Source organism: Mesorhizobium sp. WSM3626 (genome assembly GCF_000513935.1).
GTDB classification, from domain to species: Bacteria; Pseudomonadota; Alphaproteobacteria; order Rhizobiales; family Rhizobiaceae; genus Mesorhizobium; species Mesorhizobium salmacidum.
Window position 1 is genome coordinate 55,798 of record NZ_AZUY01000010.1, and the last position, 56,061, is coordinate 111,858.

Consider the following 56,061-nt stretch of genomic DNA (forward strand, 5'->3'; position numbering starts at 1 on the left):
GGGTCAGCTTCAAGGGCGGCAAGCCTGTGGTCGTCGACGGCCCCTTCGCCGAGGTCAAGGAAGTTCTGGGCGGCTATTGGGTGATCGATGTACGCTCGCGCGACGAGGCCATTGAATGGGCCCGCCGCTGCCCCGCCGGGGAGAGTGACGTGATCGAAATCCGCCAGGTCTTTGAAATGAGCGAATTTCCCGAGGACGTCCAGAAGGTGGCCGACCGCCTCGGCAGGCTGAAGGATTGACCCCCAACGCAACCATCGAAGCCGTCTGGCGGATCGAGCAGCCGAAGCTCACCGCCAGATTGGCACGCACTCTCAGGGATGTCGGGCTGGCCGAGGAAATCGCGCAGGACGCTTTCCTGCTGGCGCTGGAGCGCTGGCCTCGCGACGGCATTCCGCGCAATCCGGCCGCCTGGTTGACGCAGGTCGCCAGGAACCGCGCGCTCGACCGGCTGCGCCGCACCACCATGATCGACGGCAAGCATCGCGAACTCGCCATCGATCTCACCGAGCTGGAGCGCGAGATGCCCGACATCGAGGCGGCGCTCGACGAGGATATCGACGACGACCTTTTGCGGTTGATCTTCACCGCCTGTCATCCCGTCTTGCCCACCGAGCAGCGCGCCGCATTGGCCTTGCGGCTGCTGGGCGGACTGTCGACGCCGGAGATCGCCCGCGCCTTCCTGGTGCCCGAAGCCACCGCCGCCCAGCGCATCGTGCGCGCCAAGCGAACCCTTCGCGATGCCGCCATCCCGTTCGAGACGCCGCGTGCGCAAGAGCGCCGCGAACGCCTCAGTGCTGTGCTGGAGGTGGTCTATCTCATCTTCAATGAGGGCTATGTGGCCACCGCCGGACCGGACTGGCTGCGGGCCGACCTGTGCGCCGAAGCGCTGCGCCTCGGCCGCTCGCTGGCGGCGCTGATGCCGGATGAACCCCAGGTGCAGGGGCTGGTATCGCTGATGGAATTCAACGCCTCCCGCTTCGCGGCCCGCACCGGCAAAGCGGGCGACCCGATCCTGCTGCTCGACCAGGATCGCGGCCGATGGGATTGGTCGCTCATCCGGAGCGGCCTCGACGGCCTGAACCGCGCCATGGCCCTGACATCAGCGCCGGGACCCTATCTGCTTCAGGCGATGATCGCGGCCTGCCACGCCCGCGCGGTGACTGCCGCCGACACCGATTGGATCGCCATATCGGCCTACTATCAGGCGCTTGCGCTCACGGCCCCCTCGCCCATCGTCGAAATCAATCGCGCCGTGGCGGTCGGCATGGCGTTCGGCCCGGCGCAAGGCCTTGCCATCATCGAGGCGCTGAAGGACGAGCCGCGCCTGAAAGACTCGCATCTCCTGCCCACGGTGCGCGGCGATCTCCTGCAGAAGCTCGGCCATCAGGCGGAAGCCAGCGCCGCGTTCCGCCACGCCGCCAAATTGACCGGCAACGACAGGGAACGCGCCCTGCTGCTCGCCCGCGCCACGGGGGCAGCCGATCGCGACCTTTAGCTGTCCGTTCGCCGCCAGTTGGAACCGCACGGGCAGGCTGGCCCCTCAGCACGTCCGGTGACAGTTCACCTCCTATGCATCCGCCGCAACGCCAAGCGGTTTGGTTGGTGCGGCGCGGCGTTTCAAGCTAACTTTTAGGCGCGCCGCAACCTTGCAAGAACTCCAACGAAAAGGGCGGCGCAAGCACCGCCCCGTAACCTTGGGAGGACAATCCGATCCGGCGGATCAGGCCGCCTGGGCTTCCCCGGCGATAGCATCGGCGGCACGGGCGGCCTTCAGCACCTTGGCCCACCAGGCGACGTCGTTGACCAGCGCGGCGGCGGCCTGGTTCAGGTGCTCGAGATCTTCGAGCTTCTTCTCGCCCTGGCGGACGGCAAGGAAATCGCCCCAGGCGATATGGACGGCGGACTTGACCGGCGCCATCTGCAATTCGACGGCGTGGAGACGAAGCTGTTCGACGGCGCGCGAGCCACCGACACTGCCATAGCCGACAAAACCGGCCGGCTTCTTGTTCCACTCGTTGGCGGCGTAGTCGATGGCGTTCTTCAGCACGGCAGTCGGGCCGTGATTGTATTCGGCGGCGGTGAAGATGAAGCCGTCGAAACCGGCGACCTTCTTCTGCCAGCGCTGTGCGACTTCGCTCTGCGACGGCGCCCAGGCGGAAGACGCGACCTCATCGAAGAAGGGCAGCGGAAAGTCGCGCAGGTCGACAATTTCGACATCGATATCGGCATGTGCCTTGGCGATCTTGGCGATCCACTGCGTCGGCACGTCGGCGAAGCGGGCGGCGCGCGTCGAACCGATGACAATGGCGATTTTGGGCTTGGACATAAGGGGCTCTCCTTGCGGGAATTTTTGGTATCGTTTGGATACCGGCGCTATATGTGATACTGACAAATCGGCGCGCAAGGAGGCACGTTTTTGTTACTGAGGCACCCGCATAACACCGAGGACTGCCGGGCCGTGTCGGAGATCCTGCAGCGCGTCGGCGACAAATGGACCGTGCTCGTGGTCGGCAAGCTTGGCCGCGGACCGCTGCGTTTCAACGAGTTGCGCGCGGCCGTTGGCGGCATCTCGCAGAAGATGCTGACCACCACCTTGCGCGGCCTGGAGCGCGACGGCTTCGTCACCCGCAAGGTGTTTCCGACCATCCCGCCACGCGTCGATTACGAGCTGACCGAGCTTGGCCACGAGCTGCTGGTCCCGGTCGGCGCGCTTGGGGATTGGGCACGCAAGAACACCCAGCGCGTTCAGTCGGCGCGCGCCAGATTCGATGAGATGCAAGCCTGAAACCCTTGCGCGGCAAGGAGTCCGGAGTTTCGCACTGAGCGGCGCTTCGCGTTTTAAGGCGAAGTCATGGTTTCCTGAACGAGAAGTCCTGGTTCGCCGAAGATCCGGATATTTTGTCCATGGCGCTCGAGGTGTGCTCACGCGCGTGGCGGTGACCACATTCCAAAGGCAGCCGGTCAGGCTCTTCGCGCCATGGCCCCGCAAGGCGCCGGGCTGCAGATCGTGCACGTCGCTGTCCGCTCCTTCACACCAGCCGTGTCACGCAGACAGGCGGTGCGCCCAAGGTCCTGTTTGACTTCGGCATAAGCAGTTATGGCGAGCAGGCAGGCGAGCGCGGCGAGAGCCGCCGCAAGCCAGCCGTTCAATAGGTGTTGACGCATTGTCTTCCTCCGACGCCCGCAGAATTGGCCGTGGAGGCAACGGCAGGATGTCGCTGACCGCATCGCTTTGCACGGGCGATGTTACAAATGTCCGGATTGGCGGTATCGAATCAGCTTTCGGCTGGAACGGCCTTCGGCTTGCCCTCGCCGTCCAGCGCCACCATGATGAAATCGGCGTGGGTGACCTTTTCCATCAAGTCGGAGAGATAGCGCTGCGCCCAGGCCTCGACCTTGAGCGTCATCGAGGTGCGGCCGACGCGTTCGACATGGGTGTAGATGCACAGCGTGTCGCCGATCTTCATCGGCTTGGCGAAGGACATCTCCTTGACCGCCGCCGTCACCACGCGACCCCTGGCGCGCTCGGCGGCGCGGATGCCGCAGGCAAGGTCCATCTGCGCCATCACCCAGCCGCCGAAAATGTCGCCGGCGGCATTAGCGTCCGAAGGCATGGCCAGCGTGCGCAGCGTCAGGTCTCCGATCGGCCGTCCGTCCGCGTACTGCACCATGCGAGAAATTCCTCGAGATCGATTGCCTGCGATCCCGTAGCGTCACGGCGCGGACGCGTCAACGCGCCACTGGATCGTCGACGCGCACCGGGCATCGGGGCAAAGCCTGCTTGGCGGCTAGAAGAAGCGCGCGAGATTCGAGCGGATGCGGGCGAGAACGGTCTCGCCGGAAAGGTCTGGCACGAATGCCTTGCCGGTGATCGCCTCGTAGGCCCGGGCGTAGACACTGGAGGCCTGTCCGACGATCTCGTCCGGAATCCTCGGGATCGGGTCCTTGTAGGGATCGCAGCGCGCCGTCACCCACGAGCGGATGAAATCCTTGTCGAAGCTCTCCGGCCGCGTACCATCAGCCAGCGCCTGTTCGTAGCTCGCCGCGATCCAGTAGCGACTGCTGTCGGGCGTATGGATTTCGTCGGCGAGAATGATCGTCCCGTCCTTGTCGGTACCGAATTCGTATTTTGTGTCGGCAAGGATCAGGCCGCGCTCGGCGGCGCGCGCCTGGCCGCGAGCGAACAGCTTCAGGGCGTAGCTCGAAACGGTATCCCACTGCTCCTGCGTAAGAAGACCCTGCTCGATGATCTCGGCCCTGGACAGCGGCTCGTCATGGCCGCCATCGGCGGCCTTGCTGGTCGGCGTGATGACCGGTTCGGCCAGCTTCTCATTGTCGCGCAGGCCCTCCGGCAGGCGCATCCCGTACATCTCCCGTTCGCCGCGCCGGTAGCGGGTCAGGATCGAGGTGCTGGTGGTCCCGGCCAGATAGCCGCGCACGACGATCTCCACCGGCAGGATGTCGAGCCTCGTGCCGACCACGACGTTCGGGTCGGGATATTCCAGCACATGGTTCGGACAGATATCGGCCGTTTCCTCGAACCAGTACCGCGCCGTCTGCGTCAGTATCTCTCCCTTGAACGGGATCGAGGTCAGGATGATGTCGAAGGCGCTGAGACGGTCGGTGGCGATGATGATGCGCCTGCCGTCGGCAAGGTCGTAATTCTCGCGGACCTTGCCTTTGTAATAGCCCGGCAGTTCGGGAATGAAAGCATCCGACAGGACACGCATGGGTTCTCCTGCCTTGCGCAGAGTGGCCGATGCCCTCGCATAGTCCGTCGACCCCATGCATATCAAGCGTGATGTCGGTATTCCCGGCGACCCGGCCGGATATACCAGTCGCTTTTTTCACAACCGATGCCGGAAGGCCCGGCGACTTGGCGGACCCGCCGCGCCTAGGCTGGTGCCACATTCAGGAGCCACCGACGTCCACCATGCAGACCTACGATTTCATCATTGTCGGCTCCGGCTCGGCTGGCTCGGTGCTGGCGGACAAACTGTCGGCCTCGGGCCGCTTCTCGGTCCTGGTGCTGGAAGCCGGCGGCAGCGACCGCCGCTTTTACGTGCAGATGCCGCTCGGCTACGGCAAGACCTTCTTCGATCCCACCGTCAATTGGAACTACAAGACCGAGCCTGATCCCGGCCTCGGCGGCAATGTCGACCACTGGCCGCGCGGCAAGCTGCTTGGCGGCTCGAGTTCGATCAACGCCATGGTCTGGATCCGCGGCGCGCGCGAGGATTTCGACGACTGGCGCTCCCTCGGCAATCCCGGCTGGGGCTATGACGATCTGTTGCCGGCCTTCAAGGCGCTCGAGGACAACGAGGCCGGCGCCGACCGATGGCGCGGCACCGGCGGCCCGCTGCACATCAGCGATACAGCCAGCGCCGTCCACCCGTTGACCAAGCGCTATCTCGCCGCCGGCCAGCAGGCCGGACTGCCGCTCAATCCCGACTTCAACGGCGCCGCCCAGGAAGGCGTCGGCATCTACCAGATCTCGACCAAAAACGGCCGCCGCATGTCGGCCGCCCGCGCCTTCCTGCGCCCGGCGATGAAGCGCGGCAATGTCCGCGTTGAGACCAATGCGCTGGCAAGCCGCATCCTGTTCGAAGGCAAGCGCGCCGTCGGCGTCGAATATCTGCGGAACGGCGAGACCAAGACGGCCCGCGCGGGCCGTGAAATCATCCTGTCCGCAGGCTCGATCAACTCGCCACAACTCATGCAGCTCTCAGGCGTCGGCCCCGCGGCATTGCTCAGGGATTTGGGCATCCCGGTGGTGCATGCCAACGAGAATGTCGGCGCCAATCTGCAGGATCATGTCGGCATCAACTACACCTTCAAGGGCAGGCTGCCGACGCTGAACCAGATCCTGCGCCCCTGGTGGGGCAAGCTTCTGGTCGGCATGCAGTACATCTTGACCCGCTCCGGCCCGCTGTCGCTGTCAATGAACCATGGCGGCGGTTTCTTCCGCACCGACCCGGCGTTTTCCCGACCCAACATGCAGCTCTATTTCCAGGCCTTCTCGACGCTCATCCCGAAGAACGGCGAGCGGCCGATCCTGACGCCGGATCCGTGGCCGGGCTTCTCCATCGGCCTGTCCAACTGCCGTCCGTCGAGCCGCGGCGAGATCATGATCCGATCCAGCAATCCGCTGGATTATCCCAAGATCGTCGCCAACGCCTATTCGACCAATGCCGATGTCGACGAGATGCTGGCGGCGGTGAAGTTCGTGCGCAAGATCGCCTCGATGCCCGCCATGGCCGAGATCATCGCCGAAGAGGTGCTGCCCGGCCCGTCGATCCAATCCGACGCCGACCTGATCACCGATTTCAGGAAGCGCTCCGGCACCGTCTATCATCCGGTTTCGACCTGCCGCATGGGACTCGACCCCTCGCGTTCCGTCGTCGATCCGCGCCTCAAGGTGCACGGGCTCGAAGGCTTGCGCGTCATCGACGCCTCGATCTTCCCCGACAACATCACGGGCAACACCAACGCCGCTTCGGTCATGACCGGGTGGAAGGGCGCCGAACTGGTTCTGGAGGACCACACATGAAGATCACCGATGCCAAGACATGGGTTGTCGGCAACCCGCCGCCCGGCATCGGCGGCAAGTATTTCATCTTCGTCAAGCTGACCACCGATGGCGGCGTGGTCGGCTATGGCGAAGCCTACAACGCCACCTTCTCCGCCCACATCACGGCGAAGATGATCGAGGACATGGCCGAGCGCTATCTCGTCGGCCGCGATCCGCACGACATCGAGAATTTCTTCCGCCGCGCCTATTCCTCCGGCTTCACCCAGCGCCCCGACGTTTCCGGCATGGGCTGTTTTTCCGCACTCGAAATGGCCTGCTGGGACATTGTCGGCAAGGAGGCCAACAAGCCGGTCTATAAGCTGCTCGGCGGCCAGGTGCACGAGACGCTGCGCTCCTACACCTACCTCTACCCGCACACCGGCAGCGTGCATTCCGAGGACGCGCCGGACGGCAGGAACGTCTACAACGATCCGGAGATGGCCGCGGCCTGCGCGCTCGAATATGTCGAGCAGGGTTTCAACGCCGTCAAGCTCGACCCGGCCGGCCCCTACACCGCCTTCGACGGCCACCAGCCGCGCCTCATCGACATCGATGTCTCGACCCGCATGATCAAGGCGATCCGCGAGGCGGTTGGCACCCGCGCCGACATCCTCTTCGGCACGCACGGCCAGTTCACCGCATCGGGCGCGCTGCGCATGGCGCGCGCCATCGAACCCTATGATCCCCTGTGGTTCGAGGAGCCGGTGCCGCCGGACATGCCCGAAGTGATGGCGCAGGTGGCACGTGCGACTTCGATCCCGATCGCCACCGGTGAGCGGCTGACGACGAAATCCGAATTCGCCCGAGTCATCGAGAACCGCGCCGCCACCATCCTGCAGCCGGACCTCGGCCGCTCCGGCGGCATTCTGGAGACCAAGAAGATCGCCGCCATGGCCGAGGCCTACCACATCCAGGTCGCGCCGCATTGCTATTGCGGGCCGATCGTCGGTGCCGCCAACATCCAGCTCGCGGTGACGCTGCCCAACTTCCTCATCCTGGAATCACTGAAACAGTGGGACGGTTTCCACGCCACGCTCTTGAAGAAGAAGATCGAATGGCAGGACGGCAATGTCATCCCATCGAAGGAGCCGGGGCTCGGCGTTGAGCTCAACGAGGCGGTCTGCGATGCCCATCCCTATACCGGCAAGGACCTGCATCTGCAGATGATGCAGACGCCGTTGATGCCGTGAGCGAAAGCTACGCCTTCATCGGCCTTGGCCATCTCGGCGGCAACCTTGCCGCCAGCCTGATCCGCAACGGCTTTGCCGTCACCGTTGTCGACCGCGATCCCGCCGCCGTCGAGCGCCTCGTCGCGCTTGGCGCCACGGCCGCCAACAGCCCGGCCGAAGGCGCCGCCCGCGCCGGCAATGCCATCACGTGCCTGCCCTCGCCGAAAGTCAGCGAGGCGGTGCTGGCCGGCCCAGGCGGGTTGCTGGAAGGTCTGCCCAAGGGCGGCACCTGGATCGAAATGTCGACCAACGGTCGTGACGAGATTTTGCGGCTTGCCGCCCTCGCCTCGGCCAAGGGGATCGAGACGCTGGAATGCCCGGTCACCGGCGGCGTGCATCTGGCGGCGGTCGGCAAAATCACCGCGCTGGTCGGCGGCGATGCGGCCCTCTACAAGCGCCACCGCCCGACGATCGAAGCGATGTGCGCGAAGTCGTTCCTGATGGGCCCGATCGGCTCGGCGGCGGTGATCAAGGTGATCACCAACATGCTGGCCTTCATCCATCTCGTCGCCGCCGGCGAGGCGCTGATGCTGGCCAAGCAGGGTGGCCTCGATCTCGCGCAGAGCTACCACGCCATCGTGGCCTCCTCCGGCAACAGCTTCGTCCACGAAACCGAAAGCCAGTTGGTGCTGAACGGCTCCTACGACATCGGCTTCACCATGGACCTGGCATTGAAGGACCTTGGCTTCGCGCTCGCCATGGCCGAACAATCCGGCGTGCCGCTCGATCTGGCATCGCGCGTCAACGCGATTTTTCAGCAAGGCAAGGCGGCCTATGGCGGCGACGCCTGGTCGACCCAGATCGTCAAGCTGCTGGAAGATGCTGTCGGCACCGACCTTCGTGCGCCCGGTTTTCCGGCCAAGCTGGAGGTTTGAGCAACATGAGCCAGCAAATGAAATCAATGCGTTGGACAAGAATCTAGCATCATAGCCGCAACAACTTGAATCAGAGGTGCAACATCTTGACTGGTTTCCCGAGCGAGAGTTTCGATCGGATTGCATACCACGGCGATTGGCGGAAACACCCTCCCCTTCGTCATCCTCGGGCTTGACCATGCCGTAACATCAAGGCGTTGCAACGGGGCTGTTCCGCCGCGGGCGCTCTCGGCAACGCCTCGCTTCAATATCTCAGCATCAACGCGCCAGGCAGGATCTCGAAGGTCGCCGGTATGCGCCCCGGCGACTCGCCGTCGATATCGACCAGCGCGCCATTCTTTTCCACATCGCCGAGCGGTTCTACCACCACTTTCCTGCCGCGCAGGATGGTGATGGCGGGATGGTTCCGGTGCCTGCCGCCATAGAGCAGCCTGATATCCCAGATCAGCTTCAGCTTGCCGGCCGCGCGCAGGATGACGATGTCGAACTGTCCGTCGGTCAGTTCCGCATCGGGCGCGATCATCATGCCGCCGCCGAAGAATTTGCCGTTGGCCACCGCCACCAGCGCCATGCGCGCCTCGACCGGATCGCCGTCATCGACGGTGATCCGCACGTCCTGGAAGCGGTATCGGATGAACTCGACCACGGTGCGCCACAGGAACAGCGCCTTGGCCGACATCCTGCCCTTGCGTTTGTCGGCATTGACGGCGCGGTCGGTGGCGCCCGACAGGCCGAGGCTGGCGATGTTGATGAAGTGCCGGCTGGCCAGCGCGCCATGATCGTCGACATAGCAGATGCGGCCGGCATCGACCGCCCTTGCCTTGGCGTCGGCGATCCGTTTTAGCGTTGCGTCGATCTCCTTCGGCAGGCCGAGGCCGCGCGCGAAATCGATGCCGGCGCCGCAAGGCAGCAGGCCGAGTTCGGTTGTCCTGCCGCCCTCCTCGCGGGCCTGCAGCAGGCCGTCGGCCACTTCGCTGGCAGTTCCGTCGCCGCCGGCCGCGATCACCAGGTCGAAGCCGTTTGCCGCGAGATCGAGCGCCAGCCGTTCGGCGTCGCCCTCGGCCTGTGTCTCGCGCAGTTCGAAATCGCCGAAGTGCTTTTTCAGCGCGGCGGCGACATTGGGCCAATGCCGTTTCAGCCGGCCGCCACCGGCAATCGGATTGAGCACCACCCCGACCTTCACTACGCATCCTCCCCGGGAAGGCGCCGGACATGCCGCGCCCGATCCTTTGCCGGCCCCGATCCTTTGCCGGCCCCGATCCTTTGCGGCATTGAACCCCGCGCCTGTCGGCAGAGCAAGAGGCACCGTCGCTTCGTTCGCCGAAAAGCGGGGCAGGCTGTCTAAGGCGTTCGCGCCTGAATTTCCTTGGCTTCTGGCATCGGTCCCCGATAATCCCGCTATCCACAGGGGCGCGGCCATTCCCCAAACCCCTTACCCCGCGTAAGTTCAACCCATCTCAGGCGGCTACCGATCATCAAGCCGAAAGGCGAAGTGAAAGGCGGATTTCCTGAGGCCCGTACGGCCCGAAGCGAGAGCAGGCTTGCCTGTTCGAGGGACGGAAGCCGAGACCTACGGGGCCGCGGAGAGCGTGCCAACGCCGACGGCGGACCGATGCTGCCATGAAGGACGGCAAAACCTTCGATGGCACGCAGGGCAAAGCCCGCAAGGGCCAAGACCGGCGTGGTCTGGAACGGACGTCGCCCTCGGGCGGCTTCTGGCAGGACCGTCAAAATCAAGGCCGGCATGGCGCGACGACTTTACGGAAGTTGCTGCCGCGACCGTGTCCTGATCTGACAGGGAGGCGCTGGGAGAAATCCCGGCGCCGACTGTCTTTTGGCTCTCCCACACAATTGTTGCGGTGTTTCCGGTTGGGGCTGCAACCGGAAACAAAATCAGCTAACGTTCGACGTCAATTGAAGGGGGATACTTCATGACATTGATCCAGAAGCTTGCCGTCGCCTATGCATTCCTGTTCTTCGCGGTCGTGGCCATCGGCTACATTCCAGCCTTCAACGATGCCGACGGCAACCTGTTCGGCCTGTTCTCGCTGCAATGGTACGACGACCTGCTGCATGCCTTTTCCGGCGTCTGGGCGCTGGCCGCCGCCTTCATCTCGCATCGCCAGGCGGTGTTCTATTTCAAGCTGTTCGGCTCGGTCTATCTGTTCGACGGCGTGCTCGGGCTGATCACCGGCTCCGGCTGCCTCGATGCCGGCATCTTCATCAACGGCTTCCGCTCCCTCAACGACATTGAATTCCCCACCCGCTTCTTCGCCAATCTGCCGCATATCGTCATCGGCGGCATCGCCGTCTATATCGGCTTCTGGCTGTCGAAGCGCATATACGACCACTTCGCCACGGCCTGACCGGCCATGGTCCGCTTGATAAAGCGCATCATCAAGGCGATCGTCTGGCTGATCGTCATCGTTGTCCTGATCCCGATCGCTGGGCTCGCCTATGGCTTCCTGATGACGCCGTCGCTCGACAGGACGCCGCTGCCCGGCATTGCCGACGGCGCGCCACCCAAGGCGCTGGCCGACAAGGTGCGCGCCGAGATCCCGGGCTACCAGCGGCCGGAGGAATCGACCTTCCTCACCTATCCGGAATGGGCGATCGTCTACGCCGCGCGCGAATACGCCGGGTTCGTCGCCAAGGACCAGCCGAGCGGCTTTCCCTATTGGTCCTATGTCGGCCGCTTCTGGCAGGATTACGCGACGGTGATGCGCGCCAGTTCCCCCTACAAGTTCAACTATGCCAACCACCAGATGCTGGTCATCATCGGCACCAGCCACTCGATCGAGCATATCCTGCAATGGGCCTACGAAAACACGGTCGGCCGCATCACCGAGGCGGCCTCGGCCAAGCGCACCGCCGCCGACATCTACCAGGCCAAGGTGGCGGCGGATTATGCAGGCTTTCTCGACCAGGTGCCGTGGTACCAGTTTCCTTATGCGCAAAAGCGCGCCGGGCTGTTCGCCGTGCAGCCGGCGCCTGGTGACAGTTCCATTCGCACCAGCGAACGCAAGCTCGCCTTCGGCCTCGCCGACACCATCAAGCAAGGCTATGCCGACCTCATCAAGAAGGCGCTTGCCGCGACTTCCGACCCGGCCTTCCTCGATGTCCATGTCTGGGCAAAGGGACCGGTCGGCGAGGCCACCCGCGACGAGCCCGACACCTTGCTGGAAAGGGACCTGGGCCCGGACGGCACCATCTTCGTCACCAAGCGCTATCAGGTCTTCACCGACATGATCCCGCGGCTGATCGACAAGGGTGTCTCCTTTGTCGAGATCGGTGGCAATGACGAGATCATGGTCACGGTGCTGTCAACCGATTCGATCGCCGTCCCCGAAGGTATGCGCATCCTGTTCAGCTATCCGCTCCCGGCGGATCCCTCGACGCGCCGCACCGGCATGGTCGTGGCCGTGCGCAAGCTGCACCTGGTACTGCCGTCGCTGATGAAGGCCGGCGCCAGGCTCGAACACGTCTACGACTATTGAAGCGACAGTCCTGCCATGCGTCGACTGATCCGGATTGTCGGCTGGCTCGCGCTCACGCTGGTGGTGTTGGTCATTGTTGCGCTCGTCGGCTTTCGCGGCGCGGCGGCTTTTCGCGAGACCCTGTCGCCGCGGGAAGCGGCTCCGGCGGGAGCATTGTTCGCGACGGTCGACGGGCTGAAGATGCACTACCAGGTCTGGGGACCACCGGACGGGCTGCCGCTGCTTCTGTTCCACGGCACGGCGTCGTGGGCCGGGACCTACCGCGATATCGCGGCGCCCCTGGGTGAACAGGGCTTCCGCGTGATCGCCGTCGACATGCCGCCCTTCGGTTATTCGGAAAGACCGGCCGACCAGGACTATTCGCGCGCCGCTCACGCCAGGCGTGTCCTTGGCTTTGCCGACGCGCTCGGCCTTCGGCATTTCAGCGTCGCCGTCCACTCTTATGGTGGTGGCGGCGTGATCGAAGCCGCCTTCTCGGCCCCGGATCGCATCGATGCGCTGATCCTGCTCGACGTGGCGATTGGCCTCGGCCAGACCGAGGCTTCAGCCCCGCCGTTCGCATCCCTCCTGAAAAGGGACTGGCCACGCCAGCTCCTGACTGCCTCGACCTTCACCAATCCGCTCATGACCGAGTTCGGCTTGCGCCGCTTCATCGAGAACGACGATCTCGTCACGGCAGAGCGCATCGCCATCTACACGCGCCCGCTGAACGTCAGGGGCACCACCAATGCCGTTGGTCATTGGCTGTTCAGCGGCCTCGACAATGACGAGCGGAAATCGCTTGCCGCCAACAAGGCGAATTATCGCGCCTTCACGCCGCCGGTTCTCGTCATCTGGGGGCGAGAGGATTCGACCACGCCGCTGGCCCAGGGCGAAGAGATCGCCTCGCTGTTTCCACACGCCGAACTGACCGTCCTCGACGGCGTCAATCACATCCCGCAGGTCGAGCGCCCGCACGACGTGGTGCGGCTGATCGCCAATTTCCTCAAACGGACCTTGCCGGGCACCGGGTAGGCACGCGCCGCCACGCACATTCCACGGTCGAAGCCAAAATCCCGCCTTGTTCGCGCGCAATGGAGAATGCATGTCGCCTGGAACGCGACATGCGCCTGACTGGGCTGCCGGGGGGCATCTCGAAGGGACGAGACCGTGATCAAGACCGCCCTTGTCGCCATGACCATCGTCGGCTGCGACTGCGACGCCAAGCTGTGCGAATATATCGGCGAGACGCCGGCCAAGTGGTCGACCATCGCCGATTGCGAAGCCGCGATGAAAAGCCAGATCCTGCACGAGCGCAATTTCAACTATCCGCTGGTGTCCGGCATCTGCCGCCCGAAAGGTTCGGCGTCCTCATCGCACCTGGCCGCGATCGCGTCGGGCCCGGAACTGAAGCCCGCCAGCCGGATCGTCAGAACGGAAAGCCCGCTGCCGCCGGAGCTCAGCCATCGGCCGAGCGTCCCGGTCGGATCGCCCACGACGGCCCTGGACGCGGCCGCTGCCCGGCCCGTCGCCTATGAACAGGTGGTCGATGGCGGCACCGGCGTGCTCTATCGCACGAAGAATGGCTACGCCGTGGTCAAGACCGATCTCGGCCGCGCCGTCTCGGCAACCGCCGACGCGGCAAAGCGCTCCGTGAACTGGCTGGCCGGCCTGGTGCCGGGCAAGCTGTAGGCCTCGCCTACATCTTCAGCTTCAGGCTCTGCCAGAACTTGTCGATCAGCGGCTTCTCGGTCGCCGCGTCCTCGCCCGCGACGCGCGTGATGAACAGCAGTCCCTGGTCGGCTAGACCGTAGCCGACGATCTCGAAATAAGCGGTGTCGGTGCGGGTCTTCACCTCGGCGGTGATGCCGGTCAATTCCTTGCCGTCCGCGAGCTTGCGCGTCGTCGGCTGCTGCGTCAGCCTGGCACCCGCCTTGACCGATTCCTTCGTCATCTCCTGCAGCATCAGCTGGTTCAGCGACACCGGGTTCATCTTGCCGTATTCCTGCACCACGACGATCGTGCCCAGCGCCGAGGCCATCAGATATTGCGTGATGTTCTCGCCGAGATCGGTCTTGGTCACCGAAATGCCGCTCGGATGGTTGAAGGAAAAACTGTCGCCGGAAAAGGTCGCGAAATCGTTCTTGTCGAGCTTCACTTCGACCTGCTTGCCGTCCGGCAACGTCACATGGGCGCTCTCGCCGGCATCGATATCAACCGCCTTGCCGTCGATCGTCAGCCTGAAGGCTTTCAGGTCTTCAGCGCTGGCCGGTCCGGGGCAAAGTGCGACGAAGGCGAGCACCGCCGCCGCTGATCCCATCTGCATGGAATTCTCCTCTGACTGCTAAGCCGTCCCGCTCAGCGCCTTGATGGCACGGTAGAAGGTCGAGGAAAACAGTTCCGTCGGGTCATAGTGGCGCTTTGCCGCCAGGAAAGCCGGCAGCTCGGGATAGGACGCCAGCAGCTCCTTGGCCGTATAGTGCAGCTGGTAGGGCAGGAAGAATCGCCCGCCATGCTTGATCGTTACGTCGATAAGGGCCCGCGTCAGCGCGCGCATCCTGGTATTGCCATCGGCATCGGCGGGCTGGTTGATATAGAGCACCAGCGAATAGGCCGGCTCCGGCGCATAGGTCAGCGCCACGTTCTCCTTGTGGACGATGCGCACCGAGGCGTTGAGCACCGGCAGATCCTGGTTGCGCAGGATCTCGCGCGCTTCCGCGATGAATTCGACATAGGCGGCGCGAGGAATAAAATATTCGTGCAGTATGTCGGTCTCGCTCATGAGGTCGTTGAACAGATACGGGACCGAATCGTGCATCGGGTTGTTGCGGGTGACGAGACAGGCCTCGCCCTCGGCAAGCGCGGAGGTACGCGGCACCGTGCAGCTCTCGAATTTCGGCTCCAGCGTCTTTTCGGTGAACCATTTCAGTTCCTGGAACGCACTGCCCCATTTGGCCATGTTCATGATCACCCGCTTCAGGCCGACGCCATCGGGTTCGCCGAGCGCCGGCTGGTCGGCGGGCGGCTGCTCCGCCACCTTATCGTAGCGGTAGACGATCATATCCTCGAGGAAATTGCCCGGCGCCGTCGACAGATGGCCGTAGAACAGGCCGATATCCTTGTTCGGCTCCAGCACCTCGGCAAAGAATTTCGGGAATTCGTCGGATTTGATGATCTCGCGCGAGGTGCGGTAGACGGCATTGTCGACGATATCGAGCGTTGCCTCCAGCACCACGCCGAACAGGCCGTAGCCGCCGACGACATGGCGGAACAGCTCGCTGTTGTCGGCTGGCGAGCAGGTGGTCACCGCACCGTCGGCCAGCATCACCTGCATCGAGCGGATCGAGCCGGCCACAGAGCCCGCCTGGTGGTCCATGCCATGCGCGTTCACCGACAGCGAGCCGCCGACCGAAAAGATGTCGGTCGACTGCATCGCCTTCACGGCAAAGCGCGGATGCAGCATGTTCTGGATGTCGTGCCAGCACGCGCCCGGCTGCAAGGTCATTGTCTTGGCCGCGGCGTCCACCGTGACCTTGTTGAACTTTCTGAGGTCGAGAACCAGCGCATTGTCGTCGAAGGCATGCCCGCCCATCGAATGGCGGATCGCCGCCAGCGACACTTTCAGCCCGGAGGCGCGCGCGAAGGCCAGCGCCCTGGAGATGTGCTCTTCCTCGCTGACCTCGACCACGCCGTAGACAGGCGTCCTCGACAGGCCGCTGGCATCGTTGATGTCGCCGCCTTTTGCCAGCCAGGGCAGCGACGGTTCGAAGGCCGGCGGGCTGGCGATCGGCTTCAGCGGCAGCGCGATGCCGTCGATATCGGCGATGCGTCCGGTGTTCTTCGGCCCTGACGGGCCTCGCGCCAGCCGCGCCACGGTGGTACCACCCCACAGCACCGCGCCGCCGAAAACAGCCGCCCCCAGCAGCAGCCGCCGCGACAGGCGAAATCCCTTTTGTTCCTCGGCCATGCAGATCCCCCGTCAGCCAAGGAATAGCGCGGCCTTTTGGCAAAAACCATAGCGGCGCTGCCGGAACGGCGTTTCACCACGGTCGTCGCCTGGCGGTGAGTGCCCAAGGTAACGAAAATGGCCGGTCCCCGAAGGAACCGGCCAGATTGGAGCAGGGTCTCAAAAGTCCGGTCAGGAGTCGCTATGAAGCCTTCTTGATCGACGTCACCATGCCGGTCTTGTCGTCGACGGTCACCGCCACCTTGGCGCCAACCTTCAGTTTCCCGACCGACGCATCGGGCGACAGCTGGTAGATCTTGCCGTCGTCGAGGGTGACCGATTTGGTTGTCGGATCGACCGCCTGGATGGTGCCCTGAACGGTCGCGGCATAGGCCGAGCCGAGGAAGGCGAGCAGAGCGGCGGTGGTTGCTAGGGTCTTCTTCATGGATAGCACTCCGTGCTGTTTCGGTTTTCCGGCACCGCTTGGGAGAGAGCAGCACCGAACGGCCCGAGACTGGGGCGGAAACGCACTGTCCGCAAATCACGTTGGGTGTATTTTCGCAAAGGAATCATCGGCTTAATTCCGACACAATAGCGTCCACGCCCTCCGGCGCCGATAGCTTTCCCGCCCTGATGGAAGGCTCTTCTCCGCACGAAAAGAGTCGTTTGACGGATTGTGGCTGGCGTCGTCGGCGATCACGCCGCCGCCGCAATCCCTGCCCGGCGCATCACGAAACAGGACTTCGATTTTTCGTCGGTACACATTTTTTATATCGTGCGCCCGGCTCGAGCTTCCATTCGGCAGAGACGCATTTCGCGCTCAGGTTGCAAACTCGAAGCGAATGCGGGATGGTGTCGCGTTGTCGTAGAGGGGGACTTCCATGAGATTCGCCGTCCGGACCACCCTATCCCTGATGCTGGCGATCTTGCCGGGCCTGGCTGGCGCGCAAAGCGCCGATCCTGGTGACGACAGCACGATCATGTTTGCTCTTGATGATCCCGACATGGCGGCGGCGACCGCGCGGGCGCTCGCCGGCCTGGATGAATTCCTGGCCTTGTCCGAAACCCCTCCGTCCGGCACGGACAGGTTCAAGCTGAAGGTCAAGGTGCGGGACGGCGACGTCTCCGAGCATTTCTGGGTCATTCCCTTCCGTCGCACGGAAACAGGATTCGTCGGCATATTGGCGAACGAACCGGAGCAAGTGCGCAACGTCGTGCTCGGCCAGAATATCGAATTCACGCGCGACGACATTTCCGACTGGGGATACACCAGGGACGGCCATCAGGTCGGCAGCTTCACCGTCTGTGTGATGTTCAAGAAAATGTCCAAGGAAGAGGCGGACTATATGCGCGGCAAATACGGCTTCGACTGCTGAGCCTGCTTCGGCCCGTCAAATCGCACCGTCCCTCACGCCGATCTTCCTCACCAAGGCCGCCGTCGCCAGCATGGCGCCCATATCCGAAATCATCGGCGCGACATGGGTCTGGTAGTCCAGCGGCACCGAAATATCAGGCAGTTCGAAGAAGTTCTTCGTTTGCGGTAACAGCAGGAAACCGTCTGCGCCGTTCAGCGCAACGCGGGCCGGATCGTCCGGCCAGGTTTCGCCCAGCCATTTCAGTGCCTGCGCCAGGCGACCAGTCACCAGTGGCCGCGCCGCTTCGATGTTGTCGGTGCGGAATTCATAGGCGGCGTCGAGTTCGGGCACACCGGACGACAAGTCCTGCATCTTGCTGGCGAACATGCCGCGGAAGAAGCCAACGACCGCATTGGTCCGGCGCGTCGCCACCAATACCCCCGGGAACGGCTCGATCGCTTCGAAAGCGACAATGACACCCTTGAAGACTGTCGATGAATCCTTGCCCGACCCTACTCGCAGTTCTGCTTCGTAAAGCTCGAACGGAAACTCTTCGTAGCGGCCCGAAATGACATCGTCGAACGACTGCTTGTTGAAGGCGCCGACCGCCTCGCGTGGCAGCCGGTCGAAAGAGTTCGGCCTCCCTCCATGCTGATAACGCATATCCGCAATGGAGCCGAAGATGATTGGCAGCAGCGTCTCGCGGAACGATTGCTGCAGGCGCTTCGCCGGTTTCATGGCCTGGAAGTAGAGCACGCTCGAAGCCACCAAGCCGATGCCATAGAGAAACACATGCGGCGTCGAGAACCATTGCTCGTGGGGATCGGCGACCTTGTTGAACAGCCAGGCAATGAGCGCGACGAAGACGACCACCAGGCCAACGAACAACGGCACGCGCCACCTGACTCCGCGCGCCACCGAGGCCCTTTTCGTTTCGTAGGTCTCGATGTCCTTCCTGATGGCCGCGATGTCGGCCGCGCCCGGCATGAAATTTTCCATCGCCATCCCCCGCTGCCGAAGCCCGCTTTGCGCCATTATGATAGCTGCTTTTGCAGGAATGACGCCAGCCAGATAGAGCGGTGATCCCTTATCCCCTTGTGTGAGAAGGGAAGATTGCGCCCAGCCGCCCTTCGACCTTTCGCCTTATCGAACTCTCCAATTCCTCCACCGACACCAGCCGCTCATGGTCGCCCACGCGTCGCCGCATGAATGGATGCAGCCGGTAGGCCGCGATCCTGCCGCGCGTATCGGCATCAGCACTCACATCGACGACGAAAATCCCGCCGATCCGCCCCGGCCATGGCTGGCGGGCAAAAGCGGTGCCGAGGAAATCGCCGAGCCCATAGGCGATGATCGCGTCGCCGATCCGCTGCACCGGCTGCACGACATGCGCGTGATGGCCGGCGATCAGCCCTGCGCCCTGCCCGGCCAGCCGCCGCGCCAGCGCCCGTGTTCCGGCGCGCGGAAAATGGCGGAATTCCCAATCCCAATGCGGCACGGCACAAAGCAGATCGATCCCTGCGCTCGCTTCACCAGGCCAGCGCGCCGGATCGCCTTCCATCAAGACGCGGCCGGCAAACAAGCTCTCATCGGCGTTGCGCCAGAGCGTGAAAGCGGCGAAGCCGAGAGCGAGCGGCCCGACTTTGATCGACCGAACCGGACCATTGGCGGCCAGACCGATGGTGCGGATATCGAGCCGCTTCAGCGCCGCCACCGTCGCGTCGAAACCGGCGACGCCCTGGTCGAACACATGATTGTTGGCCAGCGACAGCACCAGTTTTTCGCGCTCGATCCCGACCGCCGCCAGCGCCTCGGCCAGAAAGCGTTCGCTCATCGCATGATGCGTACCGAGCTTGGTTCCCAGGACCGCGCTCGGGCTGTCGACAACAGGACTTTCACAATTGCCGATGATCAGGTCGGCCGTGCCCAGCAGGGCCTTGATCGCCGGATCGCAGTCGGGCGCGCTCCGGTTGGCGACCGCCGAGATGTCGCCGATGAAGGCCAGCCGCACCGTCTGTCTCGGTGGCCGGTCCATCAGCGTCCCCGTTGCCGGCGCAAACCCGGTGGCGTCACCGGCGAGCGACGGTTTCAGGAAATGCGGCAGCCAGGACAGTTTATAGGAGAGCGGATAGTTCGACACGCAATGCCCAATCGTTTGCCTTGTTTAGACTGTCCAGCGGGCTGGTTGAAGCCGTCGGCAATCAACGATGTGGACAGCGCATCGGCACCGACAGGCGCGACATCGTAAATCTGTGTATGGTCGCCGGCGACAAATGGGAGGGAAAGATGACACGAATAGCAAGCCTAGTGGCATCGGCTTTCATTCTGCTCGTGCCACTGTCGTCCGCATCGGCCGCCATGCCGGAAGCGGCAACCGCTTTGTTCGAGGCAAAAACCGTAGCCGCGCGCGACGCCGTGCTGTCTACCCTGGAAGCGGCTGCACCGAAAGATCCGGCGTCCGCCTATGCCGCCGGCGCCGGCGAGTTCTTCACGGCGCTGGAATTGCTGGCCAGCGGCCTGCACCGCCATGGTTTCGAAAGCCCGCAATCCTTCATGCTGCCACTGATGCAGCTGCCCGTGCCGCCCAATCCCAAACCCGAGCCGCTGACCTACGAACAGTTTCGCGCCATACTGGTCGCCTTCCGCGACCGGCTGGGAAAATCCGCCGCGACACTGGGTTCGGTGCCGGCCGATGCCGATATCGGCATGGTCATCGACCTCACCCATGTCGGCATCGACCTCAACGAGGACGGCACGATCGCGCCGGATGAAAGCATGGCGGCGATCATGGCCGCGCTGTCGCACGGCGGCATGGCGCCGGACGGCGCCGCACCGGCGCTCACTTTCCGCTTCGATCGCGCCGACGGCTATTGGCTGCAGGGCTATGCCGAGTTCCTGATGGCGCAGGCCGATTTCTGGCTGGCGCATGATTTCAGGGGCACGTTCGACGGCTCGTTCCACATGCTTTTTCCGCGCGCCAAGCTGCCGTTGCAGGACATCCTCGTGCCGCCGCCAAGCGAGATGGGCTCGAGCATCTTCTCCTCGGAATGGCGCATCGCCGATTTCATCTCGATGCTGCACATGATCAACTGGCCGGTGGTCGAGCCGGAGCGCCGCAAGGCGGCGCGTCAGGATCTGCTCGAAATGATCCGGCTGTCGCGCGAGGACTGGAAGGCGATCCGCGCCGAGACCGACAATGACCGCGAATGGCTGCCGGGCCCGCAGCAGAAGGGCGAAAACCCGCTCACCGGCCTCGAAGTCGGCGAGGAACAGGTCCAGGCCTGGCTCGCCGCCTTGAAGATGGCCGAGGACCTCCTGGAAGGCCGGGCGCTGCTGCCGCATTTCCGCATCACCGGCAAGGGCATCAACATGAAGCGCTTCTTCGACGAACCAAAACCCTTCGACCTCGTTCTGTCGATCACCGGCCCCGGCATCGCCCCTTACCTCGAAACCGGCAAGATCCTGACCAGCGAGGATTTCGATCAGATCCAGCGCCAGTTCGGCGGCGGCGGGTTCTTGACGTTCGCGCTGTGGTTCAACTGAGCGGCGCCCTAAGCTGATGGAGGTGCCTCAGCGCGCGAACCCGTGCAGCCGGGCCAGCAGCCATTGCAGGGGATTGCCGACAAAGGCGCGCGTGACGAAGGTGTCGTGCGCAGCGTCCGATGCAAGCAGGGCGACAGTGCCAGCTTCGAGGCGGCGCGGTGGATCGGAACTGGCATCTATACCGTGGCCCGCCAGCGCCTGCCTGATCTCGGCATTGCCGGAGGCCGATGATTTGCCATAGGCGCTGACGAAGAAACTCTTCCTGTGATGCGCGACCCAGTCGGCGAAGATGCCGGCCTCATCGAACACGGCGTCGAGCAGGATGACCCCGAGCAGGCGTCCGCCGATGTCGCCATTCCCGAGCACGGAAGCGGCCGGATTGTAGCCGCCGCTATAGGCGACCATCACCACCGGCATGACCTCGAATTTTGCCGCCTTGGCGCCGGTCAGCTTGGCCAGGCCTTGCGCCGCCTCGGCCATGAACTTGGCAAAATAGCCTGGTGTCCAGAAATTGCCGGCGCTGGAATCCTGCGCGTCGCGGGCAAATTGCGGCGCCACCAGCACGGCGTTGAGGCCTGAAGCCTCGACCTGCGCGACGACCCGCTGGCGCCCGACCACGTCGCGCTGCAAGGTCGCGCCATTGCCGTGGAAGAACACCACGATGACAGCAGGCCTGGCGGGATCGAACCCTTTGGAAATCGCGAGCAGTGTCGAGCGATCGGAATAGGTCTCGTCTTCCCAATAGATTCCCCCGCGCGGCGAGGTGTGACCGTGGCGGCCGTTCGCATCGACGTCGAGAAACGGCCCGGAGCCGTCGGGCAGCTTGCCCCGGTACGGAAACGGTGACGCCTTGAACGGCACGATGGTCGAGATCGCCTTGTGCAAGCGCGCCCCCTGGCTTGCCGCCGGAAACGCCACCGTGGCCAGCAGTCCGGCGACGATGGCGCGCCGGTCCGGCATCAGGCGGGCACCACCCGGAGAGCGGGCGCCTTCGATGGCAGGAGCACGGCAAAGAACGCCGGGATGGCAACGACATAGGCCATCGCTGCCCATTGCAGCACGGCGCTGAGCCCGAAGCTGGTGGCGACGATGGGCACGGCGGCCGAGCCGATGACCGAGAAACAGCCATTGATGCCCCAGGCCCAGACGAACAGATGCTCCTTGCCGAGCCGCGCCAGCCAGGTCATCGCGGTGGCCATCGGCATGCCCATCAGGAAGGCCGGCGGCGACACCAGCAGGAAGCAGAGCAGCAGCCGCACGGCATAGGGATAGGCGCCGATCCGGTCGAGCACGGGCGACAGATAGAACCCGTAGACCAGCAGCAGCGCACAGATGGCCAGCAGCACAACCGGCAGCAGCGTCCTGGCGCGGTCGAAGATGCGCTCGGCGAACAGGCTGCCGAGGCCGGAGAACACCAGCATCGAGGAGATCAGCACCGAGGCCGAAACGGTCGGGTTGGCCAGCGCCACGGTAAAGCGGCTGATCAGCCCGACCTCGACCATGATGTAGCCGAGACCGAGACAGGCGAAATACAGGATGGTGCCGAGCTTGCCGCGCGAGCGCGAGAACACGACGCGCCAGCCGAAGATAACCGGCAGCAGCACCAGCGACGCCGCCGCGATGCAGGCAATGCCGAGCGTCGCCCAGATCAGGAGATAGCCCCAGTCGTCCTGGAACAGGTCGAGCCGGTCGAGCGTGCGCGGCAGGTCGGCGACCTTCACATAGGCGGCGAAATAGGGTTGGTCGTTGCTCAGCGCACGCGCGTCGAAGACATAATCGTTGGCGAGCTTTTCCCAGCCGCCGGTCAAAAGCGCGTGCCAGGCCATGCGCTGCAACGCGGTCGCAGGCAGCACCTGCGGACCGGCATCGGCACGGGCATCCGCACAAGCATCGAGTGTCGGGTCGGCAGGCGCCGTCGGGTCGCAGTCAGGATTTGCAGGCGCGGTGGGGTCGGCAGGCGCTGACGCATCGGCGGGCTGGGTCAGCGTCGCGTCCTGTCCGCTGCCGAAGATCGAGGCGCGGTAATCATCGAGTACCTTTTGCGCGCCTGAGCCGTCATAAACTATTCCTGGATAGTAGACCTCCTCCCAGGACATCGATTTGGTGTAGTCGCGCAGCGTCTTGATTTCGGCTTCCGTGAAGCCGCCGCGCTTGAACAGCACCGTCGTGGTGGAGAGATAGCTCGACACGGCGAAGATGTCGTTGGCGGCACCTTGGCGGTCGAATATTTTCGCCGCTTCGGCGACGGTCGAATAAAGCTTGAGCACCGATTTCGGCGGCTCTTCCTTGTTCCACAAGGTGATCGACAGCACGCCGCCATCGGCAAGCGCGTGCATGTAGCTCAGCATCGCCTCACGCGTGTAGGCGTATTTCTCCGAAATGGCGAAGCCGCCGGGATTGGACAGGCCGACGCTGTCGGCGAGGCTGAGGTCGATGACGTCGTAGCGCTCCGCCGTATTGGCGAGGAACAGGCGCCCGTCATAGTCGATCACCTTGATCCGCGGCTCGGCCAGAATATTACCGGTCACGTCCCTGAGCACGGAATCGCGAAACGCCCGCAACGTCATTGGGTTGCTTTCGGCGACGGTCACCGATCTCGAACCGGCATTGAGCGCCGCTTGGGTGGAGATGCCGCCGCCGAACTGCACGACGAATGTCTTGGGCTTCTGCTTGATGACATAGGGATAGTGCATCGGCAGATAGCGGAAATAGACCTGCTCGGCCGGCGCCAGGTTGCGCATGATGCCTTCCGGCCCGTCGCCGTCGCGATACATGCCGACATAGGTGTTGGCCGGAACCTCGGGCATGCCGAAAGCGGCATTGTCGCTCAGGCCCGGCGCGAAATGCATGTAGGAGCTGGCATAGACCTGCAAATCGCCGAACGGCGAGACGCTGCGGTAGATGCGCTTGCCGTCGGGGAAGTTGCGGGCATAGGCGACGCCCTTGTATTGCGAGACGGCGATGTCGGGTATGCCTGTGAGCCCAGGCAGCATGAGGTAGCCGGCGATCGACAGCGCCGCAACCAAGGCACCAGCGACAACACTCTTCCAGGCGCCGAACGCGACGAACCACAAGAGCGAGCCGGCGGCCCACAAAAGCAGCGGCACGACGATGATGGTTTCAGGCGCGAACAGATACAGCGACACCAGCACGACGAGGCCGGCAAGCCCCGAGCCGGTCAGGTCGGCGAAATAGACGCGGCCGAAGGCGGTGCGGCTTTTCAGGAAGACGATGCCGAGGAAGAAGGCGCCGGCCAGGAACGGCAGGAGATAGAGCAGGAAATTGGCGAGCAGCCGCCATTTCTGCTGGGGATCGGAAACCAGGAAGATGGCGTTGAACGGCACCGTCTGGGCGACAAGGTTGGAGCCGACGGCGAGCGGGCCGATCAGCAACAGGGCCACTGTCGCCGCGCCTTGCCAGTGGCGGTCGAACCAGCCCTTGCCGGCGAAGATGACGACGCTGGACAAGGAGAAACCAAGCATGGCGAGGCTGACCACCAGCGAGCCGAAATGCGACCAGCTGCCCACGGCGAACACCCGCATGACGGCGATCTGCAGGGCGATGATGGCGCCGGCGATCAGCCCGACCGCGAGATAGTGCGCAAGCCGTGGCGCCTCCAGCGGGGCGATGCCTGGTCGAGAGATCGGTACGACGGCTGCCATGCAGGCCCCTTGGTGCGAAATTCAGCAAGGCCGGTGCCGCCGCGCGGCAACTCAGCCGTTATGCGTACCGACGATCTGGTTTCCTTCCAGCTTGGTGAAGGGCACGAAGGGCACCACCTTGCCGTTGTAGATGTCCGAGCGGACGATGTTGAACGTGCCGTCGGCAAGCTGCTGCTTGATCACCTTGAGCACATGCTGGGCGCCCGGCGGACCGACCGGAATGACCATCACGCCGTTGGGCTTGAGCTGCTGCAGGAGAGACGGCGGGATGTGGTCGATGCCACAGGTGACGATGATCTTGTCGAACGGGCCGACGCTCTCCCAGCCATAATAGCCATCGGCATTGCGGCTGGTGACCGAGCCGAACTCGCTGTAGCCGCGCTCGATCAGCCCGTCATAGGTGCGGCGGGTGCGCTGCGCCAGAGGATTGATGATCTCGATCGTGTGCACCTTGTCGGTGAGGTTGGCGAGGTAGGCCGACTGGTAGCCCGAGCCGGTGCCGATCTCGAGCACGGCTTCGCCGAACTGCACGTCGATGGACGTCGTCATGCGCCCGACCAGATGCGGGCCTGAAATCGTCACGCCATAACCGATGTCGAGGAAGGCATGATCATAGGCGCGGCCTATATTCTGCGGCAGCACGAACTCCTCGCGCGGCGTCAGCAGGAAGGCGCGCTTGTTGCGGTCGTCCAGCACGTCCTTGTTGTAGACCATGATCTGGAAGCGATCGAACCGCTCCGCCAGCAACTTCGGATCCTCGCCGCGATTGGCCACCATCCAGTCGATGAATGATTTCTTGTCCTTGAACGGCACCTCCGCATTGCGATCATAGGCAACCGGCACGGCGGCCTTGACGGCGGCCGGAAGAATGGAAAACGCCGCAGCTCCCGCCGACAGCGCCAAGAAGTCTCGACGCTTCATGGAAAAGCCTCCAAAAGTGGCCTTTGCCACCTAAAACCAAGCACTTGAACGGATTGCACTGCCTCCCAAAACGAGTCAATCGGCCGCCGGGAGGCGATCCTTCAGGCCGCAGAATTGTGGCAGGACGGCAACAGTATTTGCAGGCAGCCGATGGCGTAGCAGCGGCGCGGCCGACGCATGTCGGCGTGCCTCATTGCCGCGGGAATCGCCCCGAACCACCTTTTGCGAAGATTAGCGAAGGCTGTTTTGCTTGACTCAGCAGGCAAAAACAGGCAGCACAACAGCCTTGGAAGGGCTGCAATACCGCGTGCATGGTCGTGGACGAGCCTTTTTTCGGCACAAAGTCCACGTCTCTCCATTGGTTTTGAGAGGGATTGGTTAACCAACTTTGTCCATATTTTGAAGCAATCGGCAACTAACGACAGGCGCGGCAAACGCGTCGGGGACCACCTGGGATCACTCACAGAATGGTCGTCGCGGCTATCACAGCCGCGGACGTGGGAGCCGCTTGGAGCAAGATTGGTTGCATGGCGTTCTTGAGTCGTAAAATTGTCGGGGACAGGCGTTGGAGCGGCGAGACCGCTTTCGAAGCGCCACGTGCCTCATCCTTCACCCCTGAACGGGTTGTCCGCTGGGTCGCGGTGCCGGGCGTCAGCGCTGCCGTCGGCCTATGGCTGATCGGCACCATGGCCGGCCTCAGCTCCGTCGGCGCCTCGCTCTCGACGGCGTCGATCGGCCTGCCGCAGACGCTGTCCATGCCGGGCACGCTCGCTCTCGCCGATCCGTTGAAACAGCGTTTCCTCAGCTCTTCGGCGCCCTTCGTGACAGCCAATGCCCATGGCGGCGCGCAAGCGCTGCACGACCACGCCGTACAGTGCGGCGCCAGCTGCTTCAAGCTGGCGGCGATAACCTCCAAGGCAGAGAAATCCGGGCGCCTGGTGGCGCAGGCCAAGCCAACGCCGGCGAAATCAAAATCGCAGCAGCGCTTCGAACTGATGGAAGCGTCGCTGTCGCCGACAAAGCTCGCTGCTGTCTTCGCCGGCGCGGGAAAGCCGGCGGCCACGGCCAGCACCCGTTCCATGATTTCCAGCACCGCCCCGCAGATCACAGAGGCGTCCCTCGTGCCGTCCGTACAGGTCATGGCCAGCCTGTCCAACGACATGCCGGCTCCGGCGGCGGAACGTTTCGCCCGCGCCGATACGGGTTCCGTCGTGCAGACCGCGCCGGCGCCGATGGGCTTTGCCCAATCGGAAACGCCCGACAACGCGCAGCTGGCGCTTGCCCTGGTCGAGTCGATGCCTGTCGAGGACGAAGCCTTCGCCTCGCCGCTGCCGATGACCGAATCCTCGCCCGACGTCGCGGTTGCGCCGGTCGAGACCCAGCAGCAACAGCCCGGCGACGCCGCCTCGCTGCCGGATGCGCTCACCGATGACGTGCCGCTGCCGACCCGCCGCCCGCAATATGACGCGCCGCAGCAGCCCAGGGTGGTGGAAGAGGACAAGCCGGCCGCACAGCCCAAGACTTTGGAGCAGAAGCCGGCGCCCCAGCCGAAGCCCGTCCAGCAAGCCAGGCAGCCGGCCCGGCAAGGCCGTACCCGCGATGGTGGCGACGTGCTGGCCTATGCCAAGCCGGACGTTCCCGCCGGCGGCCTCGGCCAGGCGTTCAAGAACCTGTTCGGCGGCCCGCGCGGCGGCAGTGGTGCAGGCAACGGCGTCGCCGTCTACGACATCAGCGCCGGCACCGTCTACATGCCTGACGGCTCGAGGCTCGAGGCGCATTCGGGCAAAGGCGCCATGGCGGACCAGCCGCGCTATGCCGACCAGAAGAACCGCGGACCGACACCGCCCAACACCTACAATCTGTCGCTGCGCGAGTCGCGCTTTCACGGTGTGGAGGCCTTGCGCCTAACACCGGTCGATGGCCGCAACAAATACAATCGCGACGGCCTGCTGGCCCATACCTACCTGCTTCGGGGCCGCTACGCCCAGTCGAGCGGTTGCGTCGCCTTCAAGGACTATGCGCGCTTCCTCGCCGCCTTCAAGAAGGGCAAGGTCACCCGGCTCGTCGTGGTGCCGCGCCTGAATGGATCGGCGACGCGCGTGGCGTCAAACGGAAGCGGCGCCTGACCTCTGCGAGCAGGAAGTGCGCGATACCTGCCCACTCCTGACAGCCTGCTGTCAGGAGCCGCAGCCGGCGGCGCGCCTGCCTTCATCGTGCTCTTTCCATTTTCGCCAAGACCTCCCATATTCGGGACATGGCCAAATCCCCCGATAAAAAAACGCCGCCGACGGCGAATGAAGACCGCGCCGCGCCGAAGCGGCGCAGCCCGCTGACCGATTTCCTCGACGCCTCGGAGCCGCTGCACAAGAGCGGCTTCGCCGAGATGCCGCAGGCAGAACTGTCGGGCACGCCGCTGACCGGTTCGATCGCGGATTGGGCCGAGCAGATCGAGCAGGAGGCTGAACGGGAAGGACGCACCACGGGCAAAGGCGGCGGCGCCAAGTCGCCGAAGAAGATACCCGAGCGCTCCGCCGCGCCGGGCCGCACCGCGCGCGGCACCTCGATGGGCGGCGCCGCGTCGGCCCGCGAACGCACGGCAGCCGGCCTTAATCCGGTCGCCGGCCTCGACATCTCGCTGGAAGAAGCCGAGACGATGTCGTCCAGTGGCGTCACCGCCACGGTGGCCGCGCTCTCGGCGCTGATCGAATCCGGCAATCCGCTGCACAAGGACGGCGTGCTGTGGACACCGCACCGCCCTGCCCGGCCGGAGAAATCCGAAGGCGGCATCGCCATCAAGATGGTGTCGGACTTCGAACCGGCGGGCGACCAGCCGACCGCCATCAAGGACTTGGTCGAGGGCGTCGACAACAACGACCGCACCCAGGTGCTGCTCGGCGTCACCGGCTCCGGAAAAACCTTCACCATGGCCAAGGTGATCGAGGAGACGCAGCGGCCCGCTTTGATCCTGGCGCCCAACAAGACGCTGGCGGCGCAGCTCTATTCCGAGTTCAAGAAATTCTTCCCCGACAACGCGGTGGAATATTTCGTCTCCTATTACGATTATTACCAGCCGGAAGCCTATGTTCCGCGCACCGACACCTTCATCGAGAAGGAGTCCTCTATCAACGAGCAGATCGACCGCATGCGCCATTCGGCGACGCGCTCGCTGCTCGAGCGCGACGACGTCATCATCGTCGCCTCAGTGTCCTGCATCTACGGTATCGGCTCGGTCGAGACCTACACGGCGATGACCTTCCAGATGCAGATCGGCGACCGGCTCGACCAGCGCGCCCTGCTCGCCGACCTCGTCGCGCAGCAGTACAAGCGCCAGGACATCAATTTCGTGCGCGGCTCATTTCGCGTGCGTGGCGACACGATCGAAATCTTCCCGGCCCACCTGGAAGATCGCGCCTGGCGCATTTCGATGTTCGGCGACGAGATCGAGGCGATCACCGAGTTCGACCCGCTGACCGGCCAGAAGACGGGCGAGTTGAAGAGCGTCAAGATCTACGCCAACTCACACTATGTGACGCCGCGCCCGACGCTGAACCAGGCAATCAAGTCGATCAAGGAAGAGCTCAAGCACCGCTTGGTCGAGCTCGAGCGCGCCGGCCGCCTGCTGGAGGCACAGCGGCTGGAACAACGCTGCCGCTTCGACCTCGAAATGCTGGAAGCCACCGGCTCCTGCGCCGGCATCGAGAACTATTCGCGCTACCTCACCGGCCGCCAGCCCGGCGATCCGCCGCCGACCTTGTTCGAGTACATTCCCGACAATGCGCTGGTCTTCATCGACGAAAGCCACGTCACCGTGCCACAGATCGGCGGCATGTATCGCGGCGACTTCAGGCGAAAGGCGACGCTGGCCGAATATGGCTTCCGCCTGCCCTCCTGTATGGACAACCGGCCGCTTCGCTTCGAGGAATGGGACGCCATGCGGCCGCTCTCGGTCGCCGTTTCGGCGACGCCCGGCGGCTGGGAGATGGAACAGGCCGGCGGCGTCTTTGCCGAGCAGGTCATCCGCCCGACCGGGCTGATCGATCCGCCGGTCGAGGTGCGCCCGGCCAAGAGCCAGGTCGACGACGTCGTCGGCGAAATCCGCGAGACGACCGCCGCCGGCTACCGCACGCTGGTCACCGTGCTGACCAAGCGCATGGCCGAGGATCTGACCGAGTACCTGCACGAGCAGGGCGTGCGCGTTCGCTACATGCACTCCGACATCGACACGCTGGAACGCATCGAGATCCTGCGCGATTTGCGGCTTGGCGCCTTCGACGTGCTGGTCGGCATCAACCTTTTGCGCGAAGGCCTCGACATTCCCGAATGCGGCTTCGTCGCCATTCTCGATGCCGACAAGGAAGGTTTTCTGCGTTCGGAAACCTCGCTGATCCAGACCATCGGCCGCGCCGCCCGCAACGTCGACGGCAAGGTCATCCTCTACGCCGACCAGGTCACCGGCTCGATGGAACGGGCGATGGCCGAGACCAATCGCCGCCGCGAAAAGCAGATGGAATGGAACGCCGCCAACGGCATCACGCCGGAATCGGTCAAGTCGCGCATTTCCGACATTCTGGATTCGGTCTACGAGAAGGACCACGTCCGCGCCGACATTTCACAGTTCACCGACGGTGCCGGCGCCATGATGGGCAACAATTTCAAGGCCCATCTCGACGCGCTGGACAAACAGATGCGCGACGCCGCCGCCAATCTCGACTTCGAGAAGGCAGCCCGCATCCGCGACGAGATCAAGCGGTTGCGCGAGATGGAACTGTCGATCTCCGACGACCCGCTGGCGCGCGAGGTGGAAGGCCAAAGTCCGGCCTCGGGCCGCGAAAAGGGCAAGCACAACAAGGGCGTGGCCAAGCATCGGACGTTGGAGGAACAGGAGCGGTTCCGCAAGCTCGACCAGGCACGCGCCGCCGAAGAGGCGGCCAAGGCCGCCAGGCCCAACCTCTTCCGCAAGCCCGATCTCGACGAGATGGGCGCCGACGGCGCCGTGCCGGTGAAGAAGCCGCTGTTCGCCAAGCCCTCGCTCGACGATATGGGGCCTGGTACCGACATGCCGACGCCGTCAGGGGCGGTGTCGCGCTCGCTGTTCAAAAAGCAGTCGGCCGGAGAGGCGCACGGCTCCGATTTCGGCATCCCGGGCGACGCCGCCAAACCGTTGTTCAAGAAGAATTCTCTGGATGAGATGACGGTGCGCCGTACCGAGAAACCGGTAGAGGGAAAAGTGCCGGCGAAGCCACAGCCAATCTCCCCCCTCGTGGGGGAGATGTCCGGCAGGACAGAGGGGGGCGCGAAAGATCGCGGCGATACCGACAAGCCAATCATCCGCCAACGCTCTGGCATCGGCTCCTACGAGGACCCAGGCGACGCCCGCCGCGAAAAGCGCCGGCCGGGGAAGACAGGCAGGCCGGGAAAGTAGAGCGCTCTTCCCTTCTCCCCTTGTGGGGCCCGAAGGGCGGGCGAGGCCCGTGACTCGCCCGCCCTTCGGGCCCCACAAGGGGAGAAGGAAAAGCGCGCCGGCGCCGCACCTTAACATCCTGCTTGTCAAAGTCGGAACAGCCTCTGGACTATGCGCTCGCGCTTGCCGCCAAGTGGCGGAAACGATACGCACGGCTGCAATTCTGCCTCTGAGCGCACGTAACTTCCCCATGAAACCCAGAGACATCGCCGCCTACGTCTTCCTGGCTGTCACCTGGGGACTGTCCTTCCTGGTGCTGCTCAAGGTGGTGCATGCCTTTGGCTGGGTCGGCGCGGTCACCTTGCGCGCGCTGATCGCCGGCATCACGCTCTTTCTGCTTGCAGCCGTCACGCGGCGACGGCTGGATTTCAGCGCCGGCTGGCGGCATTTCGCCATGGTCGGCGCAACGACGGTCGCGGCGCAGTTGATCGGCCTGTCCTATGCCACGCCGCGCATCGGCACGGCGATGGCGGCCATCCTGGTTGCCGCGATCCCGCTGTTCTCGATGATCATCGGCCAGCTCTGGGGGCTCGAGCGCATCACTGTTCGCGGCCTTGCCGGGCTGCTGCTCGGCGCTGCCGGCATCATCGTCCTGGTCGGTTTCCCCGCGGTTCCGGTCACCGCTTCCTTTGCGGTCGGCTGTGCCGCCTCGCTGTTCAGTTCCTTCTCGGCGGCGTTCGGCAGCAACTACGCCAATCGCCATTTGCGGTCGGCCGGCTCACTGGAACTCACCAGCGCCGCTTTCCTGTTTGGCGGCCTGATGACGCTGCCGCTGCTGCTCGCCGTGCCGATGCCGGCCATGCCGCGCCCTGTCGACTTCCTCTATCTGGCGATACTGGCCTGCGTGATGAGCGCATTGACCTATGTCGTGTATTTCCGGCTGGTGGCCAGCATCGGCGCGACCAGGACGATCAGCGTCGAATTCGCCGTGACCACGATCGCGGTGCTGGCCGGAACGATGCTGCTTGGCGAGTCGCTGACCGTCATCCAGGCTTTCGGCGCGGCGGCGATCATCGCCGGCTGCGTGCTGGTGCTGGACCCGTTTCCCCGCCGGTTGGAAGCCTTGCCCTTGCCATCGGCCCCGCCTTTGGTGTAACCGGTCCCCATACTCGAACGTCTTGAAAGGAGGGCTAACGTGTTTTTCGATCACCATCGTCAGCGTGGCCCGATTTCCGCCCTGCGAGCTTGCTTGCAGGGCTGACCAGGGACGGTCCGGGTTTTTTCCCGCTTCGATTTTTTGGTCTGCCCTTCGTGGTGCCGCAACGCCTGGCCTGATGACCGGCATGCGCACCGACAAAGTGCATCAAGCCGGATTTTCCGGACAGACCAGAGAAATCGAACATGGCCCTGATCAGCCTCAAATCCCTCGGCGTCACCATGAGTGCGCCGCTCTTCTCCAATCTCGACCTCAGCATCGACAGCGGCGACCGGCTCGGCATCGTTGCCGCCAACGGCCGCGGCAAGTCGACCTTGCTCAAATGCCTGACCGGCGAGCTGGAGCCGACGACGGGCGACATCACCCGCACGCGCGGCCTGCGTGTCGGCCATGTCGAACAGTCCGTTGCCTCTGCCCTGCTTGGCCGCACCTTTTATCAGGTGGTGGCGGATGCCTTGCCGCCGGAGCAGGCCGACAGCGAGATGTGGCGTGTCGACATGGTTCTCGATTCGCTCGACGTGCCCGAACCAATGCGCGAGCGAGAGATGCAGGCGCTGAGCGGCGGCTGGCAGCGGCTGGCGCTGATCGCCCGCGTCTGGGTCACCGATCCCGACGTGCTGCTTCTCGACGAGCCTACCAACCATCTCGACCTCGCCCGCATCAGCCAGTTGGAAACCTGGCTCAACGCGCTGCCGCGCGAGGTGCCGGTCATCATCGCCAGCCATGACCGAGCCTTCCTCGACGCCACCACCAACCGGACGCTGTTCCTGCGCCCGGAACAGTCGCCGGTGTTTTCTCTCCCCTATTCGCGGGCCAGGGATGCGGTGGACGAGGTCGACGCCTCGACTGGGCGAAAGTTCCAGCGCGACATGAAGGTGGCCCAGCAATTGCGCCGGCAGGCGGCCAAGCTCAACAACATCGGCATCAATTCCGGCAGCGACCTGCTGACCGTCAAGACCAAACAGCTCAACCAGCGCGCGGAAAAGCTCGAAGAGGCCGCCAATCCGGCGCATCGCGAGAAATCGGCGGGCGCGATCAAACTCGCCAATCGCGGAACGCACGCCAAGGTGCTGATCACGCTCGACGACGCGGCGGTCGAGACACCGGACGGCACACTGCTGTTCAGGACCGGCAAGCGCCACCTCTGCCAGGGCGATCGCATCGTGCTGCTCGGCCGCAACGGCGTCGGCAAGTCGCGCTTCGTCACCTTGATCCGCAACGCCATTCTCGAGCCGGACACGGTGCGGAATGTGAAGGTCACGCCGTCGACCGTGCTCGGCTACAGCGACCAGGCGCTGTCCGGAATCAGCGGCGACGACACGCCGCTGGCGATGGTCTCGCGCGGTTACGATGTCGGCGAACAGCGTGCCCGCTCGCTGCTTGCCGGCGCCGGCGTGGTCATCGAGATGCAGGAGCGCAGGATCGGTGTGCTGTCGGGCGGCCAGAAGGCACGGCTGATGATGCTGGCGCTGAGACTCGCCAATCCCAACTTCTATCTGCTCGACGAGCCGACCAACCATCTCGACATAGACGGCCAGGAAGCGCTGGAGGAGGAGTTGCTGAAGCACCAGGCAAGCTGCCTGCTCGCCTCGCACGACCGTTCCTTCATCCGTGCTGTCGGCAACCGCTTCTGGCTGATCGAGAAGCGAAAGCTGACCGAGGTCGAGGATCCGGAGAATTTCTTCCGCGAGGTGGCTGAAGGGGCGGTATGACGGGCGGGAGATCGGCAGCACCACGCCTGTAAATTATTTGCTTACAGGTTCTTGATTTGTGTAAGCGATCTGTTTACATACGTCATGATCAAGTCCTTCAAGAACAAGGCGCTGTCCGACCTCTTTCAAACCGGAAAAACCGGCAAGATCGACGCCAAGATGCACAAGCGCATCCTTGTTCGGCTTGACCGTCTGGAAGCTTCGGAAAAGCCGGAGGAGATGAATCTTCCCGGCTTCGACTTCCACCCGCTGAGAGGCTTCGATCCCATCCGCTACACGGTCCACGTCAACGGGCCGTGGTGCATTACATTTGAATTCGACGGCAATGACGCCGCCCGCGTCGATTTCGAGCAATATCACTGAGGCGGCCAGATTGGAGAGTTCGACTTATGACCGTGCACGAGCCGACGCGTCCGATCGAGCGTTGCCCCTCCCACCCGGGAGCGCTGCTTGAGGACATTATCCCGGCAACTGGAAAGACCAAGGTGGAAATTGCAAATCTGCTCGGCATCTCCCGGCAGCAGCTCTATGACATTATCCGCGAAAGGAAGCCGGTTTCGCCGGCAGTGGCCGCTCGCCTTGGGAAGCTGTTCGGCGACGGCGCGGCGATCTGGCTTCGGATGCAGGCGGCTTTCGATGCCTGGCACGCCGAGCGTGAGGTCGATGTTTCGGCTATCCCCACGCTCAAGGTTGCATAGGCCTCCTCGGCGGCGCCTGAATGAGATGTAAAGGGCTGACATAAAAATTCTCCGGGCAATCTGTCGGATCGCCCGTTGCTGCCCCGTCCTTGGGATGCCGACACGATGATGCCGGCGCCAACCCAGGGAGAAGTCGTCATGTCCGTCCTGTCATCCATCGGCCGCATCGCAACCCGGTATGCCGCGGCGCGCGCCCGTCACCGCAGCGAACGCATCCTGCTGTCGCTGCCGGCCGAACTGCGCAAGGATATCGGTTTTCCGGAAATCCTCGATGCCCGCGACAGCCGTCGCGCGGCCACGTCCTCGGCCAAGGTCATATGACCACGGCCTGTACGCCGGTCTCCACAGCCGGCCGGTTGCCCGATGATATCAGGCGAAAAATTTTCGCGACCCTGTAGGATTGGCGTCCTCTCGTCCGTCCTATGGTCCGCAAGGCCAATCCAAACGTGAAGAGGAACATGCAATGACCGACCAGACCCCACCCCGGCCAAAAGTGCTTGGTGGATTGACCCCCTATCTGCAGGTCGACGGCGCCAACAAGGCCGCCGAGTTCTACAAGAAGGCTTTCGGAGCCGAGGAAGTCTTTGCCTATCCGGCGGATGAAAAAGGCCGCACCATGCATATCCATCTCTACATCAACGGCTCGACGCTGATGCTCGGCGACGCCTATCCGGAACACGGCCATCCGCACCAGGCGGCGCAGGGCTATACGTTGCAGCTCCATCTCGGCAAGGATGATATCGACGCCTGGTGGAAGCGCGCCGTCGACGCCGGTTGCGAGATCGTCACGCCGCTGCAGGTGATGTTCTGGGGCGACCGATGGGGCCAGGTGAAGGACCCCTTCGGCGTCGCCTGGGCAATGAACGCACCGACGGAATAAGCTTTAGCGCGCGCGCCCTCGCCGAGAGGGATGCGCCCAACCGCGCCGGGCGTATCCCCGCCGATCCGGCGCCCATTTCTAGCAAAGAGGAGACCGCCATGTCCTATGTCGATGGCTTCGTGCTTGCCGTGCCGAAGGCAAATCTCGATGACTACAAGAAGCTGGCCAATCTCACAGGCCCCATATGGATGGAACACGGCGCGCTCGCCTATGTCGAATGTATCGGCGACGATGTGCCCTATGGCGAGCTGACCTCGTTTCCGCGCGCCGTTCAGGCCAAGGATGACGAGATCGTCGTTTTCTCCTGGGCCCTCTACAAATCCAGGCAGGATCGCGATGCCGTGATGGCCAAGGTGATGGCCGATCCGCGCCTGAAACCCGATTGGGGAACCATGCCCTTCGATGCCAAGCGCATGATCTTCGGCGGCTTCCAGCCCTTCATGGAGCTTTGAGCAGCTGGCGCAACGGCAGGGTTGGCAGATTGCAGCCCTTTGCGGTTGACCGAAACCCTCGTTAGGTAGTCATCCACGGGCGGAGCGGGAGCGAAGCGGACGCTCCGCCCGTGGATGACGAAGTTCAGACGCTTCGCGCCGACCGACGATCGGTGTGCTAATCCAGCTTGTCGAGCAGCGGCTTCAGCCTGTCGCCATAGCGCTTCCACAGATCGACCGACCCTTGGTACATCGGCTGGCGCACCTGCGCGGCGGATGCCGTGCGCACCGGCCTGTCGGTCTGGTGGAACGACAGCACGGCATCGTCCCATGGCAGGCCGAGGTAGTCGATCAGTGCCCGGCTCTGCCCGTCCTGGTCGGCGACGAAATCCTCGTAGCGCACATCGTGCACGACGCCGGGCAGCACCTTGTGCCAATGCGCCATGATGTCGGTATAGAGATTGTGGAAATCGGCGAGCTCGCCGAGGTCATAGCCATAGCGGTGGCTGTCGCCGCGGAAATGCACCTTGTAGATCGACAGGCATGTCGCCGCCGCATCGCGAGCGCAGTGGATGATCTTGGCCTTCGGCAGCATCATGTGGATGAAGCCGACGAGCAGGAAGTTGCCCGGCATCTTGTCGGTGACATAGCGCATATGCGGATAGCGGGCATGGAGCATGTCGAGATAGGCCTGCCCCGCCTCGGCGAAATCCGCATCGTCCGTGTCGGCCACGCCCCAGGGGAAACCGCCCGGCATGTTCGACGGGAACTGCCTGCCGACCGCCGTCTTCAAGATGCCGAGCTCGCCCGCGCCGTAGACTTGGGCGTGGCTGGCGATGATCTGTTCGACCAGCGTCGTCCCCGAACGCGGCATGCCGACGACGAAGATCGGCGCATCGTCGGTGATCGGGCTCGGTCTGTGCTTTTCGAAGAAGCCGGCATCGAACACCGTCTTCATCGCCTCGAATTCGGCACGTGTCTTCACCGGATCATAGTCGATGCCCTTGCGGCGGATGGCGTTGCCCTCGGCGAAGTAGCCGAACGCCTTGCCATAATCCTTGAGATCGTCATTGGCCTTGCCGAGGCCAAACGACAGCTGCATACGTGCCAGGCTGTCCTGAGGCGCCTTGGCGTGCTGCGCCTCCATGCCGGCCAGTTCGGCATCGCGCTCCTTCTGGCGCTTGACCTGCGTCAGCATCAGCCACGCGCGGGCCATGGCGGGCTGGATCGCCACCGCCTGCCGGAACAGGTCGGCCGCCTCGTCGAGCTTGCCCTTCTCCATCAACCCGACGCCCAGTCCGTGCAGCAGGTCGGCATCCTTGGGCCGGATGCTCAGTGCCTCTTGGAAAACAGCCAGCGCCTCGTCGAGGCGTCCAGCTTCCTGCAGGGTTTCGGCAAGGCCGATCCGCGCGCGCACGTGGAATGGGTTGCGCTGCACCGTGCCGCGATAGATGTCCTCGGCCTCCTCGAACCGGCCGATCTGCTTCAGCGACGAGCCGAGATTGTCGCGCGCCGCAAGCTGCTCCGGCCGCAGATCAACCGCGCCGCGGAAGAAATCGATCGCCGCCGTGACACGGCCGAGATCCCGCATCACCGTGCCGAGATTGTTGAGGAAGTCGGGGTTCGTCGGCTGCAGCTGAACCGACTGTTCGAGGAAATCCATCCCTTCTTCGCTGCGCCCGGTCTGGTGCAACAGCAACCCCAGGAAATGCGCTGCGGCCGCATGTTTCGGCTGACGCGCCAGCACCTGCCGGTAGATCGCTTCGGCCTCTTGCCGGCGCCCGGCCTGGTGCAGTTGCAGCGCCTGCTGCACATACTGGTCGAGGCCCAGCGGCGGCTGGCCTCCCGCGCCAGATTTGGCCGCGCCAGATTTGGCTCCCGCACCCGCCGCTCTTCTCTGATCTCTGTTGATGGGACACCTGCCGTGTTATGCGCCTGCCGCGATCTAGGCCATCGGCGCTACAGGTTCAAGGCTTTGCTTGGTTCTGTGCCCTACATCGCGGCGAAAGCGATCAGATCAGGCGATTGGTCTCGGCAACCTGCCTGGCCCGCCTCACAGTGCCATCGGTATCGGAGATCGTTCGCCTTGCCGCCTCGTCGCTTCTGATGGTCAGCCGCGCCGATTGGACGACCATCGGCTTTCCGGCAGCGCCAATGGCGTACGTGGCGCTTGGCTGGACGATGGCATTGATCGCCACGCTCTTCCCTTTCGAAGTTCTGAATGAATCCATGGTTTTATCCCTTTCAGAAAAAAATAAAATTACAGGCGCTGAGTAAATCTTCGGCGCGCTTCCGAGAAATTTTTGAAGATATCTGAACCCTAGCAGAATTATTCTAAAATTTATAGCCGTCTATTTTTGAAATCGAAGCGAGGAATTCCATAATTCTTCTTGAATGAAGCTCCAAATTGAGCTATATAGGAAGATATCGTTTGGGCCAGAATTGGCATCTCGCGGCGTCAGAGGTTCTAGACCCGCCAATCTCATTCCAGATGTCGATACCGGACGCGCGGCACATTCGCCGTGTCCCTGCTTTTTTGCTCTCAAGCCGCTGTTTGCGTGACGCCACAAGGCGGGAAATATCAGGACAATGCCGGACCGCACCACCCGTTCCATCGCCCATTTCACCGCACCGTTCGTGCTCGGTGGCCTGGAAGGACAACTGCCGGCTGGTCACTACGACATCGATCACGACGAAGAGTTGATCGAGGGCATGTCGTGGCTTGCCTGGCGCCGCGTAGCTACTTTCATCCATCTGCCGGCAAGGGCGGTGAACAATCCGCTCACCAGCCAGCTTATCGCCATCGACTACCTGGACCTCGAGACCGCGCTGGTGCGCGACCGGGAGAATGCAGCATGATCCGTTTTCAACAGAATGCGCGTCCGCGCACCGACACCCCCTCGCATCTCTTTGCCATAGGCCAGACCGTGCGTATGAAAAGCCGGACCGGCCTGCTCAACAAAACCGCGGAACTGTTCGAGATCAAGAGCAGGCTGCCGGTCAAGGACGGTTCCCCGCAATACCGTATCCGCAGCGAGCAGGAGACCCACGAACGGGTCACCACGGAAGACAATCTCGAACTGGCCGACAATCCGGTCGCCTGAGCGGAAGGGCTTCAAACACCCGCTATAGGCGCGAGCCGGGTTAAGCCCCGTCAGCACGGCCCGTCGCCGACGATGCGATCATCCGAGGCACGGGCCTCGCAGGCGTTGGGGAAGGTGCGCATCTCGCCATGCCGGCGGGCGCACACCGGCGCGTACTCGCGGGTGCAGAACGTCTGCTCGCCGCCACCACCACCGCCGTCGCGGCAGGGGCCGTCGCGCACGATGCGGTAACCCGCCCGATCGGCAAGGCAGGCATTGGCGAAGGTCTGGCGATCACCGCCGCGCCGGGCGCAGACCGGCTCGTACTGCTTGGTGCAGAATTGCGGATCAGGGCGCGGCGGGCGCGGCCCCGGTCCTTCATCGACGACGACGTACAGGCGGCGAGAATTGCCGACAGGAACAGGATGGTAAAACCCTGCCGTGAGAAGATTGCCGCAAGAAACCTCATGATCGTCTCTCCCCCGATCCCCGTCTCGGTCCATACCGCCCAAGACTGCTTGGCGGTTCGCTGACAATGATATCGATCAAAACAAGATTTAAATCAGTCGCCTATGGCATGATCCTCGCTATTCTATTGCCAATTGCAACCCCGTTCGCGGCCTCTGTCGGGAAATGACCGGGATCAGTGAGGGCCTCGCCGGCAATCATCACTTCTGGCCTATATATGACCACGGCCGTGGGCCGATGACCCCTCGGGCAACGAAGCCTATTTGCAGCCGGTCGACGCCCTGATCGGTCGATTTTTTTGCGTCGGATGCGCTCGTGGCGGCGGCCCGTGGCGCTATCTTGCAACGTTCACGTTTCCGTGCGATAAATTCTGTGTTCGGGCATTTGCGACCCGGAGAGCGGAACGTTTTGGACGACCTTTCCCCGATACTGTGAATCTCTGACGGCCCCGTTTTTCGGCGGGGGGTTTTGACCGTGCGCCAATGCATGACTGCCGAAGCAACCACCAGGAACTGCCCTCGACGCCAGGTGGCGGGCAGGACCACCAAGACTGAACGGGTGAAGGAGTTTCCCCAATGGCCCAGACCGGCACCGTTAAATTCTTCAATGCGACCAAAGGCTTCGGTTTCATCACGCCCGACGGCGGCGCCAAGGACGTGTTCGTCCACATTTCAGCGATCGAGGCCTCGGGCCTACGCACGCTGGTCGACGGCCAGAAGGTCACCTTCGACGTCGAGCCGGACCGCATGGGCAAGGGCCCGAAGGCGGTCAACCTGCGCGCAGCCTGAGCGATCGGCGCCGCACATCCCAGGCGGATGGGCGATCGAGGAGCTTGATCAGCACTTGGGCAGGCAGACAGATTTTTGAAAGGCGCGGCGGTTTTCGTCGCGCCTTTTTCATGTCCGTGGCGCAGCATAAACGCATGTCATCTGGAAGTTCATCCGGTCCGGGCCAATGACACGCGTCATAACAAGCACTTAAAGCACGACGTGCTTTAAGTGCCCGGAAAACTTTCACTTGCCGATAGCGCTAAAATAAAGGACAAATTTCCATTCGGGCATTTGCCGGCCCGAGACTGGAGTTTATGGGATCAAAGGAGCTTCCCATGCCGCAGACCGGCACCGTCAAATTCTTCAACCATGCCAAAGGCTTCGGCTTCATCACACCGGATGATGGCGCGAAGGATGTCTTCGTCCATATTTCGGCCGTGCAGGCGTCGGGTCTTCCCGGTCTCGAAGATGGGCAGAAAGTGACATTCGACACCGAGCCGGACAAGCGCGGCAAGGGACCCAAGGCCGTCAACCTGTCGGTCGGCTGAGCCGGCTTCGCACCGACGCCGGCCCCGGCAGGTCTGGTCAGCGCCCCGTAGGCGCGGGTTTGATGTCGAGAAACAAGGCGTGCGGTCAAATTTTCGTTCAGCCCCCGTTCAGCCACGGTCCCATATTAATCGTTCGTAAAGCCGGACCGCATCCCCTGCAAAACTGCACGGGCACGAAGGAGACCAAAATGAACCGAATTTTCAAGACAGCCGTGCTGTCCGCCGCCGTGGTCGCCACCACGCTGGGGACCTTTTCGGCGGCCAATGCCGATGACTGGCGCCGTTGGCACCATCACGGCCATGGCCATGGCGATGCTGTCGCGGCCGGCGTTCTCGGCCTTGCCGCCGGCGCGCTGATCGGTGGCGCGTTGGCCAATGACCGGCCGCCGCCCGATTCCGACCGTTATTACGATGACGGCTATTATGATCGTGACGTGCGGATACGCCCGGCCCNGGTGCGCCGCTACTACGTGGAACCGCAGGTGGTCTATGCCGACCGCTATGCCGAACCGTGGACGCGCGGCTGGTACGAGTACTGCTCGGACCGATACCGCAGCTTCAATTCCCGGACCGGCACCTTCACCGGCAGTGACGGCGAACAGCATTTCTGCACCGCCAACTGAGGCTTCCCTGCCCCAAACAAAAAAGCGCTGACCGCAAGGCCGGCGCTTTTTTATCGGCCTGCTAATGCATGTCGCCCGGAAGTGTCCTCGGTTCCGGGATAACGACATGCATAGCAGAAGTTTACAATCCTATTTGCCGCGGCATGCTGTAAGCGTTGGAACCCGGAGCCGGTCCAGATCTTATTCAGGTCAAAAACGGATTGGTCCGCCGTTCCTCGCCGAAGCGCCCGCCGGGACCGTGACCGCAAATGAAGCCGATGTCGTCGCCAAGCGGCAACAGCTTGTCCTTGATCGAGGCGATGAGTGCCGCGTGATCGCCGCCCGGCAGGTCGGTGCGGCCGACCGAGCCGCGAAACAGGACGTCGCCGACATGGGCGAATTTGGCGGCGCGGTTGTAGTAGACGACATGGCCAGGCGCATGGCCGGGGCAATGCAGCACCTCGAACACATGGCCGCCAAATGACACCGTCTCGCCTTCTGTAAGAAACCGGTCGGGCACGCAATTGCGCACACCGCCGATACCGTAGCGCCTGCCCTGGTTCTCCAGATTGTCGAGCAGCATCTTGTCGGCTTCATGCGGACCGATGATCTCGATGCCGAGTGCTTCCTTCAACTCCATGGCGCCGCCGGCATGGTCGATATGGCCGTGCGTGATCCAGATCGCCTCGGCCGTGATCGCATTGTCCTTCAACATCCCCAGCACCTTGTCGATGTCGCCGCCGGGATCGACCACCACGCCATGCTTGTCATCCATGTCGAACAGGATGGTGCAGTTCTGCTGGAACGGTGTGACCGGCACGATGCCGGCATTGAGCTGACCCATGATCGTCCTTTCGCTGTGTCAGCGATCATGTAGAGACATCGGTCAAAACCGTCCACAGCCGGAAGGTCAAACAGTGCGTGTCCAAAAAGAAATGGGCGGCCGAAGCCGCCCATTTGCCAGCCGGAGATTGGCAGGCTTATTTCTTCATGGCGCCCATGACCGCGCCCAGAATGCCGGTCAGGATCGCGCCGCCGCCGGCGCCACCGACGATGTTCTGCAGGTTGAGCGCGCTGCCCAGGCCGCCGGTCGCCGCCGCGGCCGCCGCCGGATCGACGCCGTGGCCGAGCAGGCTGCCGAGGATCGCCGCGCCGCCGACACCGCCAATGGCTCCGCCCAGGATTTTGGGAAGCTGACCCATCGCCGCCGTCTTGATCGCTGCGCCGACCGCCTGACCACCGATAATGCCTGTAATGATCTGAATGATGATCGGAAGAAGCGTGTTCATGTCCATATGATTAGTCCCTCCATAGCTGCCAGCCTCCCGGGCCGACACCATCATGAGAGACGCCGAATTCGATGAAAGTCAAATGCACAAACGCTGAAATAAAAGGGGCGGCCGCAAAACCGCCCCTACTTGCCCGAAAAGCTGTGACTATCGTTATTCTGCGGCGATGGCATGCTTGGGTTGAACGGCGATAGAATAGTCGTTCATGAGATTCTTGGCGATCTCGCCGACTTCGAATCGGTAGGGGCCGATCTCAGAAACCGGGGTTACTTCCGCTGCCGTTCCGGTCAGGAAGCACTGCTCGAACCCTTCCAGTTCTTCCGGCAGGATGGCGCGTTCGATGATCTCCAGGCCGCGATCCCTGGCCAGGCCAATGACCGTGCGACGGGTGATGCCGTCGAGGAAGCAGTCGGGCTTGGGCGTGTGGATCTTGCCGTCCTTGACGAAGAAGATGTTGGCGCCGGTCGCTTCCGCGACCTGGCCCCGCCAGTCGAGCATCATGGCGTCGGCGTAGCCCTTGGCCTCCGCGGCATGCTTGGACATGGTGCAGATCATGTAGAGGCCGGCGGCCTTCGACCGCGACGGCGCCGTGCGCGGGTCGGGCCGGCGCCATTCCGCCACATCGAGACGGATGCCCTTCAGTTTCTGCGCCGGGTCGAAATAGCTCGGCCACTGCCAGATGGCGATAGCGACATTGATGCGGTTGTTCTGCGCCGAAACGCCCATCTGCTCGCTGCCGCGCCAGGCGATCGGCCTGACGTAGGCGTCCTGGAAGCCCTGCTTCTTCAGGAGCGTGGTCGAGGCGTCGTTGAGCTCGGCCACCGAATAGGGAATCTTGAAGCCGAGCAGGCGCGCCGATTCATGCAGGCGCTCGGTATGCTCGTTGAGCTTGAAGATCTCGCCGCCATAGGCACGCTCGCCCTCGAAGACCGCGCTGGCGTAATGCAGGCCGTGGGTCAGAACGTGGATCTTGGCGTCTCCCCACGGGACGAGCTCGCCATTCATCCAGATGAAGCCGTCCAGTTGATCGAAGGGAACGGATGCCATGGTAACCTCCCGCGGACCTCGGTCCGCATATCTCAGTATCGTTGCGGGTTCTTCTTTGGCCGCGCCATGCGATTGGCGACGCCGGCCGGTGTCTCGAAGCGTAGGCGGATAATCGCGCTCTGGCAAACTCAGGAAATTCCGGAAAAACCGGCCCGCCTTGCCTTTTCGTTCGCAATCCGCCCAAAAGCTTGTCAAAAATTACCATTGCAGGGAAATTACGTCAATAGTACTGACATAATCTCCCGTTCCGATGGAGAGATGATGACGGATAAAAGCCCACCTGCCGGAAAACCGATCAGGACCGCGATCACCAGTGAGGACGGCATTGACTTCGCCATCATCGAACTCTTCTTCTTCGCCTATCGGGACTTCACTTCCGATCCCGACCAGATCCTGGCCGATTACGGCTTCGGCCGCGCCCACCACCGCGTTCTGCATTTCGTCAATCGCCGGCCGGGCCTGACCGTCGCCGAACTGCTCGATGTGCTGAAGATAACCAAGCAGAGCCTGGCACGTGTGCTCAAGCAATTGATCGACACCGATCACGTCGTGCAGTTGCAGGGCCCGCGCGACCGCCGCCAGCGTGAACTCTATCCGACGGCCAAGGGCCGTGCGCTGGCGCTGGCGCTGGCGCGGCCACAGTCGCGCCGCATCCGTGCTGCATTGGAAGATTGCGGTGCCGCCGAACGGACCTTGGTGGAACGCTTCCTCGAAGCGATGGTCAATCCGGAACTGAGAGCTCAGATCGACGTTGGGTCCGGAAAAATGTCAGGGAAAAGCCATGGAGAGCACTGAGAGGACCGACCAGGCGGCCGCACCGGACGACGATGCGCCGCATCTGCTCGTGGTCGACGACGACACGCGTATCCGCAATCTTCTCAAGCAATATCTGACCGAAAACGGTTTTCGCGTCACCGTCGCCGGCAATGCCGGCGAGGCCCGCCGCAAGCTCGCCGGCCTCGACTTCGACCTGCTTGTGCTCGATGTCATGATGCCGGGGGAAAGCGGCGTCGATCTCACCAAGGCGCTGCGCGCCGAGAAGAACGTGCCGATCCTGATGCTGACCGCCTTGTCGGAGACCGACAGCCGCATCTCGGGCCTCGAGGCCGGCGCCGACGACTACCTTCCAAAACCCTTCGATCCGCGCGAGCTGATCCTGCGCATCAACAACATCCTGCGCCGCGGCGGCCCGGCGGCGACGCCCAAGGTCGAACAGCTGGTGTTCGGTCCCTACACCTTCCAGATCGCCAGGCGCGAACTGAAGCGCGGCGGCGAGGCGCTGAAGCTGACCGACCGTGAACAGGAGATCCTGGCGATCTTCGCCGCGCGCGCCGGCGAAACCATCCCCCGCCACGAGCTGGTCGGCGACGATTCGGAAGTCGGCGAGCGCACCATCGACGTCCAGATCAACCGGCTGCGCCGCAAGATCGAGCGCGATCCGTCCAACCCGGTCTGGCTGCAGACCGTGCGCGGTATTGGGTATCGGCTCAGCGTGGAATAGAATACCGGCCGCGGCCCAAGAGCATGATCCCGAAAAGTGGGAACCGGTTTTCGGAAAAGATTATGCTCCAACAAAGAATTAGATCAGGATGACGATTCAGCCAAACGTCATGCTGATCTAATACCGCCGACGGATGAAAAGAGCCAATGGCGACCACGGAACTGGAACAGCCGGACAATGACGGCTTGAGCGCACGCGCCACGCGGACGCTCAAGGCGGTGCCGCGCATCTGGAACCGGTTCTGGCGCCTCGTTTCGCTTTACATGCCCAAGCGCCTCTATGCGCGCTCGCTGATCATCGTCATCGCGCCGATGATCCTTTTGCAGTCGGTCGTCGCCTTCGATTTCATGGAACGTCACTGGGCAACCGTGACGCAACGCCTGTCGCAGGCCACCGTGCGCGACATCGCCGCCATCATCGACCTGATCGAAACCTACCCGCATGACGGCGACTACGCCAACATCATCCGCATCGCGCAGGACCGCATGCAGCTGAAGGTCGACCTCCTGCCGCCCGATCCGCTGCCGCCGCCCGGTCCAAAACCGTTCTTCTCGATCCTCGACGACGTTCTCTCCGCCGAAATCACCCGCCAGATCAACCGGCCCTTCTGGATCGACACGGTCGGCAATTCCAACATCGTCGAGGTGCGCGTCCAGCTTGAGAACAAGGTGCTGCGCGTCTTCGTGCGCCGCAGCCAGGCCTATGCCTCCAACACCCACATTTTCCTGATCTGGATGGTCGGCACCTCGCTGGTGCTCCTGATGATCGCGATCCCCTTCCTGCGCAACCAGATCCGGCCGATCCTGGCGCTTGCCGAAGCGGCCGAAAGCTTCGGCAAGGGCCGGCCGATGCCGCGCGACTTCCGCCCGCGCGGGGCCGAAGAGGTGCGCCGCGCCGGCTTTGCCTTCATCCAGATGCGCGAGCGCATCGAGCGTCAGATCGAGCAGCGCACGGCCATGCTGACCGGTGTCAGCCATGATCTCAGGACCATCCTCACCCGCTTCAAGCTGCAGCTGGCGCTGGCCGGCGGCAAGGCCGAGACCAAGGCGGCGCTGGACCAGGACATCGAAGACATGCAGTCGATGCTGGAAGGCTATCTCGCCTTTGCCAAGGGCGAGGCGTCGGAGGATCCGGGACGTTTCGATCTCGAAGCCTATTTCCAGAAGCTCGGCGAAGAAGCGCACTTGCGCCAATGCAGACTGTCGACGACGCTTTCCGGCGATCCGACCGTGCATGTGCGGCCGAACGCCTTCGCGCGGCTGCTGTCCAATGTCATCGGCAATGCCTTCCGCTATGCCCGCACCGTGGAGGTCGCCGCCAATCATGGCCGCGGCTCGCTTCTGGTCACCATCGACGATGATGGGCCAGGTATTCCGGCCGACAGGCGCGAAGACGTGTTCAAGCCCTTCGTGCGGCTCGACGCGGCCCGCAACCTCGACGCCAGCGGCACCGGGCTCGGCCTGTCGATCGCCCGTGACATCGCCCGCAGCCATGGCGGCGACATCACGCTCGACGACAGTCCGATGGGCGGCCTGCGCGTCGTGATCAAGGTTCCGGCCTGATTTCTATTTGACCATCCGGGCATGATCTTGGCTGAAAACCGGTTTCGACTTTTCGGGATCACCGTCTGCTTCATCCGCCCGTCATGAAACCATGGTCAAGAGTGGCCATGAAGCGCGCGACCGCACTTGATTCGTCCTTGCCGCCTCACTTCGACCTCGGGCCCGTCAGGGTGCGCTGGAGCGAAGCGAGGGCGGCCGCATGGTCGCCGTTCCGGCATCGTTTCAAGGCAACCGCCGACCTCCGGAGCAAAGGACCGCCATGCGCATATTGATGGTCACCGACGCCTGGCGCCCGCAAGTCAACGGCGTCGTCCACACGCTGGAGCGGCTCACCGAGACCCTGAAATCCTTCGACGTCGCGGTCGAATTCCTGACCCCGAACATCTTTCGCACCCTGCCCTTGCCGACCTACCCCGACATCCGCCTGGCGCTGACCACGCCCGGCCATGTCGCGCGCCTGATCGACAGCTACAAGGCCGACCACATCCACATCGTCACCGAGGGGCCGCTGGGCATCATGGCGCGGCGCTATTGCCGCAATGCCCGCCGGCCGTTCACCACCAGCTATCACACCCGCTTTCCCGAATATCTCAGCGCCCGCCTGCCGGTGCCCGAGAGCTGGACCTATCGCTGGCTGCGCGATTTCCACAATTCGGGCCAGGGCACGCTTGTCGCCACCCAGTCGCTGGCCGACGATCTCACGGCGCGCGGCTTCAACAAGCTCAGGCCCTGGACGCGCGGCGTCGACACCGAGCATTTCCGGCCCGACAAGCGCAAGGACCTCGGCTTCCCCGGCCCGGTTTTCCTGTGCGTCGGCCGGGTCGCCATTGAAAAGAACCTCTCCGCCTTCCTCGATCTCGACCTGCCGGGCAGCAAGGTGATCGTCGGCGAAGGTCCGGAGCTTGCCAAGCTCAAGGCCAAATATCCCCAGGCGCATTTTCTCGGCCATCGTCCCAATGACGAACTGGCCGAAGTCTACGCCTCGGCCGATGTCTTCGTCTTCCCCAGCCGCACCGACACCTTCGGCAACGTCATCATCGAGGCACTGGCCAGCGGCACGCCGGTCGCCGCCTATCCGGTGACCGGGCCTATCGACATCGTTGGCGACGGCTTTGGCGGCGCGGTTTCGAACGACCTGCGCGAGGCGGCGCTTGCCGCGCTCGACATCAGCCGCGAGCAGGCCCGCGAGCGCGCCATGCGCTACAGCTGGAAGGTCAGCGCGGAAATGTTTCTCGACGCGGTCGAGGAAGCGCTTGGCGTGAAGCGCGCGATCGCGGCCTGATAGGGTCGACGCAGCCGAGCCGCCGCCGGCGAGCTTTAGCTAGTCCCCTTGCAGGCGCGCCTTGCAAGAGCTTGTGCGACAACTCCTTGCGGTGCATTATCCTGCATGTAAAGTTCGCCGCGGGATTGACGCCGATTTCAACGCTGGACGAGTTGCCTGCCGTATCGCCCAAGCGTCGCGTCTTGCGCATCAGCAAGACCGTTTCGGCCTCCAGCTATCGCATCAACGCCGTGATGGCGTCTGCCGGGGGCTTCCTGCCCGCTATTTCAGAATAGCCGCCCGCCGTCCGGCACCTTGCGTTCGATGGCGCCCAACACGACGGCGCCGTCTTCATCGGGGAAACCGAGCGTCAGCACTTCCGACATGAACGGGCCGATCTGGCGCGGCGGGAAATTGACCACCGCGAACACCTGCCGGCCGATCAAAGTCTCGGGCGTATAATATTTGGTGATCTGCGCTGACGACTTCTTGATGCCGATCTCGGCGCCGAAATCGATCTTCAGCTTGAAGGCCGGCTTGCGCGCCTCCGGAAACGGTTCAGCCTCGACGATCGTGCCGGCGCGGATGTCGACACGATCGAAGTCGGCAAAACGGATCTCGGGCTTGCGCTCGTTGCTGGAACTCATGTCGAACGCTTCTTGCTCAGGCGTTGCCGAAGGTCTCGAACAGCACGCCGGCCAGCGCGTCCTTGGCCGAGGTTCCCGACCAGACGACGAACTGGAAAGCCTGGAAATAGCACTCGCAGGCTTCCAGCGCCGAGGACAAAAGCACTTCGACCTGCTGGCTCGAGGGTTCGACCCCGCCGGCCAGGAGCAGCGACTGGCGGAACATGATCGCGCCTTCCTGCTCCCAGAGATCGAAATGGCCGAACAGCATCTGTTCGTTGATCAGCGACAACAGCCGCATCACTTCCAGCGTGCGGGTTTCCGGCACCTTGATATCGAAGGCGCAGGCCAGGTGCAGCGCCTCGAAATCCTCCATCCACGAGAAGGAGACGTGATAGTCGGTCCAGCTGCCTGCAACCGAGATCGAGATTTCGTCGTCGCCGGCCCGTTCGAAGGACCAGTCATTGTTGTGGGCCACCTGCTCGATCACATCCACCGGATGGATTTCGCGGGAAAATTCGAGTTCGAGAAGTTCCATGGAATGCTTCCTGTGTTCAGGGGGAGCGCCACACGCTCCGCGGGGCACACACGACGAACAATCTTGTCTAGAACTCGGACGGCCGGGACTTCTCAACGCAAAGACCCCAGACCGGACCCCACCGCCCGGCGCATGACCCCTGCTCCGAATCATGCAACAAATTCAGTCTATTGATCGGGAGTCGCGTGAACAGCCCAATTTTTCGCACTGCGTCATTCGCATGTGGAAAGGTGCCTGTCACAAAGAGTCACGCAATGCCGGTAAGCGATTCACGGCAAAGCGATTTTCAGGCTGGTGCTTTGTGGAAAAGTTTAACGAATTATTTTTTCGGCTTGGGCTTCGCCGGAGCCGCAGGTGTAGCCTGACCGGTCAGTTCGGCGATCCTGGCCTCGAGCGTCTCGATGCGCTCGGCGAGCCTGCCGTTCTCTTCTCTCGCCTTGGCCGCCATCTCACGCGCGGCCTCGAACTCCTCGCGCTGCACGACATCCATGGAGTTGAGAATGCGTTCCGCCTGGCCTTTGAAGGCCGTCTCCACCTCGCGCCGCACACCTTGAGCGGCACCGGCGGCATCGGTCATCAACTTGGCGAATTCATCGAGAATGCGGTTCGGTCCGGTCGACATGGCAGATCCTCGCTTGCATGATTTGAATTAGTGACGTGGCGCGAAGAATGCAAGAACGTTGGGGGTTGGTGCGGCCTCTGCGTTGCTATGGCGCACAACCGCATGGCGACTGCCGCGTCCTACGGGAGGCTCCCGAACGGCTCCGAAGCTGTACTTGGTGGTGGCAAGTCGCCTATTATAACGCCCTCGTCTCCCTTCAGGCACGTTCAACCCGGGATAACCAATGGCAACGCCCCCGCGCAGACCGACAAATCCGATGGAAGCCGCCGAAGCTGTCTTCAAGCCGGTGAAGAAGCCGGCTCCGGCCCCGCCTCGCGAACCCTCCACCGCCCCGAATGTCCGCGAGCTTGTCTCGATCAGGATCGACCGGGCCGTGCTCGAGCATTTCCAGGAAGATGGCCCAGGCTGGCAGGACAGGATCAACGACGCCTTGCGTGAAGTGGTGGCCGGCAAGCCCAGGGGTTGAGGACATCCATCCGCGCGACGGATCTTAAGCGATCCCGTTCACGAGCCATGGACGGCCGTGCCCTTGCCTTGACCCTGCCAAAACCCTGCCGCATGGTCCGCGCCGATCGCAACCGAGAGCTCCCCGTTGAACGAGTATTTCCTGCTGCCGCTGGCTTCACTGCCTTTCCCGAACATCAACCCGATCCTCATCCAGATCGGGCCGCTGGCGGTGCACTGGTACGGCATCGGTTACATCGTCGGCATCCTGTTTGCCTGGTGGTATGCCAAGCGGCTCGCCGCAAATCCGAAACTCTGGCCCGACGGCGTCCTGCCGATGAAGCCGGAGGACCTCGACGATTTCATCGTCTGGGCGGCCGTCGGCGTGGTTCTGGGCGGCCGCACCGGCTATGTCCTGTTCTACGACCTGGCGCGCTATATCGCCCATCCGCTCGATATCTTCGCCGTCTGGCAAGGCGGCATGTCCTTCCATGGCGGCCTGCTCGGCGTCATCCTGGCCATGACGCTGTTTTCCTTTAAGCGCGGCATCCGCACCTGGTCGCTGTTCGATGTCGTGGCAGCCGGCGTGCCGGTCGGCCTCGGCCTCGTGCGGGTCGCCAACTTCATCAACTCCGAGCTCTGGGGAAGGCCGACCGACGTGCCCTGGGCGATCGAATTCCCCAATGGCGGTCCGTTCACCCGCCATCCGAGCCAGCTCTATGAGGCCTTGCTCGAAGGGCTGGTGCTGTTTGTGGTGCTGCGCATCCTCACCCACTCGCGCCTCAAGCTGAAGACGCCGCGCTTTGTCGGCGGCGCTTTCATCTGCGGCTACGGCCTGTCACGAATTTTCGTCGAGTTCTTCCGCGAGCCCGACCAGCAGCTCGGCTATCTTCTCGGCACAAACTGGCTGACCATGGGCATGATCCTGTCGACGCCGATGGTGCTGGCCGGCATCTGGGCGATGGCCACAGCCAAGCCGGTGAAGCAAGCGCAGCCGCAGGCGACATGACGCGACTGAAATCCCGTATCGTCGACCTGATCGAGGCGGTGGGTCCGATGCCCGTCAACGAATACATGGCGCTGTGCCTGTTCGATCCGCGCGACGGCTACTACACCACACGCGAACCGTTCGGCGCGGCCGGCGACTTCATCACCGCGCCGGAAATCAGCCAGATGTTCGGCGAACTCGTCGCCGTCTGGCTCTATCAGGCTTGGGCAGCGATCGGCCGGCCGATGCCGGTCACCGTCGCCGAGATTGGCCCTGGCCGCGGCACGCTGATGAAGGACATGCTGCGCACCTTGTCGCGGCTCGACCCCGCCTTGGCCAATAGCGCCGCCTTCGCCATGATCGAGACCAGCCCGCGCCTGACGGAAATCCAGAAACAGATGCTCGGCGCGACACCATTGGCTGTTTCATGGCACGAAACCATCGACACGCTGCCGCGGCAACCACTGCTGATCGTCGGCAACGAACTGTTCGATGCCGTGCCAATCCGCCAGTTCGTCCGCGCCGGCGCCGAGTGGCGCGAGCGCATGGTCGGCCTGGACGACGCGGACAATCTTTGCTTCTTCGCGGGCGTCGGCTCGGTCGACCCGACGCTGCTGCCCAGGGATGCAGCCGACGCGCCGCAAGGCGCGATCGTCGAAATCGCGCCCGCCCGCACCGCCCTGATGGCGGCCATCGCCGAGCGCATAGCCGCTCATGGCGGCGCCGGGCTGTTCCTCGACTACGGCTATCTGCGGCCCGGTGTCGGCGACACGCTGCAGGCCTTGCGCCGGCACAATCACGAAGATGTGCTGGCCAATCCCGGCGAAGCCGACCTTACCTCCCATGTCGATTTCGCCGCCCTTGCAGCGATCGTGCGCGCGCATGGTCTCGACGCCCACCTGTTGACGCAGGGCAATTTCCTGCTCGGCATGGGCATTCTGGAGCGTGCCGGCCAGTTGGGCGCCGATCACGACCAGACGGCACGCGACAAGTTATCGGATGCCGTCGAGCGCCTCGCCGGCCCGCAAGCCATGGGCGAACTCTTCAAGGTCCTCGCCGTCGTTCGGCGCGGCGTCGCCGTCAGGTCCTTCGCCACGGCGGATTGACTTTTCGTCGCTACCCCTCCCAATCTCCCGTCCGGTAAAAGACGGTCGGACCGCCGGCCGCTTTTCCTTGACGAAACCGCCCACACGGACAACAACGCCCGCATGCTGAATCAGACCAAACCGGATCCCGTTCGGTCGCCGCTGCTGGACCAGGCGCAGGCACAAGGCATCCGCCACGGCTACTTCACCCGCATCGGCGGCGTCTCCACGGGCATCTACCGGGGCCTCAACATCGGCACTGGGTCGGATGACGACCAGGCGCTGGTCACCGAGAACCGGGCCCGTGTCGCCGCCTGGATGGGCGTGCCCGCAAGCCATCTGCTGACCGCCTGGCAGGTCCATTCACCCGACGTCGTCATCGCCAGGGAACCCTTCGTCGGCGAGCGTCCCAAGGCCGATGCCATCGTCACCGACCGGCCGGGCATCGCCATCGGCGCCTCGACCGCCGATTGCGGCCCGGTTCTGTTCGCGGATGCCGGTGCGCGCATCATCGGCGCGGCGCATGCCGGGTGGAAAGGCGCTTTCACGGGCGTGCTCGAAAACACCGTTGCCGCCATGGAGAGCCTCGGCGCCCGTCGCGAAAACATCCTCGCCGTGCTTGGCCCTTCGATCAGCCCCGACAATTACGAGGTGGGGCCGGAATTCGTCGCCCGCTTCGTCGATGCCGGCAGTGAAAATGCGCGATATTTCCTGCCTTCGGCACATGCCGGCCATTCGATGTTCGACCTCAACGGCTATACGATCGACCGGCTGGCCAGAGCCGGCGTTACGGCCGAAGGCCTTGGCCGCTGCACCTATGCCGAAGAAGATCTGTTTTACTCCTACCGGCGCACCACGCACCGTAGGGAACCCGATTATGGCCGGCAGGTTTCGGCAATCGTTTTGGAGAAGGTATAATGGCGCTGCATTTTGAACGATCGGAATTCGACGCGCGGCGCGACCGGCTGATGATCGAGATGGCCGAGAAGAAGCTCGACGCCATCCTGCTGTTCGCGCAGGAAAGCATGTACTGGCTGACCGGCTACGACACGTTCGGCTTCTGCTTCTTCCAGTGCCTGGTGGTGAAGGCCGACGGTTCCATGGTGCTTCTGACCCGTTCGGCCGACCTGCGCCAGGCGCGCCAGACCTCGATCATCGACAACATCGTGCTGTGGACGGACCGCGACGGCGCCAATCCGGCCGTCGACCTGCGCAACCTGCTCAACGAACTCGACCTGCTCGGCGCCCGGATCGGCGTCGAATACGACACTCACGGTCTGACCGCCTATAATGGCCGCCGCCTGGACGAGCAGTTGCAGACCTTCGGCCAGATCGCCGATGCCTCCGGCATCGTCGGGCGGTTGCGCCTGTTCAAGAGCCCGGCCGAGGTCGCCAAGGCGGAGAAGGCCGCCAATCTCTCCGACGACGCGCTGGACGCGGCGCTGCCGCTGATCAAGCAGGGCAGCGACGAGGCGCTGATCCTCGCCGCCATGCAGGGCGCGATCTTTGCCGGTGGCGGCGACTATCCGGCCAACGAGTTCATCATCGGCTCCGGCGTCGATGCGCTGCTGTGCCGCTACAAGGCCGGCCGCCGCAAGCTCACCAAGAACGACCAGCTGACGCTCGAATGGGCAGGCGTCTTCCATCACTACCATGCGCCGATGATGCGCACGGTGCTGACCGGAAAGGTCTCCAAGCGCCATCAGGAGCTGTTTGATGCCGCACGCGCCGCCCTTCTGGCCGTCGAAAAGGCGATGACGCCCGCAAACACCTTCGGCGACGTGTTCGACGCCCACGCCCGCACCATGGAAGCGCACGGCCTGACCAAGCATCGGCTGAACGCCTGCGGCTATTCGGTCGGGGCCCGCTTCACGCCGTCCTGGATGGATATGCCGATGTTCTATCAGGGCAATCCCGAACCGATCGCGCCGAACATGACGCTGTTTGCCCATATGATCATCATGGATTCCGAGACCGAGACGGCGATGACGCTTGGCCGCACCTACCTGACCACCGAATCCCAGCCGAAGCCGCTGTCCCGCCATGATCTCGACTTGATCGTGCAGTGAATCCATAATGGGAGGCGTTCTTCGCCAAGGAGTTAGAAGGCAAATGAGACGATCGCATGTGACGACCGTGTCATTGCTTGTGGCATTGGCTTTGGCTGCCTGCACCAACGCAAAGGACGTCCTCGAGCCTTCCGCCATCACCCCGCCGGCGGCTTCGACGCAGCCGGCAACGCAGGGCAGCTCGGCGGCCACCGTTCCCGCCCCGGCGCCATCTACGGCCGCGACGGCCACCACGACAGCGGGCGCACCCGCCGCCGCGCCCGTCACCTCCGCCCAGGCTGCCGCCATCCTGTCGAAGACCCGGCTGCAGATCGCGCCGATCGTCGGCGCTTCGGTGGAAGCCGCCACGCCGCTGACCGCGGAACTGCAGACACGCGCCAAGCAGCGCGGCATCACGCTGGCCGGCAGCCAGGACCAGACCGCCACCCATGTGCTCAAGGGTTACTTCTCGGCGATGACGGAGGGCAAGGACACCACCGTCATCTATGTCTGGGACGTCTACGACCCATCCGGCAACCGGCTGCACCGCATCAACGGCCAGATGAAGGCACCTTCGACCGGTTCCGGCGACAGCGCCGGCGCCGACAGCTGGAAGTCGGTCTCGCCAGCCACCATGCAGGCGATCGCCGACCAGACCATCGACCAGTTCGCGGCCTTTCTTAGCGGCAAGGCGAGCTAGTCCAGAACCCAAAAGTGGAAAACGGTTTTGGGAAAATCCGGATGCTCGAACGAGCAGAGGGAGCAGCGGAAGTCCGCAGCTCTCTGTCGTCAGTCGGTGATGGCTAACAGTTTTCGTGAGCTTAGCCGGCGGATTCACGATCTCGGCGCTTGCAATACCGGCGCGGGCCGCTAAAAGCCCGGTTAAAAGGCGCAGGAGAGTCCGCCAGGCCTCTCCGTCCTCCACCAGGAACGGTGCATGAAACTCTTCGCGGGCAATTCCAACAGGGTGCTGGCCGAAGCGGTCGCTCGCTATCTCAACATCCCGCTGGGCAAGGCCAGTGTCAGGCGCTTCGCCGACCAGGAAATCTTCGTCGAAATCCAGGAAAATGTGCGCGGCGAGGATGTCTTCATCCTGCAGTCGACCTCGTTCCCGACCAACGATCACCTGATGGAACTGCTCATCATGATCGACGCCTTCATGCGCTCCTCGGCCAAGCGCATCACGGCGGTTATCCCCTATTTCGGCTATGCCAGGCAGGACCGCCGCGCCTCCGGCCGCACGCCGATCTCGGCCAAGCTGGTCGCCAACATGATCACCCGCGCCGGCGTCGACAGGGTTTTGACGCTGGATCTCCATGCCGGCCAGATCCAGGGCTTCTTCGACATCCCGACCGACAATCTGTTCTCGGTGCCGGTGATGGCCCGCGACGTGAAGGCGAAGTACAAGCAGCTTGGCAACGTCGTGGTGGTGTCGCCCGATATCGGCGGCGTGGTGCGTGCCCGCGCCCTGGCCAAGCGCTTCGACGCGCAGCTCGCCATCGTCGACAAGCGCCGTGAGCGTCCGGGCGAATCGGAAGTCATGAACATCATCGGCGCGGTCGCCGGCAAGGATTGCCTTTTGATCGACGACATCGTCGATTCCGGCGGCACGCTGTGCAATGCCGCCGACGCGCTGCTGGCCAACGGCGCCACCAGCGTCACC

57 protein-coding genes and 1 pseudogene (2 of these 58 cut by a window edge) are annotated in these 56,061 nt (G+C 63.5%); 37 read left to right on the forward strand and 21 right to left on the reverse strand.

Translation table 11 applies throughout. The features are described 5' to 3' along the window. Positions 1-239: the 3' portion of a YciI family protein gene (locus M653_RS0110405; RefSeq protein WP_027143300.1), read on the forward strand. 166 nt of this gene lie to the left of the window's left edge; the window shows 239 of its 405 coding nt (coding positions 167-405); the start codon falls outside the window, past its left edge; the stop codon is at positions 237-239. Further along, positions 236-1,495, forward strand: a complete 1,260-nt coding sequence (locus M653_RS0110410) for an RNA polymerase sigma factor (RefSeq protein WP_027143301.1) — start codon at positions 236-238, stop codon at positions 1,493-1,495. Before M653_RS0110405 ends, M653_RS0110410 begins: the two co-directional genes overlap by 4 nt. Before the next feature lie 225 nt (positions 1,496-1,720). On the opposite strand, the gene M653_RS0110415 is transcribed toward M653_RS0110410, so the two are convergent. Then, positions 1,721-2,326 (reverse strand): NADPH-dependent FMN reductase, encoded by a 606-nt coding sequence (locus tag M653_RS0110415; protein WP_027143302.1) that lies wholly within the window; start codon positions 2,324-2,326, stop codon positions 1,721-1,723. Positions 2,327-2,416: 90 nt separating this feature from the next. Here M653_RS0110415 and M653_RS0110420 point away from each other — a divergent pair, with 90 nt between their 5' ends. Next, a complete protein-coding gene (locus M653_RS0110420; RefSeq protein WP_027143303.1) occupies positions 2,417-2,785 on the forward strand; it encodes a helix-turn-helix domain-containing protein in 369 nt (122 codons plus the stop codon). A gap of 490 nt (positions 2,786-3,275) precedes the next feature. On the opposite strand, the gene M653_RS0110430 is transcribed toward M653_RS0110420, so the two are convergent. Together M653_RS0110430 and M653_RS0110435 are read right to left on the reverse strand one after the other, a co-directional pair. Continuing rightward, positions 3,276-3,671: an acyl-CoA thioesterase gene (locus tag M653_RS0110430; protein WP_027143305.1), complete on the reverse strand. Its 396-nt coding sequence runs from the start codon at positions 3,669-3,671 to the stop codon at positions 3,276-3,278. A gap of 117 nt (positions 3,672-3,788) precedes the next feature. After that, positions 3,789-4,730, reverse strand: coding sequence for a phosphoribosylaminoimidazolesuccinocarboxamide synthase (locus M653_RS0110435; protein ID WP_027143306.1), 942 nt, complete (start codon positions 4,728-4,730; stop codon positions 3,789-3,791). Between the two features lie 203 nt (positions 4,731-4,933). Here M653_RS0110435 and M653_RS0110440 point away from each other — a divergent pair, with 203 nt between their 5' ends. Genes M653_RS0110440 through M653_RS0110450 form a run of 3 tightly spaced genes read left to right on the forward strand, consistent with a single transcriptional unit; the run spans position 4,934 to position 8,675 of the window. Further along, on the forward strand, positions 4,934-6,550 hold the full coding sequence (locus tag M653_RS0110440; RefSeq protein WP_027143307.1) for a GMC family oxidoreductase N-terminal domain-containing protein: 1,617 nt from the start codon (positions 4,934-4,936) through the stop codon (positions 6,548-6,550). Then, positions 6,547-7,761 carry a mandelate racemase/muconate lactonizing enzyme family protein gene (locus M653_RS0110445; RefSeq protein ID WP_027143308.1) on the forward strand — a complete coding sequence of 405 codons (1,215 nt, stop codon included), beginning with the start codon at positions 6,547-6,549 and terminating at the stop codon, positions 7,759-7,761. Before M653_RS0110440 ends, M653_RS0110445 begins: the two co-directional genes overlap by 4 nt. Beyond that, entirely contained in the window at positions 7,758-8,675 is a 918-nt protein-coding gene (locus tag M653_RS0110450; protein WP_027143309.1) for an NAD(P)-dependent oxidoreductase, read from the forward strand. Before M653_RS0110445 ends, M653_RS0110450 begins: the two co-directional genes overlap by 4 nt. Positions 8,676-8,919: 244 nt before the next feature. On the opposite strand, the gene M653_RS0110455 is transcribed toward M653_RS0110450, so the two are convergent. Next, on the reverse strand, positions 8,920-9,858 hold the full coding sequence (locus M653_RS0110455) for a diacylglycerol kinase family protein (protein ID WP_027143310.1): 939 nt from the start codon (positions 9,856-9,858) through the stop codon (positions 8,920-8,922). Between the two features lie 748 nt (positions 9,859-10,606). Between M653_RS0110455 and M653_RS0110460 the strand changes: the two genes are divergently transcribed. The 4 genes from M653_RS0110460 to M653_RS0110475 all read left to right on the forward strand — a co-directional run bounded on the left by M653_RS0110460 (position 10,607) and on the right by M653_RS0110475 (position 13,843). Next, on the forward strand, positions 10,607-11,041 hold the full coding sequence (locus M653_RS0110460; protein ID WP_027143311.1) for a hypothetical protein: 435 nt from the start codon (positions 10,607-10,609) through the stop codon (positions 11,039-11,041). 6 nt (positions 11,042-11,047) lie between these two features. Then, entirely contained in the window at positions 11,048-12,172 is a 1,125-nt protein-coding gene (locus M653_RS0110465; RefSeq protein ID WP_027143312.1) for a hypothetical protein, read from the forward strand. A 15-nt stretch (positions 12,173-12,187) separates the two neighbouring features. Next, entirely contained in the window at positions 12,188-13,186 is a 999-nt protein-coding gene (locus tag M653_RS0110470) for an alpha/beta hydrolase (protein ID WP_027143313.1), read from the forward strand. A gap of 135 nt (positions 13,187-13,321) precedes the next feature. Beyond that, positions 13,322-13,843, forward strand: coding sequence for a hypothetical protein (locus tag M653_RS0110475; protein WP_027143314.1), 522 nt, complete (start codon positions 13,322-13,324; stop codon positions 13,841-13,843). 7 nt (positions 13,844-13,850) lie between these two features. On the opposite strand, the gene M653_RS0110480 is transcribed toward M653_RS0110475, so the two are convergent. From M653_RS0110480 to M653_RS0110490, 3 genes are all read right to left on the reverse strand, one after another. Continuing rightward, positions 13,851-14,477 (reverse strand): hypothetical protein, encoded by a 627-nt coding sequence (locus M653_RS0110480; protein ID WP_027143315.1) that lies wholly within the window; start codon positions 14,475-14,477, stop codon positions 13,851-13,853. An 18-nt stretch (positions 14,478-14,495) separates the two neighbouring features. Beyond that, positions 14,496-16,118 carry an FAD-binding oxidoreductase gene (locus M653_RS0110485; RefSeq protein ID WP_027143316.1) on the reverse strand — a complete coding sequence of 541 codons (1,623 nt, stop codon included), beginning with the start codon at positions 16,116-16,118 and terminating at the stop codon, positions 14,496-14,498. A 181-nt stretch (positions 16,119-16,299) separates the two neighbouring features. Then, on the reverse strand, positions 16,300-16,542 hold the full coding sequence (locus M653_RS0110490; protein WP_027143317.1) for a DUF1344 domain-containing protein: 243 nt from the start codon (positions 16,540-16,542) through the stop codon (positions 16,300-16,302). 436 nt (positions 16,543-16,978) lie between these two features. Between M653_RS0110490 and M653_RS0110495 the strand changes: the two genes are divergently transcribed. Next, the gene (locus tag M653_RS0110495; protein WP_027143318.1) at positions 16,979-17,473 is read left to right on the forward strand and encodes a DUF2314 domain-containing protein; all 495 of its coding nucleotides are present in this window, start codon (positions 16,979-16,981) and stop codon (positions 17,471-17,473) included. Positions 17,474-17,488: 15 nt separating this feature from the next. Here M653_RS0110495 and M653_RS0110500 read toward each other — a convergent pair whose 3' ends face one another. Together M653_RS0110500 and M653_RS0110505 are read right to left on the reverse strand one after the other, a co-directional pair. Further along, positions 17,489-18,457 carry a DUF3137 domain-containing protein gene (locus tag M653_RS0110500; RefSeq protein ID WP_027143319.1) on the reverse strand — a complete coding sequence of 323 codons (969 nt, stop codon included), beginning with the start codon at positions 18,455-18,457 and terminating at the stop codon, positions 17,489-17,491. A gap of 82 nt (positions 18,458-18,539) precedes the next feature. Next, complete coding sequence (locus M653_RS0110505; protein WP_027143320.1) at positions 18,540-19,592, reverse strand: CapA family protein; 1,053 nt, start codon at positions 19,590-19,592, stop codon at positions 18,540-18,542. A 146-nt stretch (positions 19,593-19,738) separates the two neighbouring features. Here M653_RS0110505 and M653_RS0110510 point away from each other — a divergent pair, with 146 nt between their 5' ends. Then, on the forward strand, positions 19,739-20,995 hold the full coding sequence (locus M653_RS0110510; protein WP_027143321.1) for a hypothetical protein: 1,257 nt from the start codon (positions 19,739-19,741) through the stop codon (positions 20,993-20,995). Between the two features lie 27 nt (positions 20,996-21,022). Here M653_RS0110510 and M653_RS0110515 read toward each other — a convergent pair whose 3' ends face one another. From M653_RS0110515 to M653_RS0110525, 3 genes are read right to left on the reverse strand one after another with little or no spacing between them, the layout of a single operon-like run. Beyond that, the gene (locus M653_RS0110515; RefSeq protein WP_027143322.1) at positions 21,023-21,955 is read right to left on the reverse strand and encodes a hypothetical protein; all 933 of its coding nucleotides are present in this window, start codon (positions 21,953-21,955) and stop codon (positions 21,023-21,025) included. After that, complete coding sequence (locus tag M653_RS0110520; protein ID WP_027143323.1) at positions 21,955-24,657, reverse strand: hypothetical protein; 2,703 nt, start codon at positions 24,655-24,657, stop codon at positions 21,955-21,957. Before M653_RS0110520 ends, M653_RS0110515 begins: the two co-directional genes overlap by 1 nt. A gap of 51 nt (positions 24,658-24,708) precedes the next feature. Beyond that, on the reverse strand, positions 24,709-25,578 hold the full coding sequence (locus M653_RS0110525; RefSeq protein ID WP_027143324.1) for a protein-L-isoaspartate O-methyltransferase: 870 nt from the start codon (positions 25,576-25,578) through the stop codon (positions 24,709-24,711). A 527-nt stretch (positions 25,579-26,105) separates the two neighbouring features. Here M653_RS0110525 and M653_RS0110530 point away from each other — a divergent pair. The 9 genes from M653_RS0110530 (at position 26,106) to M653_RS0110570 (ending at position 35,937) form a co-directional block, all read left to right on the forward strand. Further along, positions 26,106-27,704 carry a DUF2778 domain-containing protein gene (locus M653_RS0110530; protein WP_032935198.1) on the forward strand — a complete coding sequence of 533 codons (1,599 nt, stop codon included), beginning with the start codon at positions 26,106-26,108 and terminating at the stop codon, positions 27,702-27,704. A 128-nt stretch (positions 27,705-27,832) separates the two neighbouring features. Next, the gene (uvrB, locus tag M653_RS0110535) at positions 27,833-31,000 is read left to right on the forward strand and encodes an excinuclease ABC subunit UvrB (RefSeq protein WP_027143326.1); all 3,168 of its coding nucleotides are present in this window, start codon (positions 27,833-27,835) and stop codon (positions 30,998-31,000) included. A 229-nt stretch (positions 31,001-31,229) separates the two neighbouring features. After that, positions 31,230-32,135 carry a DMT family transporter gene (locus tag M653_RS0110540; RefSeq protein WP_027143327.1) on the forward strand — a complete coding sequence of 302 codons (906 nt, stop codon included), beginning with the start codon at positions 31,230-31,232 and terminating at the stop codon, positions 32,133-32,135. A 245-nt stretch (positions 32,136-32,380) separates the two neighbouring features. Beyond that, entirely contained in the window at positions 32,381-33,907 is a 1,527-nt protein-coding gene (locus tag M653_RS0110545; RefSeq protein ID WP_027143328.1) for an ABC-F family ATP-binding cassette domain-containing protein, read from the forward strand. A gap of 84 nt (positions 33,908-33,991) precedes the next feature. After that, positions 33,992-34,270 carry a type II toxin-antitoxin system RelE/ParE family toxin gene (locus M653_RS0110550; RefSeq protein ID WP_027143329.1) on the forward strand — a complete coding sequence of 93 codons (279 nt, stop codon included), beginning with the start codon at positions 33,992-33,994 and terminating at the stop codon, positions 34,268-34,270. Between the two features lie 26 nt (positions 34,271-34,296). Beyond that, the gene (locus M653_RS0110555) at positions 34,297-34,605 is read left to right on the forward strand and encodes a HigA family addiction module antitoxin (protein WP_015316118.1); all 309 of its coding nucleotides are present in this window, start codon (positions 34,297-34,299) and stop codon (positions 34,603-34,605) included. 138 nt (positions 34,606-34,743) lie between these two features. Then, positions 34,744-34,926, forward strand: coding sequence for a hypothetical protein (locus M653_RS0110560; protein WP_032935200.1), 183 nt, complete (start codon positions 34,744-34,746; stop codon positions 34,924-34,926). A gap of 142 nt (positions 34,927-35,068) precedes the next feature. Next, positions 35,069-35,485: a glyoxalase/bleomycin resistance/extradiol dioxygenase family protein gene (locus tag M653_RS0110565; protein ID WP_027143331.1), complete on the forward strand. Its 417-nt coding sequence runs from the start codon at positions 35,069-35,071 to the stop codon at positions 35,483-35,485. Between the two features lie 98 nt (positions 35,486-35,583). After that, positions 35,584-35,937 carry a DUF1428 domain-containing protein gene (locus M653_RS0110570; RefSeq protein WP_027143332.1) on the forward strand — a complete coding sequence of 118 codons (354 nt, stop codon included), beginning with the start codon at positions 35,584-35,586 and terminating at the stop codon, positions 35,935-35,937. Positions 35,938-36,094: 157 nt separating this feature from the next. Here M653_RS0110570 and M653_RS0110575 read toward each other — a convergent pair whose 3' ends face one another. Together M653_RS0110575 and M653_RS0110580 are read right to left on the reverse strand one after the other, a co-directional pair. Then, positions 36,095-37,729 (reverse strand): tetratricopeptide repeat-containing sulfotransferase family protein, encoded by a 1,635-nt coding sequence (locus tag M653_RS0110575; protein WP_027143333.1) that lies wholly within the window; start codon positions 37,727-37,729, stop codon positions 36,095-36,097. Between the two features lie 199 nt (positions 37,730-37,928). Then, positions 37,929-38,147 (reverse strand): hypothetical protein, encoded by a 219-nt coding sequence (locus M653_RS0110580; protein WP_027143334.1) that lies wholly within the window; start codon positions 38,145-38,147, stop codon positions 37,929-37,931. A 358-nt stretch (positions 38,148-38,505) separates the two neighbouring features. On the opposite strand from M653_RS0110580, the gene M653_RS0110585 reads away from it, so the two are divergent. Continuing rightward, entirely contained in the window at positions 38,506-38,775 is a 270-nt protein-coding gene (locus M653_RS0110585) for a hypothetical protein (RefSeq protein WP_027143335.1), read from the forward strand. Continuing rightward, positions 38,772-39,020: a hypothetical protein gene (locus M653_RS0110590; RefSeq protein WP_027143336.1), complete on the forward strand. Its 249-nt coding sequence runs from the start codon at positions 38,772-38,774 to the stop codon at positions 39,018-39,020. Before M653_RS0110585 ends, M653_RS0110590 begins: the two co-directional genes overlap by 4 nt. A 50-nt stretch (positions 39,021-39,070) precedes the next feature. On the opposite strand, the pseudogene M653_RS1000000135440 reads toward M653_RS0110590, so the two are convergent. Continuing rightward, positions 39,071-39,468: pseudogene (locus tag M653_RS1000000135440) on the reverse strand (Kazal-type serine protease inhibitor). 574 nt (positions 39,469-40,042) lie between these two features. Between M653_RS1000000135440 and M653_RS0110600 the strand changes: the two are divergent. From M653_RS0110600 to M653_RS0110610, 3 genes are all read left to right on the forward strand, one after another. Beyond that, complete coding sequence (locus M653_RS0110600; protein WP_006202520.1) at positions 40,043-40,255, forward strand: cold-shock protein; 213 nt, start codon at positions 40,043-40,045, stop codon at positions 40,253-40,255. A gap of 317 nt (positions 40,256-40,572) precedes the next feature. Beyond that, positions 40,573-40,785, forward strand: a complete 213-nt coding sequence (locus M653_RS0110605) for a cold-shock protein (protein ID WP_008877668.1) — start codon at positions 40,573-40,575, stop codon at positions 40,783-40,785. Positions 40,786-40,973: 188 nt separating this feature from the next. Continuing rightward, a complete protein-coding gene (locus M653_RS0110610; RefSeq protein ID WP_027143338.1) occupies positions 40,974-41,408 on the forward strand; it encodes a BA14K family protein in 435 nt (144 codons plus the stop codon). Between the two features lie 184 nt (positions 41,409-41,592). On the opposite strand, the gene M653_RS0110615 is transcribed toward M653_RS0110610, so the two are convergent. The 3 genes from M653_RS0110615 to M653_RS0110625 form a co-directional block, all read right to left on the reverse strand. Next, complete coding sequence (locus M653_RS0110615) at positions 41,593-42,231, reverse strand: MBL fold metallo-hydrolase (protein WP_027143339.1); 639 nt, start codon at positions 42,229-42,231, stop codon at positions 41,593-41,595. A gap of 136 nt (positions 42,232-42,367) precedes the next feature. Further along, positions 42,368-42,682: a hypothetical protein gene (locus tag M653_RS0110620; protein WP_027143340.1), complete on the reverse strand. Its 315-nt coding sequence runs from the start codon at positions 42,680-42,682 to the stop codon at positions 42,368-42,370. Between the two features lie 147 nt (positions 42,683-42,829). Then, positions 42,830-43,723, reverse strand: a complete 894-nt coding sequence (locus tag M653_RS0110625; protein WP_027143341.1) for a branched-chain amino acid aminotransferase — start codon at positions 43,721-43,723, stop codon at positions 42,830-42,832. Between the two features lie 261 nt (positions 43,724-43,984). On the opposite strand from M653_RS0110625, the gene M653_RS0110630 reads away from it, so the two are divergent. The 4 genes from M653_RS0110630 (at position 43,985) to M653_RS0110645 (ending at position 48,068) form a co-directional block, all read left to right on the forward strand. Further along, positions 43,985-44,518, forward strand: a complete 534-nt coding sequence (locus tag M653_RS0110630; RefSeq protein ID WP_027143342.1) for a MarR family transcriptional regulator — start codon at positions 43,985-43,987, stop codon at positions 44,516-44,518. Beyond that, on the forward strand, positions 44,505-45,224 hold the full coding sequence (locus tag M653_RS0110635) for a response regulator transcription factor (protein ID WP_027143343.1): 720 nt from the start codon (positions 44,505-44,507) through the stop codon (positions 45,222-45,224). Before M653_RS0110630 ends, M653_RS0110635 begins: the two co-directional genes overlap by 14 nt. A gap of 146 nt (positions 45,225-45,370) precedes the next feature. Further along, positions 45,371-46,786, forward strand: coding sequence for an ATP-binding protein (locus M653_RS0110640; protein WP_027143344.1), 1,416 nt, complete (start codon positions 45,371-45,373; stop codon positions 46,784-46,786). Between the two features lie 259 nt (positions 46,787-47,045). After that, a complete protein-coding gene (locus M653_RS0110645) occupies positions 47,046-48,068 on the forward strand; it encodes a glycosyltransferase family 1 protein (protein ID WP_027143345.1) in 1,023 nt (340 codons plus the stop codon). A gap of 266 nt (positions 48,069-48,334) precedes the next feature. Here the strand turns inward: M653_RS0110645 and M653_RS0110655 are convergent, their stop codons facing one another. The 3 genes from M653_RS0110655 to M653_RS0110665 all read right to left on the reverse strand — a co-directional run bounded on the left by M653_RS0110655 (position 48,335) and on the right by M653_RS0110665 (position 49,833). Beyond that, positions 48,335-48,694, reverse strand: a complete 360-nt coding sequence (locus M653_RS0110655; protein ID WP_027143346.1) for a tRNA-binding protein — start codon at positions 48,692-48,694, stop codon at positions 48,335-48,337. A 16-nt stretch (positions 48,695-48,710) separates the two neighbouring features. Beyond that, a complete protein-coding gene (locus tag M653_RS0110660; protein WP_027143347.1) occupies positions 48,711-49,211 on the reverse strand; it encodes a YbjN domain-containing protein in 501 nt (166 codons plus the stop codon). Between the two features lie 319 nt (positions 49,212-49,530). Next, a complete protein-coding gene (locus tag M653_RS0110665; protein ID WP_027143348.1) occupies positions 49,531-49,833 on the reverse strand; it encodes an accessory factor UbiK family protein in 303 nt (100 codons plus the stop codon). Positions 49,834-50,056: 223 nt separating this feature from the next. Between M653_RS0110665 and M653_RS0110670 the strand changes: the two genes are divergently transcribed. The 7 genes from M653_RS0110670 to M653_RS0110700 form a co-directional block, all read left to right on the forward strand. Continuing rightward, a complete protein-coding gene (locus M653_RS0110670; RefSeq protein WP_027143349.1) occupies positions 50,057-50,299 on the forward strand; it encodes a BrnA antitoxin family protein in 243 nt (80 codons plus the stop codon). Between the two features lie 126 nt (positions 50,300-50,425). Further along, positions 50,426-51,286 (forward strand): prolipoprotein diacylglyceryl transferase, encoded by an 861-nt coding sequence (lgt, locus tag M653_RS0110675; RefSeq protein WP_027143350.1) that lies wholly within the window; start codon positions 50,426-50,428, stop codon positions 51,284-51,286. Continuing rightward, positions 51,283-52,371 (forward strand): class I SAM-dependent methyltransferase, encoded by a 1,089-nt coding sequence (locus M653_RS0110680; protein WP_027143351.1) that lies wholly within the window; start codon positions 51,283-51,285, stop codon positions 52,369-52,371. The genes lgt and M653_RS0110680 overlap by 4 nt, the downstream gene beginning before the upstream one ends. 102 nt (positions 52,372-52,473) lie before the next feature. After that, positions 52,474-53,268 carry a peptidoglycan editing factor PgeF gene (gene pgeF / locus M653_RS0110685; protein ID WP_027143352.1) on the forward strand — a complete coding sequence of 265 codons (795 nt, stop codon included), beginning with the start codon at positions 52,474-52,476 and terminating at the stop codon, positions 53,266-53,268. Further along, a complete protein-coding gene (locus M653_RS0110690) occupies positions 53,268-54,419 on the forward strand; it encodes a Xaa-Pro peptidase family protein (RefSeq protein WP_027143353.1) in 1,152 nt (383 codons plus the stop codon). Before pgeF ends, M653_RS0110690 begins: the two co-directional genes overlap by 1 nt. Positions 54,420-54,462: 43 nt before the next feature. Continuing rightward, a complete protein-coding gene (locus M653_RS0110695) occupies positions 54,463-55,098 on the forward strand; it encodes a hypothetical protein (RefSeq protein WP_027143354.1) in 636 nt (211 codons plus the stop codon). Between the two features lie 237 nt (positions 55,099-55,335). After that, positions 55,336-56,061, forward strand: partial view of a ribose-phosphate pyrophosphokinase gene (locus tag M653_RS0110700; RefSeq protein WP_019860650.1) — the 5' portion only. The gene runs 210 nt beyond the window's last position; the window shows 726 of its 936 coding nt (coding positions 1-726); its start codon is at positions 55,336-55,338; its stop codon lies beyond the right edge, outside the window.

Excerpts from the sequence above, each read along its gene's own strand:
- M653_RS0110630 (WP_027143342.1), top strand. The coding sequence starts at position 43,985 with ATGACGGATAAAAGCCCACCTGCCGGAAAACCGATCAGGACCGCGATC.
- M653_RS0110515 (WP_027143322.1), bottom strand. The coding sequence starts at position 21,955 with ATGCCGGACCGGCGCGCCATCGTCGCCGGACTGCTGGCCACGGTGGCG.
- M653_RS0110500 (WP_027143319.1), bottom strand. The coding sequence starts at position 18,457 with ATGGCGATGGAAAATTTCATGCCGGGCGCGGCCGACATCGCGGCCATC.
- M653_RS0110670 (WP_027143349.1), top strand. The coding sequence starts at position 50,057 with ATGGCAACGCCCCCGCGCAGACCGACAAATCCGATGGAAGCCGCCGAA.
- M653_RS0110600 (WP_006202520.1), top strand. The coding sequence starts at position 40,043 with ATGGCCCAGACCGGCACCGTTAAATTCTTCAATGCGACCAAAGGCTTC.
- M653_RS0110460 (WP_027143311.1), top strand. The coding sequence starts at position 10,607 with ATGACATTGATCCAGAAGCTTGCCGTCGCCTATGCATTCCTGTTCTTC.
- M653_RS0110470 (WP_027143313.1), top strand. The coding sequence starts at position 12,188 with ATGCGTCGACTGATCCGGATTGTCGGCTGGCTCGCGCTCACGCTGGTG.
- M653_RS0110445 (WP_027143308.1), top strand. The coding sequence starts at position 6,547 with ATGAAGATCACCGATGCCAAGACATGGGTTGTCGGCAACCCGCCGCCC.
- M653_RS0110620 (WP_027143340.1), bottom strand. The coding sequence starts at position 42,682 with ATGGACATGAACACGCTTCTTCCGATCATCATTCAGATCATTACAGGC.
- M653_RS0110635 (WP_027143343.1), top strand. The coding sequence starts at position 44,505 with ATGGAGAGCACTGAGAGGACCGACCAGGCGGCCGCACCGGACGACGAT.
- uvrB (WP_027143326.1), top strand. The coding sequence starts at position 27,833 with ATGGCCAAATCCCCCGATAAAAAAACGCCGCCGACGGCGAATGAAGAC.
- M653_RS0110520 (WP_027143323.1), bottom strand. The coding sequence starts at position 24,657 with ATGGCAGCCGTCGTACCGATCTCTCGACCAGGCATCGCCCCGCTGGAG.
- M653_RS0110415 (WP_027143302.1), bottom strand. The coding sequence starts at position 2,326 with ATGTCCAAGCCCAAAATCGCCATTGTCATCGGTTCGACGCGCGCCGCC.
- M653_RS0110555 (WP_015316118.1), top strand. The coding sequence starts at position 34,297 with ATGACCGTGCACGAGCCGACGCGTCCGATCGAGCGTTGCCCCTCCCAC.
- M653_RS0110605 (WP_008877668.1), top strand. The coding sequence starts at position 40,573 with ATGCCGCAGACCGGCACCGTCAAATTCTTCAACCATGCCAAAGGCTTC.
- pgeF (WP_027143352.1), top strand. The coding sequence starts at position 52,474 with ATGCTGAATCAGACCAAACCGGATCCCGTTCGGTCGCCGCTGCTGGAC.
- M653_RS0110465 (WP_027143312.1), top strand. The coding sequence starts at position 11,048 with ATGGTCCGCTTGATAAAGCGCATCATCAAGGCGATCGTCTGGCTGATC.
- M653_RS0110485 (WP_027143316.1), bottom strand. The coding sequence starts at position 16,118 with ATGGCCGAGGAACAAAAGGGATTTCGCCTGTCGCGGCGGCTGCTGCTG.
- M653_RS0110480 (WP_027143315.1), bottom strand. The coding sequence starts at position 14,477 with ATGCAGATGGGATCAGCGGCGGCGGTGCTCGCCTTCGTCGCACTTTGC.
- M653_RS0110545 (WP_027143328.1), top strand. The coding sequence starts at position 32,381 with ATGGCCCTGATCAGCCTCAAATCCCTCGGCGTCACCATGAGTGCGCCG.
- M653_RS0110440 (WP_027143307.1), top strand. The coding sequence starts at position 4,934 with ATGCAGACCTACGATTTCATCATTGTCGGCTCCGGCTCGGCTGGCTCG.
- M653_RS0110680 (WP_027143351.1), top strand. The coding sequence starts at position 51,283 with ATGACGCGACTGAAATCCCGTATCGTCGACCTGATCGAGGCGGTGGGT.
- M653_RS0110580 (WP_027143334.1), bottom strand. The coding sequence starts at position 38,147 with ATGGATTCATTCAGAACTTCGAAAGGGAAGAGCGTGGCGATCAATGCC.
- M653_RS0110565 (WP_027143331.1), top strand. The coding sequence starts at position 35,069 with ATGACCGACCAGACCCCACCCCGGCCAAAAGTGCTTGGTGGATTGACC.
- M653_RS0110615 (WP_027143339.1), bottom strand. The coding sequence starts at position 42,231 with ATGGGTCAGCTCAATGCCGGCATCGTGCCGGTCACACCGTTCCAGCAG.
- M653_RS0110540 (WP_027143327.1), top strand. The coding sequence starts at position 31,230 with ATGAAACCCAGAGACATCGCCGCCTACGTCTTCCTGGCTGTCACCTGG.
- M653_RS0110525 (WP_027143324.1), bottom strand. The coding sequence starts at position 25,578 with ATGAAGCGTCGAGACTTCTTGGCGCTGTCGGCGGGAGCTGCGGCGTTT.
- M653_RS0110625 (WP_027143341.1), bottom strand. The coding sequence starts at position 43,723 with ATGGCATCCGTTCCCTTCGATCAACTGGACGGCTTCATCTGGATGAAT.
- M653_RS0110510 (WP_027143321.1), top strand. The coding sequence starts at position 19,739 with ATGACACGAATAGCAAGCCTAGTGGCATCGGCTTTCATTCTGCTCGTG.
- M653_RS0110695 (WP_027143354.1), top strand. The coding sequence starts at position 54,463 with ATGAGACGATCGCATGTGACGACCGTGTCATTGCTTGTGGCATTGGCT.
- M653_RS0110645 (WP_027143345.1), top strand. The coding sequence starts at position 47,046 with ATGCGCATATTGATGGTCACCGACGCCTGGCGCCCGCAAGTCAACGGC.
- M653_RS0110690 (WP_027143353.1), top strand. The coding sequence starts at position 53,268 with ATGGCGCTGCATTTTGAACGATCGGAATTCGACGCGCGGCGCGACCGG.
- M653_RS0110660 (WP_027143347.1), bottom strand. The coding sequence starts at position 49,211 with ATGGAACTTCTCGAACTCGAATTTTCCCGCGAAATCCATCCGGTGGAT.
- M653_RS0110560 (WP_032935200.1), top strand. The coding sequence starts at position 34,744 with ATGTCCGTCCTGTCATCCATCGGCCGCATCGCAACCCGGTATGCCGCG.
- M653_RS0110430 (WP_027143305.1), bottom strand. The coding sequence starts at position 3,671 with ATGGTGCAGTACGCGGACGGACGGCCGATCGGAGACCTGACGCTGCGC.
- M653_RS0110585 (WP_027143335.1), top strand. The coding sequence starts at position 38,506 with ATGCCGGACCGCACCACCCGTTCCATCGCCCATTTCACCGCACCGTTC.
- M653_RS0110530 (WP_032935198.1), top strand. The coding sequence starts at position 26,106 with ATGGCGTTCTTGAGTCGTAAAATTGTCGGGGACAGGCGTTGGAGCGGC.
- M653_RS0110655 (WP_027143346.1), bottom strand. The coding sequence starts at position 48,694 with ATGAGTTCCAGCAACGAGCGCAAGCCCGAGATCCGTTTTGCCGACTTC.
- M653_RS0110550 (WP_027143329.1), top strand. The coding sequence starts at position 33,992 with ATGATCAAGTCCTTCAAGAACAAGGCGCTGTCCGACCTCTTTCAAACC.
- M653_RS0110640 (WP_027143344.1), top strand. The coding sequence starts at position 45,371 with ATGGCGACCACGGAACTGGAACAGCCGGACAATGACGGCTTGAGCGCA.
- M653_RS0110665 (WP_027143348.1), bottom strand. The coding sequence starts at position 49,833 with ATGTCGACCGGACCGAACCGCATTCTCGATGAATTCGCCAAGTTGATG.
- M653_RS0110495 (WP_027143318.1), top strand. The coding sequence starts at position 16,979 with ATGAGATTCGCCGTCCGGACCACCCTATCCCTGATGCTGGCGATCTTG.
- M653_RS0110435 (WP_027143306.1), bottom strand. The coding sequence starts at position 4,730 with ATGCGTGTCCTGTCGGATGCTTTCATTCCCGAACTGCCGGGCTATTAC.
- M653_RS0110590 (WP_027143336.1), top strand. The coding sequence starts at position 38,772 with ATGATCCGTTTTCAACAGAATGCGCGTCCGCGCACCGACACCCCCTCG.
- M653_RS0110490 (WP_027143317.1), bottom strand. The coding sequence starts at position 16,542 with ATGAAGAAGACCCTAGCAACCACCGCCGCTCTGCTCGCCTTCCTCGGC.
- M653_RS0110570 (WP_027143332.1), top strand. The coding sequence starts at position 35,584 with ATGTCCTATGTCGATGGCTTCGTGCTTGCCGTGCCGAAGGCAAATCTC.